At 65.5% G+C, this 56185-nt stretch carries 59 protein-coding genes and 1 tRNA gene (1 of these 60 only partly in view); 46 read left to right on the top strand and 14 right to left on the bottom strand.

Going from position 1 to position 56185, the window contains the following annotated elements:
• The first annotated feature begins 72 nt into the window (after positions 1-72).
• From nrdR to TMO_RS09135, 9 genes are all read left to right on the top strand, one after another.
• A complete protein-coding gene (nrdR, locus tag TMO_RS09175; RefSeq protein WP_014745341.1) occupies positions 73-549 on the top strand; it encodes a transcriptional regulator NrdR in 477 nt (158 codons plus the stop codon).
• Positions 542-1693, top strand: a complete 1152-nt coding sequence (gene ribD, locus TMO_RS09170; protein WP_041604890.1) for a bifunctional diaminohydroxyphosphoribosylaminopyrimidine deaminase/5-amino-6-(5-phosphoribosylamino)uracil reductase RibD — start codon at positions 542-544, stop codon at positions 1691-1693. Before nrdR ends, ribD begins: the two co-directional genes overlap by 8 nt.
• A gap of 78 nt (positions 1694-1771) precedes the next feature.
• The gene (locus tag TMO_RS09165; protein ID WP_014745339.1) at positions 1772-2404 is read left to right on the top strand and encodes a riboflavin synthase; all 633 of its coding nucleotides are present in this window, start codon (positions 1772-1774) and stop codon (positions 2402-2404) included.
• A gap of 49 nt (positions 2405-2453) precedes the next feature.
• A complete protein-coding gene (gene ribB, locus TMO_RS09160; protein ID WP_014745338.1) occupies positions 2454-3605 on the top strand; it encodes a 3,4-dihydroxy-2-butanone-4-phosphate synthase in 1152 nt (383 codons plus the stop codon).
• Positions 3606-3612: 7 nt separating this feature from the next.
• Entirely contained in the window at positions 3613-4062 is a 450-nt protein-coding gene (locus TMO_RS09155; protein WP_014745337.1) for a 6,7-dimethyl-8-ribityllumazine synthase, read from the top strand.
• A gap of 133 nt (positions 4063-4195) precedes the next feature.
• Complete coding sequence (gene nusB, locus TMO_RS09150; protein WP_051045491.1) at positions 4196-4672, top strand: transcription antitermination factor NusB; 477 nt, start codon at positions 4196-4198, stop codon at positions 4670-4672.
• Complete coding sequence (thiL, locus tag TMO_RS09145; protein WP_014745335.1) at positions 4669-5709, top strand: thiamine-phosphate kinase; 1041 nt, start codon at positions 4669-4671, stop codon at positions 5707-5709. Before nusB ends, thiL begins: the two co-directional genes overlap by 4 nt.
• 182 nt (positions 5710-5891) lie before the next feature.
• A complete protein-coding gene (locus tag TMO_RS09140) occupies positions 5892-6461 on the top strand; it encodes a DUF4865 family protein (protein ID WP_014745334.1) in 570 nt (189 codons plus the stop codon).
• A gap of 45 nt (positions 6462-6506) precedes the next feature.
• On the top strand, positions 6507-6965 hold the full coding sequence (locus TMO_RS09135; protein ID WP_014745333.1) for a hypothetical protein: 459 nt from the start codon (positions 6507-6509) through the stop codon (positions 6963-6965).
• Positions 6966-7053: 88 nt separating this feature from the next.
• On the opposite strand, the gene TMO_RS09130 is transcribed toward TMO_RS09135, so the two are convergent.
• Positions 7054-7578, bottom strand: a complete 525-nt coding sequence (locus TMO_RS09130; RefSeq protein ID WP_187297765.1) for an outer membrane protein assembly factor BamE — start codon at positions 7576-7578, stop codon at positions 7054-7056.
• Positions 7579-7836: 258 nt separating this feature from the next.
• Here TMO_RS09130 and TMO_RS09125 point away from each other — a divergent pair, with 258 nt between their 5' ends.
• The 12 genes from TMO_RS09125 to TMO_RS09070 all read left to right on the top strand — a co-directional run bounded on the left by TMO_RS09125 (position 7837) and on the right by TMO_RS09070 (position 17114).
• Positions 7837-8442, top strand: a complete 606-nt coding sequence (locus tag TMO_RS09125) for a ubiquinol-cytochrome C chaperone family protein (protein ID WP_014745331.1) — start codon at positions 7837-7839, stop codon at positions 8440-8442.
• Positions 8443-8561: 119 nt separating this feature from the next.
• Positions 8562-9179 (top strand): hypothetical protein, encoded by a 618-nt coding sequence (locus TMO_RS29295; RefSeq protein ID WP_014745330.1) that lies wholly within the window; start codon positions 8562-8564, stop codon positions 9177-9179.
• A gap of 113 nt (positions 9180-9292) precedes the next feature.
• Complete coding sequence (gene rpmF, locus TMO_RS09115) at positions 9293-9478, top strand: 50S ribosomal protein L32 (RefSeq protein ID WP_014745329.1); 186 nt, start codon at positions 9293-9295, stop codon at positions 9476-9478.
• 80 nt (positions 9479-9558) lie between these two features.
• The gene (gene plsX, locus TMO_RS09110) at positions 9559-10617 is read left to right on the top strand and encodes a phosphate acyltransferase PlsX (protein ID WP_051045346.1); all 1059 of its coding nucleotides are present in this window, start codon (positions 9559-9561) and stop codon (positions 10615-10617) included.
• Positions 10614-11591 (top strand): beta-ketoacyl-ACP synthase III, encoded by a 978-nt coding sequence (locus TMO_RS09105; RefSeq protein WP_014745327.1) that lies wholly within the window; start codon positions 10614-10616, stop codon positions 11589-11591. The genes plsX and TMO_RS09105 overlap by 4 nt, the downstream gene beginning before the upstream one ends.
• Before the next feature lie 160 nt (positions 11592-11751).
• A complete protein-coding gene (locus TMO_RS09100; protein ID WP_014745326.1) occupies positions 11752-12096 on the top strand; it encodes an integration host factor subunit alpha in 345 nt (114 codons plus the stop codon).
• A 121-nt stretch (positions 12097-12217) separates the two neighbouring features.
• Entirely contained in the window at positions 12218-13009 is a 792-nt protein-coding gene (locus tag TMO_RS32910) for a MerR family transcriptional regulator (RefSeq protein WP_416069002.1), read from the top strand.
• A 121-nt stretch (positions 13010-13130) separates the two neighbouring features.
• Positions 13131-13208: transfer RNA gene (locus tag TMO_RS09090), tRNA-Pro, on the top strand.
• Between the two features lie 307 nt (positions 13209-13515).
• A complete protein-coding gene (locus TMO_RS09085; protein ID WP_187297764.1) occupies positions 13516-13959 on the top strand; it encodes a response regulator in 444 nt (147 codons plus the stop codon).
• Positions 13956-14675 carry a divalent cation tolerance protein CutA gene (cutA, locus tag TMO_RS32815; protein ID WP_014745324.1) on the top strand — a complete coding sequence of 240 codons (720 nt, stop codon included), beginning with the start codon at positions 13956-13958 and terminating at the stop codon, positions 14673-14675. Before TMO_RS09085 ends, cutA begins: the two co-directional genes overlap by 4 nt.
• Positions 14676-14805: 130 nt before the next feature.
• A complete protein-coding gene (locus TMO_RS29285; protein WP_014745323.1) occupies positions 14806-16074 on the top strand; it encodes an HD domain-containing protein in 1269 nt (422 codons plus the stop codon).
• On the top strand, positions 16071-17114 hold the full coding sequence (locus tag TMO_RS09070) for a nucleotidyltransferase domain-containing protein (protein ID WP_014745322.1): 1044 nt from the start codon (positions 16071-16073) through the stop codon (positions 17112-17114). The genes TMO_RS29285 and TMO_RS09070 overlap by 4 nt, the downstream gene beginning before the upstream one ends.
• A gap of 7 nt (positions 17115-17121) precedes the next feature.
• On the opposite strand, the gene TMO_RS09065 is transcribed toward TMO_RS09070, so the two are convergent.
• The 6 genes from TMO_RS09065 to TMO_RS09040 form a co-directional block, all read right to left on the bottom strand.
• The gene (locus TMO_RS09065) at positions 17122-18429 is read right to left on the bottom strand and encodes a TRAP transporter large permease (protein ID WP_014745321.1); all 1308 of its coding nucleotides are present in this window, start codon (positions 18427-18429) and stop codon (positions 17122-17124) included.
• Positions 18426-18884, bottom strand: coding sequence for a TRAP transporter small permease (locus tag TMO_RS09060; protein ID WP_187297763.1), 459 nt, complete (start codon positions 18882-18884; stop codon positions 18426-18428). The genes TMO_RS09065 and TMO_RS09060 overlap by 4 nt, the downstream gene beginning before the upstream one ends.
• 24 nt (positions 18885-18908) lie before the next feature.
• Positions 18909-20015 (bottom strand): hypothetical protein, encoded by a 1107-nt coding sequence (locus TMO_RS09055; protein WP_014745319.1) that lies wholly within the window; start codon positions 20013-20015, stop codon positions 18909-18911.
• A 68-nt stretch (positions 20016-20083) separates the two neighbouring features.
• Positions 20084-21247 (bottom strand): dipeptidase, encoded by a 1164-nt coding sequence (locus tag TMO_RS09050; protein WP_014745318.1) that lies wholly within the window; start codon positions 21245-21247, stop codon positions 20084-20086.
• Between the two features lie 48 nt (positions 21248-21295).
• Positions 21296-22162, bottom strand: coding sequence for a VOC family protein (locus TMO_RS09045; protein ID WP_014745317.1), 867 nt, complete (start codon positions 22160-22162; stop codon positions 21296-21298).
• Between the two features lie 39 nt (positions 22163-22201).
• Entirely contained in the window at positions 22202-23524 is a 1323-nt protein-coding gene (locus tag TMO_RS09040) for an aspartate aminotransferase family protein (RefSeq protein ID WP_041604889.1), read from the bottom strand.
• Between the two features lie 114 nt (positions 23525-23638).
• Here TMO_RS09040 and TMO_RS09035 point away from each other — a divergent pair, with 114 nt between their 5' ends.
• Complete coding sequence (locus tag TMO_RS09035; RefSeq protein WP_014745315.1) at positions 23639-24490, top strand: LysR family transcriptional regulator; 852 nt, start codon at positions 23639-23641, stop codon at positions 24488-24490.
• Positions 24491-24515: 25 nt separating this feature from the next.
• On the opposite strand, the gene TMO_RS09030 is transcribed toward TMO_RS09035, so the two are convergent.
• Both TMO_RS09030 and TMO_RS09025 read right to left on the bottom strand, forming a co-directional pair.
• On the bottom strand, positions 24516-25082 hold the full coding sequence (locus tag TMO_RS09030; RefSeq protein ID WP_014745314.1) for a flavin reductase family protein: 567 nt from the start codon (positions 25080-25082) through the stop codon (positions 24516-24518).
• The gene (locus TMO_RS09025; RefSeq protein WP_014745313.1) at positions 25073-26032 is read right to left on the bottom strand and encodes a LysR substrate-binding domain-containing protein; all 960 of its coding nucleotides are present in this window, start codon (positions 26030-26032) and stop codon (positions 25073-25075) included. Before TMO_RS09025 ends, TMO_RS09030 begins: the two co-directional genes overlap by 10 nt.
• Before the next feature lie 134 nt (positions 26033-26166).
• Here TMO_RS09025 and TMO_RS09020 point away from each other — a divergent pair, with 134 nt between their 5' ends.
• Positions 26167-26796: an FMN-dependent NADH-azoreductase gene (locus tag TMO_RS09020; protein ID WP_014745312.1), complete on the top strand. Its 630-nt coding sequence runs from the start codon at positions 26167-26169 to the stop codon at positions 26794-26796.
• Between the two features lie 22 nt (positions 26797-26818).
• Here TMO_RS09020 and TMO_RS09015 read toward each other — a convergent pair whose 3' ends face one another.
• From TMO_RS09015 to TMO_RS09000, 4 genes are read right to left on the bottom strand one after another with little or no spacing between them, the layout of a single operon-like run.
• Positions 26819-27424, bottom strand: a complete 606-nt coding sequence (locus TMO_RS09015; protein ID WP_014745311.1) for a histidine phosphatase family protein — start codon at positions 27422-27424, stop codon at positions 26819-26821.
• 38 nt (positions 27425-27462) lie between these two features.
• Positions 27463-28779, bottom strand: a complete 1317-nt coding sequence (locus tag TMO_RS09010) for an O-acetylhomoserine aminocarboxypropyltransferase (RefSeq protein WP_014745310.1) — start codon at positions 28777-28779, stop codon at positions 27463-27465.
• A complete protein-coding gene (locus TMO_RS09005) occupies positions 28776-29279 on the bottom strand; it encodes a CoA-binding protein (RefSeq protein WP_014745309.1) in 504 nt (167 codons plus the stop codon). Before TMO_RS09005 ends, TMO_RS09010 begins: the two co-directional genes overlap by 4 nt.
• 4 nt (positions 29280-29283) lie before the next feature.
• Positions 29284-30093, bottom strand: a complete 810-nt coding sequence (locus TMO_RS09000; protein WP_014745308.1) for an enoyl-CoA hydratase — start codon at positions 30091-30093, stop codon at positions 29284-29286.
• Positions 30094-30397: 304 nt separating this feature from the next.
• Here TMO_RS09000 and rplM point away from each other — a divergent pair, with 304 nt between their 5' ends.
• The 23 genes from rplM (at position 30398) to lpxB (ending at position 55048) form a co-directional block, all read left to right on the top strand.
• On the top strand, positions 30398-30856 hold the full coding sequence (gene rplM / locus TMO_RS08995) for a 50S ribosomal protein L13 (protein ID WP_014745307.1): 459 nt from the start codon (positions 30398-30400) through the stop codon (positions 30854-30856).
• A gap of 55 nt (positions 30857-30911) precedes the next feature.
• Positions 30912-31358: a 30S ribosomal protein S9 gene (gene rpsI / locus TMO_RS08990; protein ID WP_145978220.1), complete on the top strand. Its 447-nt coding sequence runs from the start codon at positions 30912-30914 to the stop codon at positions 31356-31358.
• A 200-nt stretch (positions 31359-31558) separates the two neighbouring features.
• A complete protein-coding gene (locus TMO_RS08985; protein WP_041604887.1) occupies positions 31559-32494 on the top strand; it encodes a helix-turn-helix transcriptional regulator in 936 nt (311 codons plus the stop codon).
• Between the two features lie 78 nt (positions 32495-32572).
• Positions 32573-34000, top strand: a complete 1428-nt coding sequence (locus TMO_RS08980) for an amidase (RefSeq protein WP_014745304.1) — start codon at positions 32573-32575, stop codon at positions 33998-34000.
• 71 nt (positions 34001-34071) lie between these two features.
• The gene (locus TMO_RS08975) at positions 34072-34974 is read left to right on the top strand and encodes a LysR family transcriptional regulator (protein ID WP_014745303.1); all 903 of its coding nucleotides are present in this window, start codon (positions 34072-34074) and stop codon (positions 34972-34974) included.
• Positions 34975-35071: 97 nt separating this feature from the next.
• Positions 35072-35356 carry a YciI family protein gene (locus TMO_RS08970; protein ID WP_014745302.1) on the top strand — a complete coding sequence of 95 codons (285 nt, stop codon included), beginning with the start codon at positions 35072-35074 and terminating at the stop codon, positions 35354-35356.
• A gap of 219 nt (positions 35357-35575) precedes the next feature.
• The gene (locus TMO_RS29280) at positions 35576-36070 is read left to right on the top strand and encodes a hypothetical protein (RefSeq protein ID WP_014745301.1); all 495 of its coding nucleotides are present in this window, start codon (positions 35576-35578) and stop codon (positions 36068-36070) included.
• A gap of 96 nt (positions 36071-36166) precedes the next feature.
• The gene (dnaE, locus tag TMO_RS08960) at positions 36167-39667 is read left to right on the top strand and encodes a DNA polymerase III subunit alpha (protein WP_014745300.1); all 3501 of its coding nucleotides are present in this window, start codon (positions 36167-36169) and stop codon (positions 39665-39667) included.
• Positions 39668-39957: 290 nt separating this feature from the next.
• Positions 39958-40764 carry a 30S ribosomal protein S2 gene (rpsB, locus tag TMO_RS08955; protein ID WP_014745299.1) on the top strand — a complete coding sequence of 269 codons (807 nt, stop codon included), beginning with the start codon at positions 39958-39960 and terminating at the stop codon, positions 40762-40764.
• Between the two features lie 237 nt (positions 40765-41001).
• Positions 41002-41925 (top strand): translation elongation factor Ts, encoded by a 924-nt coding sequence (gene tsf, locus TMO_RS08950; protein ID WP_014745298.1) that lies wholly within the window; start codon positions 41002-41004, stop codon positions 41923-41925.
• A gap of 262 nt (positions 41926-42187) precedes the next feature.
• A complete protein-coding gene (pyrH, locus tag TMO_RS08945) occupies positions 42188-42916 on the top strand; it encodes a UMP kinase (RefSeq protein WP_014745297.1) in 729 nt (242 codons plus the stop codon).
• Positions 42917-42958: 42 nt separating this feature from the next.
• Positions 42959-43480, top strand: a complete 522-nt coding sequence (frr, locus tag TMO_RS08940) for a ribosome recycling factor (RefSeq protein ID WP_228382309.1) — start codon at positions 42959-42961, stop codon at positions 43478-43480.
• Between the two features lie 37 nt (positions 43481-43517).
• Complete coding sequence (locus TMO_RS08935; protein WP_014745295.1) at positions 43518-44231, top strand: isoprenyl transferase; 714 nt, start codon at positions 43518-43520, stop codon at positions 44229-44231.
• Positions 44232-44304: 73 nt separating this feature from the next.
• Entirely contained in the window at positions 44305-45099 is a 795-nt protein-coding gene (locus tag TMO_RS08930; protein WP_051045344.1) for a phosphatidate cytidylyltransferase, read from the top strand.
• Positions 45096-46307 (top strand): 1-deoxy-D-xylulose-5-phosphate reductoisomerase, encoded by a 1212-nt coding sequence (locus tag TMO_RS08925; protein WP_081598836.1) that lies wholly within the window; start codon positions 45096-45098, stop codon positions 46305-46307. Before TMO_RS08930 ends, TMO_RS08925 begins: the two co-directional genes overlap by 4 nt.
• Before the next feature lie 49 nt (positions 46308-46356).
• Entirely contained in the window at positions 46357-47514 is a 1158-nt protein-coding gene (gene rseP, locus TMO_RS08920; RefSeq protein WP_014745292.1) for an RIP metalloprotease RseP, read from the top strand.
• Positions 47515-47636: 122 nt separating this feature from the next.
• Positions 47637-49928 (top strand): outer membrane protein assembly factor BamA, encoded by a 2292-nt coding sequence (bamA, locus tag TMO_RS08915; protein ID WP_014745291.1) that lies wholly within the window; start codon positions 47637-47639, stop codon positions 49926-49928.
• Between the two features lie 4 nt (positions 49929-49932).
• Positions 49933-50520: an OmpH family outer membrane protein gene (locus TMO_RS08910; RefSeq protein WP_014745290.1), complete on the top strand. Its 588-nt coding sequence runs from the start codon at positions 49933-49935 to the stop codon at positions 50518-50520.
• A gap of 111 nt (positions 50521-50631) precedes the next feature.
• On the top strand, positions 50632-51663 hold the full coding sequence (lpxD, locus tag TMO_RS08905) for a UDP-3-O-(3-hydroxymyristoyl)glucosamine N-acyltransferase (protein ID WP_014745289.1): 1032 nt from the start codon (positions 50632-50634) through the stop codon (positions 51661-51663).
• A 64-nt stretch (positions 51664-51727) separates the two neighbouring features.
• A complete protein-coding gene (gene fabZ / locus TMO_RS08900) occupies positions 51728-52204 on the top strand; it encodes a 3-hydroxyacyl-ACP dehydratase FabZ (RefSeq protein WP_014745288.1) in 477 nt (158 codons plus the stop codon).
• Positions 52205-52215: 11 nt separating this feature from the next.
• Positions 52216-53040, top strand: a complete 825-nt coding sequence (gene lpxA, locus TMO_RS08895; protein WP_041604885.1) for an acyl-ACP--UDP-N-acetylglucosamine O-acyltransferase — start codon at positions 52216-52218, stop codon at positions 53038-53040.
• Positions 53037-53861 carry an LpxI family protein gene (locus tag TMO_RS08890; RefSeq protein WP_014745286.1) on the top strand — a complete coding sequence of 275 codons (825 nt, stop codon included), beginning with the start codon at positions 53037-53039 and terminating at the stop codon, positions 53859-53861. The genes lpxA and TMO_RS08890 overlap by 4 nt, the downstream gene beginning before the upstream one ends.
• Entirely contained in the window at positions 53858-55048 is a 1191-nt protein-coding gene (gene lpxB, locus TMO_RS08885; RefSeq protein WP_014745285.1) for a lipid-A-disaccharide synthase, read from the top strand. The genes TMO_RS08890 and lpxB overlap by 4 nt, the downstream gene beginning before the upstream one ends.
• Positions 55049-55087: 39 nt before the next feature.
• Here lpxB and TMO_RS31215 read toward each other — a convergent pair whose 3' ends face one another.
• A protein-coding gene (locus tag TMO_RS31215) for a hypothetical protein (RefSeq protein ID WP_014745284.1) crosses the window boundary here: on the bottom strand, positions 55088-56185 show its 3' portion. 291 nt of this gene lie beyond the right edge of the window; the window shows 1098 of its 1389 coding nt (coding positions 292-1389); the start codon falls outside the window, past its right edge; it ends in the stop codon at positions 55088-55090.

The following is a 56185-nucleotide window of genomic DNA, read 5'->3' as shown; positions in this document are numbered from 1 at the left end:
CCCGCCTCCCGCAACGAGGGGAGGCGGGCACGCGGCTCTCCCGGTTCATGACGCCCGGTTTGCGGAGGTGAGATGCGCTGCCCGTTCTGCGGCAACGAAGAGACCCAGGTGAAGGACAGTCGGCCGGCGGAGGAAGGTTTCGCCATCCGGCGGCGTCGGCATTGTGCCGCCTGTGGCGCCCGCTTCACCACCTTCGAGCGCGTTCAGCTCCGCGAACTGGTGGTGGTGAAAAAGGATGGTACCCGCGAGCCCTTCGACCGGGAGAAGTTGGCCCGGTCGATCCGCATCGCCGTCCGCAAGCGCCCGGTTGAGGCCGAGCAGGTGGAGCGGATAGTGAGCGCCATCCACCGCAGGCTGGAAGGGCTGGGTGAGACCGAGATCGAGACCGGCCGGATCGGCGAAGCGGTGATGGAGGCGCTGATGGGCGTCGACAAGATCGCCTATGTCCGCTTCGCCTCGGTCTACAAGGATTTCCGCGAGGTCGACGACTTCCAGGCACTGATCGGCAGCCTTGGCGGCGGCGATCAGGGGCAGGGCAACGATGGCTGAACCGATAATCTGGAGCGAGGCCGACCGTCGCCATATGGCCCACGCCCTGACCCTTGCGCAACGCGGCCTGGGACGGGTGTGGCCTAACCCGGCCGTCGGCTGTGTTCTGGTGTCGGCGGATGGTCGGATTGTCGGTCGTGGCTGGACCCAGCCCGGCGGCCGCCCCCATGGCGAGGCCATGGCCCTGGCCGAGGCGGGCGAGGCGGCGCGCGGCGCCACGGCCTATGTCAGCCTTGAACCCTGCGCCCATTGGGGCAAGACACCGCCCTGCGCCGATGCGCTGGTGGCGGCCGGTGTGACCCGGGCGGTGGTGGCCACAGGCGACCCCGACCCCCGGGTCAGTGGCCGTGGGCTCGATCGGATGACGGCCGCGGGTATGACGGTCGATCTGGGCCTGATGGCCGCCGAAGCGGGGGCGCTCAATGCCGGTTTCTTTTCTCGCATTCTGAAAGGTCGGCCGCTGGTCGCCTGGAAAGTTGCGACCACGCTTGATGGCCGGATCGCGACCGCAGCCGGTGAGAGCCAGTGGATCACCGGACCCGAGGCCCGTACCATGGGTCATATGCTGCGCGCGAGCCATGATGCGATCATGGTCGGTGTCGGCACTGCTCTTGCCGATAATCCGCGTCTGAATGTGCGTGTGTCGGGGCTTGAGGAACGTTCGCCGGTGAGGGTGGTGATCGACAGCCGCCTGCGCCTGCCGTTGACGCACACGCTGGTACGCGAGGCCTGCGAAGGCGGCCGCCCGCCCGTATGGATCATCACGCGGACCGACTGCGACCGTAGCCGTCATGATGCGCTGGCCGCCGCTGGCATCACCGTGATCGAGGTGCCCCACGGGGCCGACGGCCGCCCCGATCCGTTGCGGATGACCGAGGCGCTGGGCGATCGGGGCATCACCCGGGTGCTGGTCGAGGGCGGCGGAGAGCTGGCCGCTTCTCTGCTGCGCGACCGGCTGGTCGATCGCATCCACTGGTTCCGGGCGCCCGCCGTGATGGGGGGCGACGGTGTGCCTGCTGCGCGGTCTTATGGTGTGCAGGAGCTGGTGGACATGGCGGCCTTCGTCCGGCTCGATATCCGGCAGCTCGGCCCCGACCTTTACGAGGTTTATGCGGGCACCGCCGTGGTCACGCCCGGCGGCTGAGCCCTGCCTCTTTCGACGTTATCTTTCGACATCCCGCGCGTGTTCCGGCCGCGCTCCCCCGGCAGAAGGTCGTGTTCCATGTTCACCGGCATCATCACCGACATCGGCGAGATCGTCTCCGTCCAGGCGCCCGAAGCCGGGGCGGCGGAAGACCGCCGGCTGACGATCCGGACGTCCTATGACCCCGACGGCATCGATATCGGTGCCTCCATCGCCTGCTCCGGTTGCTGCCTGACGGTGATCGAGCGTGGCCGCGACGGAGCAGGGCAGGGCTGGTTCCTGGTCGAGGCGTCGGGTGAGACGCTGTCCAAGACCACGCTCGGCGGCTGGGGTGCCGGCCGGCGGATCAATCTGGAGCGGGCGGCGAAGGTCGGCGATGAGTTGGGCGGCCATGTCGTGCTGGGCCATGTCGACGGGCTGGGCCGTCTGGTCTCGATTGCGCCCGAAGGCGGTTCTCATCGACTGGTGTTCGAGGCACCGACGGAGCTTGCCGGCTTCATCGCGCCCAAGGGTTCGGTGACCATCGACGGCATTTCGCTGACGGTGAACGAAGTCGACGGCACCCGCTTCGGTGTGAACATCATTCCCCACACCTGGACCCACACCACACTGTGCGACCGCAAGCCCGGCGATGCGATTAACCTTGAGATCGACGTGCTTGCGCGCTATGTGGCGCGGTTGAACGAGTGGCAGGCGGGCATCCGCGGCTGATCAGCGGGAGGCCGCCCGGTCCGAAGGCGGCCCAGAGGAGAGGAAGACCATGACGGTGATCAAGGACGAGGGCGGCGCCGACGATGTCCGCGGCTATATCTCGAGCATCGAAGAGGTGATCGAGGACGCCCGCAACGGCCGCATGGTGGTGCTGGTCGATGACGAGGATCGCGAGAATGAGGGCGATCTGGTCATCCCGGCCGAGATGGTGACGCCCGAGGTGATCAACTTCATGGCCAAATACGGCCGCGGGCTGATCTGCCTGACCCTGACCGGTGAGCGGGTCGAGGAACTGAACCTGCCACTGATGACCCAGCGCAACGCCTCCCGGCACCACACCAATTTCACCCTGTCGATCGAGGCGCGCGACGGCGTCACCACCGGTATCTCGGCCGCCGACCGCGCCCATACCGTGCAGGTTGCGATCGATCCGGCCAAGGGCGCCCGCGACGTCGTCACCCCCGGCCACATCTTCCCCCTCCGCGCCCGCGATGGCGGCGTGCTTGTCCGGGCCGGGCATACCGAAGCCGCGGTCGATATCGCGCGGCTGGCCGGCATGAACCCCTCCGGCGTGATCTGCGAGATCATGAACGACGACGGCACCATGGCGCGGATGCCGGACCTGGTGCCCTTCGCCCAGTTGCACGGGCTCAAGATCGGCACGATCGCCGATCTGATCGCCTATCGCCGCCGCACCGAGAAGCTGGTCGAGCGCCTGACCGATGGCCTGTTCCGCAGCCATTTCGGTGGCGAGTGGCGAATGATCGTCTATGCCAGCAAGATCGACGGCTCGGAACACATGGCGCTGGTGAAGGGCGATCTGGCGGCTGCGGGCGATCAGTCGGTGCTGGTGCGTATGCATGTCGTGAACGCCTTCGACGATCTTCTGGGCGATCGCAGCAGCGGCCGTGCCGGTGCGGTGCGTGCTGCCATGGAGCAGATCGATCGTGCCGGCCGTGGCGTGCTGGTCCTGCTGCGCGAGCCGCGGCCGACGGGCCTGTCGGATCTGGCGCGCGCCCGGCTGGAAAGCCCGCAGGCGGCATCGACGCTGCGCGACTATGGCACCGGCGCCCAGATCCTGCTGGACCTGGGGGTGCGCAACATGATCCTGCTGAGCAATTCGCGGCAGACGGTGGTGGGGCTGGACGGCTACGGCCTCCACATCACCGGGCATGCCCCGCTGATCATCGAGAAGGTCTGAGACACCCATGGCCACCGTTACCACCTCCGATCTGCGCATCCTGATCGTCGAGGCGCGCTTCTACGAAGACATCGCCGATGCGCTGGTCGACGGCGCGATGGGCGTGCTTGAAGCCGCCGGGGCCCAGGTCGAGCGTCTGGCCGTGCCGGGCGCCTTCGAGATCCCGGCGGCGATCCGTTTCGCGCTCGACAGCGGACGCTATGACGGCTTCGTCGCGCTGGGCTGCGTCATCCGCGGCGACACCACCCATTATGATTACGTCTGCGGCGAAAGCGCCCGCGGGCTCAACCAGCTTGCGATCGATCGCAAGGCCTGCATCGGCTATGGCATCCTGACCGTCGAGAACCGCGAGCAGGCCTGGGCCCGCGCACGCGCCGACCGGGCCAACAAGGGCGCCGACGTGGCCAATGCCTGCCTGCGCATGATCGAAATCAAGCGCCAGTTCCAGCAGGGCTGAAGGACCAGGAATTGCCATGACCGACAAGCCGCGTGACGCCGCCCCGGCGAAACCGGGAGCCAAGACGGATGCGAAACCCGCTGCACGGGCGGGCAAGCGCAGCGGCGCCCCGCGCCCCGGCCGCGAGGCCGGCATGGCCCGCCGGACGGCGGCGCGCCTGGCCGCCGTTCAGGCGCTCTATCAGATCGATTTCAACGCGGCCCGGGCCGAGGCGGTCATCGCCGAATTCCTGAACCATCGTATCGGGAAGGTGATCGACGACGGGCTGGAGCTGGATGCCGATCGCGACCATTTCCGCGATATCGTGACCGGCGTCGCTGCGGCCCAGGCCGAGATCGACCCGATGCTCGAATCCTCGCTGGCCGAGGGCTGGCGGCTGGAGCGGGTTGAGCAGACGCTGCGCGCGATCCTGCGTGCCGGCGCCTACGAGCTGACGGCGCGCACCGATGTGCCGACGGCCGTGATCATCAACGAATACGTCAATGTGGCCCATGCCTTTTTCTCGGGCTCGGAACCGGGCTTCGTGAACGGGATTCTGGACCGGCTGGCGGGGCATCTGCGTGCCGACCACCGCGGTGGCAAGCCTGCCGGCGGGGCCCCCCGCAAGTGACAGGCAAGGCGCCGGACGAGACCGCCCCGGAGGCGCCGCTCGGCGAGTTCGGCGCCATTGAACGCTGGCTGCGGCCGCTTGCCCGGTCTTTGCCGGGCGCACTCGACCTGACCGATGATGCCGGCTGGCTCGCCCTGCCACCCGGGCGGATCCTGGTCGCCGCCAAGGATGCGATGGTCGAGGGGCGGCACTGGTTTCCGGGGGAGCCGCCGGAACTGGTGGCGCGCAAGCTGCTTCGGGTGAACCTGTCGGATCTGGCGGCGATGGGGGCAACGCCCGTCGCCTATCTGCTGGCCTTGGCGGTTCCGGGCCCCCATGCCGGAGACTGGATCCGGCGCTTCACAGAGGGGCTCGGTGCCGATCAGGGCCGCTATGGTGTGGCGGTACTGGGCGGTGACACGGTGGGGACCGACGGCCCGGCCATGGCCAGTCTTACGCTGCTTGGCCATGCCCCGGCGCCATCGGCCCTGCTCACCCGCGGCGGGGCCCGGCCGGGCGACGACGTCTGGGTCTCGGGCACGATCGGCGATGCAGCGCTGTCGGTCGAAGCGGGGTATGGCCGCTTCGACCCCGCCGCCCTCGGCCTCTCTGCCGAGGAAATCGCGGGGCTGGAGGCGCGGCGGCAGCTGCCGGAGCCGCGACTGGCGCTGGGGCGGATGCTGGTGGGGCTGGCCACGGCCTGCGCGGATGTCTCGGACGGCCTGCCGGCGGATCTGGGGCATATTGCCGAGACCTCGGGGGTCGATGCCGAGTTGCACATCGATCTCGTCCCCCGGTCGGCCGCAGCTGGCCGTGTGGTGGCTGCCCGTCCGGATCTCGGGTCGATCGTCTGGACGGGGGGTGACGATTATGAACTCGTCTTCACCGCGCCACCTGCCGCCGCCCACGCCATCACGGCGCTGTCCGCACGCGAAGGCATTCATGTCAGCCGCATCGGGCGCATCGTTCCCAGGGCAGGAGACAGAGGCCGGACCGTGCTGATCAACGCAGACGGGCGTATCATTGCGGCCGACAGGGCCGGACATGTGCATTTCTGACGCAGCTTGCATGGGCGTCATGCGTGAATGACCGTTCTCGCGACGGCAACGATGGCGTAACGTCCGCGGATACACCCTCGGGCCACGCAGGGCCGCGTGCCGCCGGGGATATCCGACCCGCCAGCTGCGTGCATCTGCGCCACGGTGGGGGCCCATCGATCGCGGGGGGACGAACGCAGACGATGCTGGCGCTGCAATACACAGTCCGTCTGAAGGCCGACGTGGACGCGGATATGATCCGCCGGCGCGTGGCCGAACGCGGATCGCTCTACGACAATCACCCGGGACTGGTGATGAAGTCCTTCCTCCTGAACGAGGAGGATCAGGTCTATGCACCGTTCTACATCTGGCGCTCGGAAGAGGACTGGAAGCAGTTCGTCTTCGGGGATCTGTTCGCCAATCTGGCTGCAGCTTTCGGACGGCCGCGCGTGCGAACCTGGTTCGTGCTCGGCTTCGGCCATGGCGCATGTACCGATCAGCCGCGCTTCGCCGTGCGTGAGGTCGATGTGATCGCACCCGAGACGTCGCTCGAGGCGGTGCGTGAGCGCGAGGCGGCGCTGCAGGCGCAGATGCTGACCAAGCCCGGCCTGTATGCTCATTCCATCGCGCTCGACGCCGACCGGTGGGAGCTGGTCCGCTACAGCCTGTGGTGTAACGAGGCTGCCTCGCGGGATGCGGCGGTGGGCGCGCAATCCGATTGCGTGAATACCTACGAAGTGCTGCACTTCTCAGAGCCGGGAGGTCGTGGCTGACCGGAAGCCCGGCGCCCTCGCGCCCCATCCTGACGGTCCGCCAGAATGAGAGTCCTGCTGATCTTCATCGTTTCCGTGCTGCTCGTGGTTGCGGGCGGTGGCGGATGGCTGATCTACCGGGATGACCCTTTCGGCGTCTTCGGGCACCATTTGCGCGCCCCCGCCGCCGTGCCTGCGCCGGAGTTCGTGGGGATGACCGGTGTGGGGGTGCCCATGATCCGACACGGTGTGGTTTATCGTTATCTCATGCTGGATCTGGTGCTCGAACTCGTCCCCGGAGCGGATGACGAGGAGGTATCGAACGGCATTGAGCGCCTGCGTCCGGTGCTGACCGGCGCTGCCCAGCATGTCTCGACCACCGCCGACCGCCTGGGGCGTGAGCCGACACTCGACGAGATCAAGGTCGGCCTTACCGATGCGGCCAATGACTGGTTCGGACGCGAGGTCGTGGCAGATGTCCTGATCCAGCGGACCAGCGACGTCGCGGCACAGAAGATCAATTGACGGCTTGCCGGAAAGGCCGGCCGGACATGAAGAAGGGGTCGACCGATCGACCCCTTCTTTCATCGTCTGCAGTATGGCATGCCGGCCGTCAGCGCGGTCGGCCCATGCCCGACGGGTTGCCCGGGTTGGTGGCCGAGGGGTCCGAATTGAACCGGCCGATATTGCCGACGAACTGCTCCAGCACGGTCAGCTCATTGCCCGAAGTCGGCGTGACCCGGTCGACATAGCTGACCTGGCGGGCATCATCCAGGCCGAAGCGAAGCACGTCGGCGAGCCGGCCATCTGCACCAAAGCGCAGGCCAAGGACATCCTGCTCCGTGACATCGGCCGAATAGAAGGCGATCGTACTGGTCCGTCGCTGGATATAATACCAGGTGTCGGTTTCGAAGGTGCCCGTCGTGGCCGGGGCGCCCAGGATGGCGCGGACATCCTCGCGCGTCTGGACGCCGGGCTGCAGCTGGGCGATCTCGTCCTTCGACGGCATGAAGCCGTGGGTGCGGATCACCGGCTGGCAGGCGCCGAGGGCGAGGCCGGCAAGAACCACCGCGACCATCGGCGTGGTGCGGGTGACGGACGGGAAAATGGGGCGGCGCCGGGGCGCTGACCGGATCATCTTGGCGATGTCACCGTTGACGCTGTGGGGCGTCGCCTCCATAACCACTTGCACGAACCGGCATCTGCACGGAACGACGCCGGCGAGCGGGCGTCAAAGAGAGCAGTGCTTCGGAAAGCCCAGAACGGCGGGGATGCGACGGCCCGTCTGCTGGCGGGCGGCCCAAGATTGCATTCCGCGATGCGGGGTGTCAATCGGACCGGCGGCCGTTCTGGTACAACCGGCTTGCAGATGGTCGAAAGAGGAGGTCCATGCCCGATGTTTCTCGACAGGCTGTTCGGTCGCACGGGGCCCCGTGCCGCCGCCGAAGCGCTCTATGATACGGCGGTCGCCCAGGCGCGGTCGGTGACCTTTTATCGTGACTTCGGCGTACCGGACACGGTGGACGGCCGCTTCGACATGTTGGTGCTCCACGTCTTCATGATTCTGCACCGCCTGAAGCGCGAGGGGGAGGCAGGACGTCGGACCGGACAGGCGCTGTTCGACCGCATGTTTGCCGACATGGACCGCTCGCTGCGGGAGATGGGCGTCGGCGATCTGAGTGTCGGTAAGCATGTCAAACGCATGGGCGAGGCCTTCTATGGCCGGGTCAAAAGCTATGATGCGGCCATTGAGGCGTCGGCAGCCGATGGCGGTGCAGAGCTTGGCGACGCCATCGCCCGCAACGTGTTCGGTGTGGAGGGCGAGGGGGCCGTACGACCCTCAGGCGTCGTGCTTGGGGCACTTGCATCCTATGTGCTCGCCAGCATCCGCGCGCTGGATGGGCAGCCGGCGGCAGACCTTCTGGACGGCCGGGCCGCCTATGCCGCACTGCCGGTGCCGTCGGCAGAGTGCGAGGATGCGTCCGACGCCGGTGGGGATTGATCCCTGCACATGACCCAACACATTGCCGGGGCTGGCGAAACCCGGGCTGATGGAGTAGGGTGCGCCGCCACGGGCCCGGCTGGGCCCGGCATTTCGCGTTCCAAGGACGACCGACGCCCATGACCGGCACCGATACCACCAGCGCTCAGACCCCCGAATTCTCGCGCGTCATCGAGATCGAGGCGATCGAGCCGGGGGAGCCGCGCACCTTCTCGTACACGGCCACGCCGGCCGAGTGTGCGGCGCTTGCCCGGCGTCTGGGGCAGGATCAGATCCTGTCACTGGAGGCCGAGGTTACCGTGACGCGCGTTCGGGGCGGTGCTCATCTGGTGTTCGAGCTCTCGGGCAGGTTGATTCAGACCTGTGTCGTGACCAATCTAAGGTTCGAGGCTTCGGTCTCCGAAACCGTCGAGGTGGATGCACTTGCCGAGCCGGAATACGGCCGGCGGCTGGCAGCCCTTGATGCGGCCGAGCCGGAAGACGACCAGGAACCGCCGGAGCAGCTGGTCGACGGCAGGGTTGATGCCGGCGAACTTGCGACCGAGTACTTTTCTCTCGCGATCGATCCCTATCCCCGGAGCCCTGAGGCCCCGGGGGAACCGGTCGAGCGTGAAGTCTTCACGCTCAGGGGTGGCAGCGCCCCTGAGGGAAAGGGCCGCGAACATCCCTTCGCGAAGCTTGCGGCCCTGAAGCAGCGCATGGATACGGACACGCCCGAAGGGGGTGACGCATCCTGACCGGCATGACACCGGATACGAGATCCGGGAGAAGCCTTGCCATCGAGCCGGTTTTTCGCTAACTAAGCGCGCTATTCGGCTCGTGACCGTTACCATCCCGAAAGGCGAAGACTATGGCCGTCCCCAAGAAAAAGGTCTCCAAGTCGCGGCGCGACATGCGTCGTGCCCACCACGCCCTGACCGCGACCAACGCGCAGGAGTGCCCGAACTGCGGTGAGCTGAAGCTCTCGCATCATGTCTGCGGCTCGTGCGGCTTCTATGACGGCCGTGACGTCGCGACCGAGGCGGCGGCCGGTTGATCCGGCCTGCCGGCTCCAGGTGATCGGAGGAAGACGTCGGGCCGGCCTGGCCCGACGAAGGGCGCGGAGGTGAGGTGGCCTTGTCCGGTGAAGTTACCATCGCACTCGATGCGATGGGCGGCGATCAGGCTCCCAAGATGGTGGTCAAGGGCGCTGCCATCGCACTCAAGCGACATCCGGGCCTCCGGTTCCTGATGGTCGGCGACGAGCCGCGGCTGCGCACGCTGATGAAGCGGCGCAAAAAGCTGCTCGCCGCGACCGACTTCCTGCACACCGACGAAGTGGTTCCGGGCACCATGCGCCCCTCGGTCGCGCTCAGGCAGGGGCGCAAGTCGAGCATGGGCCTGGCCCTTCGGGCGGTGCGGGAGAACCGTGCCAGTGCCGCCGTCTCGGCCGGGAATACCGGCGCGCTGATGGCGATGGCGCGGATGATGCTCGGCATGCTGCCGGGCATCGATCGCCCGGCGATCGCGGCAACCATGCCGACGCTGCGCGGTGAGAGTGTTGTGCTCGATCTGGGCGCCAATACCGAATGCGACGTCCGGAACCTCATCCAGTTCGCCGTGATGGGGGAACTGTTCGCACGCATCGTGCTCGGTTATCAGACCCCCTCGGTCGGCCTGCTGAATGTTGGCGAGGAAGAGGTCAAGGGGCTCGAAACGGTGCGGGAAGCGGCGGCGAGGCTGAAAGCCGCCGAGAGCATCCGCTTCCATGGCTTCGTGGAAGGTGACGATATCGCCAAGGGCACGGTCGACGTCGTCGTCACCGACGGATTTACCGGCAACATCGCGCTGAAGACGGCCGAGGGCACGGCGAAGCTCTACAGCCACTATCTCCGTTCTGCGTTCGGCCGCTCGCTGCTGGCCCGGATCGGGTATCTCTTTGCGCGGTCGAGCCTGAAGGCGATCCAGAAGCAGACGGATCCGCGTCACCACAACGGTGCCATGTTCCTTGGGCTCGGCGGCATTGCCGTCAAGAGCCATGGCGGTACCGATGCCCTTGGTTTTGCCAATGCCATCGGCGTTGCCTACGACCTGGTGGCGCACGGCTTCAACGAACGCATCATCGGCGAGTTCAAACGGATCGCGGCGGACCGGATCGACGGGACGTCCGACCAGCAGAAGGCGGCAACGGCATGACGGTATTGCGCGCGCGCGTGCTCGGCGTCGGCGGCTACCTGCCCGCCCGGGTGTTGACCAACGACGATCTGTCGAAAATGGTCGACACCTCCGACGAATGGATCCAGGAGCGGACGGGCATCCGCGAGCGTCGTATCGCGGCGCCCGAGGAGCTGACCTCGACCCTGGGCCTGCATGCGGCGCGCGCAGCACTCGCCAATGCCGGCATCGGCGCCGACGAGGTCGACCTGATCGTGGTCGCGACCTCGACGCCCGACGAGACCTTCCCGGCGACCGCGACCAAGATCCAGGCCGGGCTCGGCATAACCCGTGGCGCCGCCTTCGATGTCCAGGCCGTCTGCGCGGGGTTCATCTTCGCGCTGTCGACCGCCGACAATTTCCTGAAGGCCGGCCAGTTTCGCACCGCGCTGGTGATCGGTGCCGAGACCTTCTCGCGCATCCTGGACTGGAACGACCGCGGGACCTGCGTGCTGTTCGGTGACGGTGCAGGTGCAGTGGTGCTCAGGGCCGCGGAAGGCGAGGGCACGAGCGACGACCGCGGCGTGCTATCCACGCATCTCTTCTCCGACGGCCGGCATCACGACGCGCTCTATGTCGACGGCGGCGTGTCGTCGACGCAGAGTGCCGGTCATCTGCGGATGGAGGGCAAGGAAGTCTTCCGCCACGCCGTCGTCAAACTGGCCGACAGTGTCAACGAGGCGCTGGAGGCCAACGGCATGACGGCGGATGCGATCGACTGGCTGGTGCCCCATCAGGCGAACGCCCGGATCATCACCGGTACGGCCCGCAAGATGGGCCTGCCGATGGAGAAGGTGGTCATGACGGTGGACCGCCACGGCAACACCTCTGCCGCCTCCATCCCGCTGGCGCTGAGCGAGGCCGTGGCCGACGGCCGCATCCAGCCGGGGCAGGTGGTGCTCGTCGAAGCCATCGGTGGCGGCCTGGCCTGGGGTTCGGCGCTGATCCGCTGGTGACGCCCCCGGCCTTACCGTCGGTGGTGAGCCTTTCACGCTTTTTCCGAAACGACGCAACTGCGTGTCGCAAAGCCTTGAAGCGCATGGCGTTTGACATTCTTGTCTGCCATGGCGCATAAACAGGGTGAAGCTGCGCGCGCAAGTATTTGAGGACAAGACTATGGCACGCACCGTCACTCGCGCGGATCTGGCCGAGGCGGTCTATCAGGAAGTCGGTCTGTCGCGGCATGAATCGGCCCAGCTGGTGGAGGCGGTGCTGTCCGTCGTCTCCGACAGCCTGGTCGAAGGCGACACCGTCAAGATCTCGTCTTTCGGCACTTTTGCAGTGCGCCAGAAGGGCGAGCGCGTGGGCCGCAATCCGAAGACCGGCGAGGAGGTCCCGATCCTTCCGCGGAAGGTGCTGGTGTTCCGTGCCTCGAACGTGCTCAAGGACCGGATCGGCAAGAGCCTGGCGGATATCGCGGATCTGGACCTCGAGACAGAGGATGACGAGGCCGAAGCCTGAGCAAGGGCGATGCGGCCGGTGAGATGGAGGCGTTGACGAGATGACCGACACCACCGCCCATGATGGCGACCGGCGGCGCGGCGGCGGCAAGGCGCCTGGCGCGTACCGCACCATCAGCGAGGTGGCGGAAGACATCGACGTCCCCGCCCACGTCCTCCGTTTCTGGGAAGGCAAATTCCCGCAGGTGAAGCCGTTGAAGCGGGCGGGCGGGCGCCGGTACTACCGCCCCGACGACGTGGTCCTGCTTCGCCGGATCCGCGATCTGCTCTATGCAGAAGGCTACACCATCAAGGGTGTGCAGAAGCTGCTCCGCGAAGGCGGCGCCAAGGCCGTCGCCGAACGAGTGGAAGCCGGTGCGGCCGGCGCGGCGGCGCAGGATCCTGATCTGCTCGAGGCGTTGGCGCGTCAGAGCGAAGACGAGATCTTCGATGAAGATCAGGATGCCGATGATGCCGTCGTCGAGGATGACGAGACCGACAGCGACGGCTTCGATGAAGACGAACCGGCTGAAGAGATCGCCACCACTTCGATGACGGCCGAGGCTGTCGCAGCGGCGGAACGCGCGGAAAGCCGTGTCAGGGATCTTCTTGCCGCCGATGAACGGCGTCGTCTGGTCTTGTGTGAGGCGTTCGACCTGTTGAAGCAGGCGCGGGCAATCCTCGACGGGACCGATGAAGACGCAGGCGTGGACGCCACCGCCGGCGGTGGGGAGTTGACACCCGACGAGAGCTTCGCCCAGGACGTCTTCGTCGTCGAGCTTGCCGACGGCGAAACCGGTGCCGATCTGCCGGCGGCAGATGGGGATGCGACGGACGAGGTTGAGGCCGCAGGTGAAGAACGGGCCGAAACCGCTGGAACCGAGGAGATTTCCACCGAGGAGGTGGAGAAGGTGAGACAGCAGGGGCAGGGCTGACCAGCCCGGATACAAATCCTGCTTCAGAAGGGTTGCGCGGGCCGATCCGGTTGGCTATAGTCCGCGCACTTCGCAAGGGGGAGGATGGCGGAAACGGCATCGCGACCCCATGAAGAACGGTCGGAGCGTGGCGCAGCCTGGTTAGCGCACTAGTCTGGGGGACTAGGGGTCGGAGGTTCGAATCCTCTCGCTCCGACCAATTCTTCTCTTCACGGCATCATCCCCGGATGCCGTACCAGCAGCGAAGTCTGCAGCTTTCACGGCCGCACCATCCGACGGATGGCGCGGCCGTTCTCATTTTTGTACCATGCAAAGCTGCGTGCGCGGGTTTGAAGCCCGACCTGGCACTGTCCAGATCAGGTTGCCCACCTGGTGGGCATCGCTGGACAGGTTGAGATACCTGCCGTGCCCTCAGGAAGGACCGACGGGGTATGTCTCCGGTTCTCGGGATCTGTCTTCCAATGCGGGCGACCGGGCGACAATCGCCCGAAACGGTGGAGATGGGGATGGGTGAGCTTCGGCACGTGTTGCTCGTTGAAGATGAGCCCGACCTGCGCGAACTTGTTCGTCTGGCGCTGTCTGCCGTCGGGCGGATCGAGGTGACGGTTTGTGCCGACGGGCATGCGGCCCTTGAGGCCTTTGATGCCGCGCGGCACGATCTGGTGCTTCTGGATGTCATGATGCCGGGGATAGATGGGCCGGAAACCCTGAGGCGGCTCCGGTTGTTGCCGGGAGGAGCTTTGGTGCCGGCAGTATTTCTGACGGCCCGCACCCGCACCGATCTGGACGGGGTGGATGGGGTGGCAGCGGCGGCCGTCATTGCCAAGCCATTTGATCCGTTGACGCTGTCTGCCGAACTGCAGGCGATATATCGAGCCCTGCAATCCGGTGACCCGTCCGATAAGGGACTCTCTGAAAAGCACCCCCCCGAGCGGAGAAGCTGGTCGTGACTGACAGTCCCGAAACCGATGGGCCCGATGGTGGCAGGGCCGGCAGTGCTACCGACATCATCGCCACGCTGACGGAAGAGTTCCGCCAGGGCATGCCGGCACGGATCGCCCGCATCCGCGAAGGCATTGCCGCCTGGCGCGATCAGCATGAGGCTGCGGGGCTCGACGATGCGGAGAGGGCGGCGCATTCCCTTGCCGGCGCCGCAGGCAGCTTCGGTTTTCCGAAGGTCGGTGAAGCTGCACGACAGCTGGAGCGGCTTTTGGAAAGCGCACAGGCCGGCGAGCCGGCCGGGGGTAAAGACGTTGCACATGCCTTGTCGGCACTTGCCCTGGCGGTCGACGGCGTGGCACCGCTCGACGCCGCCGAGCGGTGCCTTGTCGAAGCGGCTGGTATGGTCGCGCGCGCCATGGTGGCCTATGTCACCTGCGGCAGCCGCGACGAAGCGCTGATGATCGGCCGCACGCTTGTCGAGGAACGCCTGGCCGCCTGCTGCAATCTGATCGGCGGCATGACGGCGATCTATCGCTGGGAAGACAAGGTGGAGACGGGCGAGGAAGTGGTGCTGATCGCCAAGACGACCGCCGATCGCCTCGAGCTTCTGACAGCGCGGGTGATCGCCCTGCACAGCTATGACCTGCCGGGCATATCTGCCTGGCCGATCGAGGGTGGATCTGCCGGTTTCCTGGCCTGGATCGCGCAGGAATGCCATAGTTGAGCAGGAATGCGGTGGCTGACCGGGAGGTCCGATGCAGGGCACTGGACCCGCTGGCGCTGCGGGTGCTAGATCAGGTGCCCGGCTGCGTGGGGCTTTCCGACCAGTGGCGCGGCATGCGAGCGGAGAAGGTATGACCGGACGGCAGATCACCATCTGGGACTTCGGAGTCGAGACGGCGGAGCCGCCCCATGCGCCCGCCATGGCCGAAGCTTTCGAGGATCTGGCCGACTGGGCACCGGTGTCGTGGCCTGAAGAGGCGAGGGCGGCGGGCGATCTGTTTCCCGAGGCGCCACGTTTCCGTTTCCGTCTGGACGACGGGGCCATCGCCCAGGCTTTTCCGCAAGCCCTGCATCGCGAGCTGATCGCCAGCCCCGGATTTCAGCGGCTGCGCGACATCTCGTTCCTGGGGGTCATCGACCGGCTGTTCCACCCGAACGGCAAGCCGTCTTTCGTCCGGCATAACCGCTATCATCATTCGCTGGGCGTGGCGCTGCTGGCCGTCAGCTACTGTCGGCTGGCGGGCGTTCAGCCGCGTGACCGCGATCTGCTGATTGCCGCCGCCCTGCTCCACGACGTGGGTCACGGGCCGCTGTCGCATACGCTGGAGCCGGTCTTCGCCGATCGGTTCGGTATCGATCATCATGCAGCGACTGCGGCGGTGATCCGGGGCGAGGTGCCGATCGGTCGCGATGTTCGCGCAGCGCTCGACCGGCATGGCGTCGACCCCGACGAGGTGGTGGCACTGATTGCCCGCCGGTCGAACCGCCCGCATGCGCATCTGTTCTCCGGCCCGATCAACATCGATACGATCGACGGCATCTGCCGTGCGAACACCTATCTCCACCGGGCGCCGGTCGATGCCCACCCGCTGATTTCGGTTCTGGCGCTGGCCCGGGTCGACCGCGCCGGGGTGCGCCGCCTGGATGGTTTCTGGCGGCTGAAGGAGCGGATCTACGACAGTTTCATTTATGGTGACGTCTGCCGCTCGGCCGATGCGCTGGTGCAGCGTCATGTCGATCAGACGATCGACCGGTATCGGGCCGAGGATTTCTTCCTGACCGAGCGCGCCCTGCTCGGTCGCGTGCGTGATCTTCAGGCGCTGATCGCCATCCTGGTGGGCCATATCCATGCCGATTTCAGGGCGGCCCGTGCTGCCGCTGCCGGCCGCAAGCGGGCAGCCGTCGAGGCGGCGGTGCCTGTCGAGATGGTCATGGGGCGGGAGCGCCGCTTCACCATCGAGCCCGACGTGGTGCTGGACTCTCCCGAAGCCTATGCCCGGCGCTACCGCGAGGTGAAGACCCGCCGCAAGCGGCCGCTTTACGGCCTGTCCGCGCTGGCGGCCATCGCGGCCGAGGGGGCAGGCGGGCGCCAGCCCGACCTGTTCGGCGTGGCGGCATGACCGCTGATCATGCCCCCGTCGGCGCGGGCTTCACGGCCCTCGAGGCCGACGCCCCGCATCTGGTGCAGTTGCGCCGACGTACGGAGGCGCAACTCGGACGGCTTTCCGATGCCCTGCCGATGGTGCCTGTGCTGGACGATGACGACCTCTTCCGGGGCGCTGAGCCTGCGGGTGTGATTGAACCCGGCCTGTCGGTGGTGGTCTGCGGATCCTATGGCCGCGGCGAGGCCGGTCCGCAGGCGGATCTGGACAGCTATGTGCTTTACGAGCCGGGGCGGGCCACGGAGGCCAGGGCCCGGGTGCTGGCCCGGCGGGTTCACGGGGCGGCGAAGGCGGCGGGTATCCGCCAGCCAGCGGATGGCGGCGCCTTCGAGAGTGCCCAGTCCACCGATGATCTGATCAACACCATTGGTGGCGTTGCGGATGTCAACCAGATCACCACCCGCCGCCTGCTGATGCTGCTGGAGGGGCGGGCACTTGCCGGCGAGGCCGTCTTCCGCCGGACCCTCGACGGGCTGATCGCCACCTATGTGCAGGATCATCATGGTCGCGACGATCCGGCGACCTTCCTGCTCAACGACGTGATCCGCTATTACCGCAGCATCTGCGTCGACTTCGAGATGAAGACCCGGGGGGCCGAGGCCAAGGGCTGGGGCCTGCGCAATGTGAAGCTGGTCTTCTCACGCAAGCTGCTCTACGTCTCGGGCGTGGTGGCTGCGGCCGAAACGGCGGGGCTCGCCGTGGAGGAGAAGCGCCGCCTGCTCGGGGGCCTTCTGGGCCGCCCGCCGATCGACCGTATGCTCGATGTCTGCGGCCCGGCGGCACTGGCGCCGGCGCTCAGCCATTACGACCGGTTCCTGGCTGCACTCGATGATCCGGCAAACCGCATGGCACTCGATGTACCGCCCGCCGAAGCGAGGGCAGTGCCGCTCTATCGCGACCTCAAGGACGAGGCTGCCGGCTTCAGCCGCGCACTCATGGCCTTAATTGAGACCCGCTATCCGGCAGACCATCCACTCCGGCTGCGTCTGGTGCTTTGATGCCCGCCTAGCGACTGGTCATGAGATCGGGCAGCCAGAGCACCAGTTCCGGAGACGTAAGCAGGATTACAAGGATCACCATCTCGACCACCAGGAACCAGGATACCCCGCGGAAGATCACCGTCAGACTGATGGAAGGTGGGGCGATCGATTTTGCGGCAAAAACGTTCATGCCGACCGGTGGCGTGATGACGCCGATTTCAATGTACTTCACGATTACGATTCCCATCCAGATCAGATTGAAGCCGGCCTGCTCCAGGGTCGGCAGCAGGACGGCGACGGCGAGCATCATGATCCCGAACGGATCAAGGATCATGCCGAGCAGCAGAAAGAGAAGCGACAGGGCTGCCAGCAGCAGGGCCGGTGAAAGACCCGCATCTGCTACGAAAGATGCCAATGCGGCCGGCAGACCGGTCAGAGCCATCGTTCTGGTCAGCATCATGGCGCCGGCGGCGACAAAAAGAATTGACGCGGTCTGCCGGGCAGTATCGGCGAATGCCTCGCGAAGACGCGGCCATGTCACGCCCGGCTGAAGGGCTGAGAGCGCGATCACTGCCAGGGTGCCGACCGCCCCGGCCTGACCGGGAGAGAACCAGCCGCCATAGATGCCTCCCAGCACCAGTATGGCAATCATCGGCAGGGCCAGGATCGACCATGAGATCGGGAGGTCCTCATCCGTGTCCCGGGCTGGTGGCGGGGCGAGTTCGGGATGTCTGACGGAGCGGATCCAGATCATCACCCCGTAACCGAGGGCTGTGAGCAGGCCGGGCAGGATGCCGGCGAAGAACAGCCTGACCACCGATTGCTCGGCCAGGATTCCGTAGACGATCAGTGGTATTGACGGGGGAATCAGAGCGGCCATGGTGCCGGAGCAGGCCGTGACGGCTGTGGCGAGCCCCGGATCGTAGCCGGCACGCAGCATCCTTGGCGTTGCCAGTCGCCCGAGGGCGATGGTTGTGGCGAGACTCGACCCTGAGGCGGCACCGAAGGCGGCGCCTGCGAAATTGGTAGCAATCGCGAGGCCACCAGGAATGCGGGCGAAGGCGCGGCTGGCCAGAATAAAAAGCGAATCCGACAAACCGGTCCGGACGATCAGAGCCCCCATGGCGAGGAAGAGGGGGACGGCCGAGTATTCCCAGCTGGCGGCGAATTCATGGGGGGTGCGGGTCATGATGCTGACCGCAGCGGGCAGAGGCAGGAGGGCGACGGCCCCGGCGAATGCCGAGAGACCCAGGGCGATTGCGACGGGAAGACGCAGCAAGATCAGCAGTACCGCACCTGCCAGGACCAATACGCTGATATCAATCGGGGTCATGATCGCCGCATCCTGTCGATCGATGCCAGGGCAAGCATGGCAAAAGCTGCCGGAATCGCTGCCTTGCCGGGCCAGGTGATGATGCGCATGGTGCCGATGACCAGATGCTCCCCCTGCTTCAGGGCATCCAGCGCCTGAAGGCTGGTCTGCCAGGCCAATGCGCCTGCTGCCAGTGCGACGATCAGCTGAGTCAGTTTTTCGAGACCGCGGCGGAGGGGCTGCGACAGAATTCCGTCGATGATGTCGACCCGTATCTCGTCTCCGGCGTACTGAACCGCGGCGAGCCCCCCGAAGACGACAAAGGGCATGTAGAGTTCCGAGACGATTTCAGCGGTTCCCCGCAATGGAGTGCCCGACAGGGCGAGAGCAGCCACGTCGAGCCCGATATGCAGGGTCATGAGGCCGATGACGGTGGCCGCCGCGAGTTCTCCGATGCGGCAGGCGCGATCGGGCAACGAGCGCTGCATGAGCGTTCTCCCTCAGGGGTGGACAGCGTCGTAGACACGAGCCTTCAGCAGTGCGGTGAACGTGTCCGGATCATCGGTGAAACGCGGCAGGAGATCTTCATGCCATATCCGGAAGGTCTCTACGGCCATGGCGACGAAACCTTCCGGATTCTCGAGTCCATGAGCGCGCGCGGCCTCGATCAGGGCAGTCGGCTCCGCCTTCTGAAAAGATGCCCAGGCCGCGGCCAGGGTGGGGCCGCCATCGGAGACGTGCAGCCGCTCTGCCATTTCGCCGCGGACCGCATCATCGGGCCCGACATAGGCAGACGTCACATAGTCGTGGATGATGCCTGGCATGGCGGCGATCATTTTTTGCCGGGTCGTTTGGGGAAGTGTTGACCAGGTATCGGCGTTGATCGCCAATGGAACTGCGCCGGTAATGATCCCCTGCGGCCGGTCGATCACGCTGCGGATCGTATCCTGCAACCCATAGCTCCGGATCCAGGACAGAGGGAGCAATCCACAATCTGCCTGCCCCAGTTGAAGGGCACTCAGGATATCAGAGACCGACGATCGTACCGGTATCGCGCCCAGCGCCTCAATCCAGCGCATTTCTGGCTGCCCGATCACTGCCACTCTCAGGCCAGCCAGATCCGGAGCATCCGATACCTGACCCGTGCACTGCAGAACCAGCGGCGTGGCTGACTGGATCATCATTGGCACCACATTCTGTCTGGCCATGTCAGCCATGCAGGCGGGGCAACGCGTGAAGAAGATCTCGTTCAGGGCGCCGATCGTCGCCAGGGGCGATGTGCCAAGCCCGGTCAGCTCCGCCATGAATGATGCGGCAGGCATATCGGCCGGATGGAATTGCGTGAGAAAGAAACCTGCATCGACCACATGGTCGCGGATGGCGGGGAGTCCCCCCGGGATTGAGACCAGTTGCCCCCCCAGTATGGGCGTGAAGCGAATCTCACCGTCGCTCACCTGTGTCAGCCGATCGAGCATCGGAAGGACACCGAGACGGTTGGCTGCAGCGCGTTCGGGAACTCCTGAGCCATAAGTCAGCGTTTTCGCGACGACGGACTGTCCCATAAGTGCCAGGGCGGTACAAACTGCGGCAAAGATCGTCACCCTCATCTTTATGTTCCCTTTGTGTTTGTTATTTGTTCTTATTTTGGTGCATGCGGGGGCGGTCAGGGGCCTGTTCAGGCAATCCTGGAGGCAGCTTCGACCCGTCGGGTGAATGCCAGCCAGTTCCCACCGATCATCTGGCGGACATCGTCAGCAGGATAGCCGGCGGCGAGCAGGCTGGCGGTCAGATGCGGCCACTGCTCCCAGGCCGTGAACTCGGGGAGGCCGACACCGAATTGTGGCGAGGTATCCGCCTTGAAACCCAGCCTGCGGAAGTTTTCCGTTGCGGCATCGATCAGTTCGGGGGGCAGATCGGGTGTCCAGCCACCCCAGTCGGTCGCGATGCCGACCTTGTCGGTACCAAGGATGCTCACGGCGTGGTCTATGTGGCGGAGCATGACACCGAGATCGGCCTGACCTTCAGGACTGAGGAATTTGGGAACCGTCACGATACCGAAGAAGCCTCCGGTGTCACGTAGCGCCCGCAGGACATCATCGGTTTTGGCCCGAGGGTGGGCGGCAACGGTATGGCAGCAGGCATGGGTCACGGCGACCGGAGCCCGGGACATGGAAATGGCATCCATGGTCGTGGCAGGCCCGCAATGCGATACGTCGACCACTATGCCCAGTGCGTTCATTCGGTGTACCGCGACGAGGCCGAACCGGCTCAATCCCGCAGGTGCACGCTCCTCACAGCCGTCGCCGATCGCGTTGCGGGTATTGTAGGTGAGCTGCGCGACACGCAGTCCCATGCGATAGAGCAGGTCGAGGCGGTCGAGATCGGTGCCGATGACACCGGAATCCTGCAGGCCAAAAACCAGACCGATCCGCCCGGCTGCCCGGGCCTGGACGAGGTCGTCCGCCGAGGTACAGACGGCCATGTCGCCGCCGGCGCGTGCCCGGTGCAGCCAATGGCCAACATCCTCGATGCATGCGTCCCAGAGCTGCGGAGCCAGTGCCCGGCCTCCCAGCGTGAGCTGAACTGCATCGACACCGCTCTGATCCCAGCAGGCCCGGATGCGGGCGCGCAGTTCCGTGGAGGTGGCGATCTCGTCCAGCCGGTCGCGGGTCATGGTTGCAAGGATGCGGCCGATCGGAAGTTTATGCTCCAGGCCGGCCATCATCTGTGCCCGGTGGCGCGGGGTCATTATGATCGGCTCCCCACAAGGGGCGTAGTCGAAGACGAAGGTCTCGGTCTGCAAGGCGCGGGCCTGATCGAGCCAGGGAGCGATGTCCATGAGGATCTTCCTCTTCCGTGTGCCGGCCCTTCCAAGCCGACGTCGTCATCAGATGAATTCGATCACCATGCCCGCAGCATGCTCCGGTCCCACGACCAGGGCATGTTCGCAGGCGGTGGCCGGGATACCGTTCCGGGCCAGCAAAGCGGCAAGGGCGTCCGGATCCGAGACCTCGATCGTCAGGCCGGCGAGGCGTGGCAATCCGAGCTGCATGTGTCCTGCAAGGCCGAAGCGGGAAGCGAAGCCGTCCTCGCTCATCAGTACCAGGTCGACGTCTCCCGGCCGGATTGCGAATGCGTCGTCGCCAAGTGTCGAGGCCTGACAGCCGTAGAGTTTTTCGTGCTGCGCCACGACCTCCGGCAGCTTGGCTGCCGGACAGGTGGCATAGACGCGACGGATATGGCGTGCGCCATTTTCATGAGTCTGGTATCGGGCCTGGCTATATTGCGCGATGGAGTCGGGGCGATAGGCATTCATGAAGAACGGCAGATGACCGCGTGCGGGAATCAGGACGGTGAAGCGCACATGCTCCCGTTCGCCATCCTCCCGGACCCAGTCACGCCCGACCGTCCAACTGTCGCCGATCGGGCTTCCGGCTTTGGCAAAGGTTGCCGCAGCCTGTTCTATGTCATCGGAAAGGTGCACGATCATCTTCAGCCCGTCAGGGCCCGACAGAATGTCCCGCATCAGCGGCGGTACGCGCAAATGGTCGTTGACGGTCATCAGTTCGAAGAAATTCGCTGCACCGGCCGGCCGGATCGGTTTCATCTGGACGAGGCGATTGGACATGCCGCCGATGGTGCTTTCCGGTGTGAAGCTGAAACCCAGCCGGCTCAGATCTGCCACAGTCGCATTGATATCCGAGACGCCGCACATAATGTGGTCGATGTCGACCAGGCCGGTTCGGGTCTGCATGGCGGACGATCTCCGTATGATCTGCGGGTTTGTTGGATGTCAGCCGGTCGCGGCCTCGATCGACGAGGCGATGATGCTGAGCCCCTCCTCAATCTCTGCGTCGGATATCGTCAGAGGTGGGGCGATGCGGAACACGGCGCCCATGGCGGGCAGCTTCACGATGTTCATACTGAGGCCACGTGCTGCTGCCGCTTCGGCAATCAGCGTACTGATGGCATGATCAGGCGTCTTGCTTTGCCGGTCGGTGACGATCTCCAGCCCGACCATCATCCCGCGGCCGCGTACGTCCCCGATGCAGTCGAAACGCTGCTGCAGTGCCAGCAGACCCTGTTTGAGCTTTGCGCCCGCGATGCGCGCCCGATCCACCAGCCCATCTTCCTCCACCACGTCGAGGACACTCAGTCCCACTGCGGCGGGCAGCGGATCGGAGACGTGCGTGGTGTAGAAGACGAAGCCCCGGTCATGTGCCTTTGCCTCAAGTTCGGCGCTGGTGATCATCGCGGCGAGCGGCAGCCCAGCACCCAGTGTCTTGGACAGGGTGAGGATGTCCGGTGTCACACCGTCGCGCTGGAAGGCGAACATGGTACCGGTTCGTCCGATCCCGGTCTGGGCTTCATCCAGGATCAGCAGCATTCCGCGTTCACGGCACTTCCGCTGCAGGGCAGCCAGATAACCTTCCGGCAGATCAATGATGCCGCCGGCGGAGAGAATCGGTTCGGCAATGAAGGCTGCGAGGCTTCCCGATGACTGGGCGTCGACCAGGGTAAAGGCGTCATCGAGTTCGGTTTGCCAGTCCAGGCTTCCATCCGGCAGGAAGAAGCGTGGTCTGTAGGGATTGGGGGCCGGGATGGCGAAGGAGCCGACGGTTGCGGGGCCGTAGCCGTGCCGATTGGTGCTGTATGTGGCGGAGACCGCAGCGCCGGTCATGCCATGCCAGCTTTTGGAGAAGGCGACGACCTCGTGTCGTCCCGTCACCAGTTTTGCGAGGCGAATGGCTGCCTCGTTCGACTCGGCTCCGGTCGAAAGCAGCATGACTTTTTCAAGGCCAGGAGCGAGGGATCCCAGGCGACGAGCGAGTTCGACCACCGGCCGGGATAGCATGCCGCTGAAGAGATGATCCAGCTCACCGATCTGACGACGCACGGTCTCCACAATACGCGGGTGAGAATGCCCCAGAAGCGCACTCATCTGCCCGGAGGTGAAGTCCAGGATCGGCTTGCCATCGGCATCATAGACGTAGCTGCCCTTTGCACGTTCGATGATTGCATGCTCGAAACTGCCGCCATAGCGCAGGACGTGGCTGTCTACGGCTGCCCAGAAAGACGGATCGTGGTTGGCCGACACATGTGTCCCGACGGACATAGATATTCTCCCTTGGATCTACCCACGTATGCCGTGGCTGAAGAGAGGGTAGTCAGGGCTTTGATTTCATTCAAATTCATAGTATGAAAATCAAAAATCAGGAAAATTGATATCATGCTGTCTCTCGACATCCAGCTGCTGCGCAGCTTCGTGGCCGTTTCGCGGAGCGGATCCATCAGCACGGCCGCACTTCAGGTCGGCCGTACCCAATCAGCGTTGAGCATGCAGATGCAGCGGCTGGAAGCCGTTATCGGCCAGCCGATCCTGCATCGCACCGGCAACGGTATGCGCCTGACGACGACGGGAGAGCGTCTGCTGGTCTATGCCGACCGCATACTTGGTGTGCATGACGAGGCCATCTCGGATCTGTCGGGGAGTGGCTTGCAGGGCTTGGTCCGATTCGGCTGTCCGGAGGATTATCTGACAGCCTTCTTTCCCGAAATTCTGAGGGGGTTCAATGCGCGACATCCGTCGGTGGAAATCGAAGTGGTCTGCGCGCCGACGGTGGAGTTACGCCCCATGCTGCATCGCCGGCAGATAGAGTTGGCGGTGATCTCCCTGCCTGATGACGCAAGCGGCGGGTCGATCATCCGGCCGGAATCTTTCGTTTGGGTGGCGAACAGCCCTCAACCCGAGGTCATGGGGCAGAAGATCGTTCCGCTTGCATTGTCGGCACCCGACACGCTCGATCACCGCGCTGCCTGCAATGCGATGGATAAGGCCGGCCGGCCCTACCGGATTTCCTTTGCCAGCAACAGCCTGGCCGGCCTGCTTGCTGTGGCGCGTTCCGGACAGGCGATCAGCGTGATTACCGGCTCGGCCGTGCCGCAGGACCTTTTCACCCTGGACGATCTGATGCCGGCTCTGCCCGGAATCGGAATCGCAGTCGTCTATGCCGGCGAGCAACCATCCATGGCGGTCAAGGCCTTTGGAGCCTTCATACAGGCACATCTTGCCGCGGCGTGAGATCTCCGCTTGGTTCAGGGGGTGTTCAGAGCATATGAGGGTTGAAGAGGGCCGACTTGTCGATCCGCCGTCCTGAGATCATGAAGACACCGTCACCGGTATAGTGCAGGGTCCGCGGCATGCGGGCCAGACGGGCGACCGTGGCATGAACGATCTCGAAGACGAAGAAGTTGTGGCTCTCCACCAGTCGGTCGTCCGAGAGCCGGCATTCGAAGCTTGCGAAGCACTCGGCGATGGACGGGGCCGGCACCTTGACGCCTGGCTCCGTCGTCAGACTGTAGGTCTCGAATTTGTCGATATCCGCGCCGCTGGTGTTGCCGATACCGACCACTGTATCGATCAGGTTGGCCGGCGGGACGTTGATCACGCAGCTGCCGCTCTGCCGGATCAGCTCGAAGCTGTGATTGCCGGCCGAAATCATGCAGCCGACCAGCGATGGCGAGAACTCCATCACCGTCTGCCAACCCAGTGTCATCACATTGCGGCTGGTGCCTTGGGCGGAGGTCAACAGGACCACCGGACCCGGCTCCAGATGGCGCCGCACCAGATGGAGCGGCAGTTCCTGCTTGATGAAGCGGCGGGCTACGGACATCTGCGGTCTCCTCGTGAATAGCCGGCCTCGCCATCGAACTCGTCCGCCAGCCGGTCGATCAGGCGGCGCACGGCCGGAACCAGACCGCGGCGGGATGGGAAGGCGGCATGCACTGCGCCCGATGGCGGGTGCCAGTCGGGCAACAGGGCAACCAGCCGTCCGGCCTCCAGATGCGGGGCTACCAGATAATCCGGCAGGATCGTTGCGCCGATGCCGGCCAGGGCCATGTGATGCAGGGTGGGCAGATCATCGACGGCGAGCCGCGGATGATGGGCCACCCGCACGATCTCGCCGCCCGGCCCGGTAAGCACCCAATGATGGGGCGGGTTGGTGTCATTGCCCGCATGGCTGCGCGTCCCCGGAAGGGTCTGGGCGATGGTCGGCAGTGTCGCGATCTCTTCAGGCCGCGTGACGGGCGGGCGGCCATGCAGCAGCTGCGGTGACGCCACGACCACGCTCGCGCTCTGTCCCAGGATCCGCACCACCAGATCGGTGTCCTCAAGCGGCAGAGGCCGGACCCTCAGCGCCAGATCGAAGCCTTCCTCGATCACATCCACCCGCCGCTGGGTCGCCTCTACCTCCACCCGGACTTCAGGATAATCGGCCATGAAGCGGGAGAGGATGGGCGCGATCGCCGTGAACAGCAGCGGCAGGGGGCAGCTCATCCGGATCAGGCCGCGCGGCTCTGCCCGGCTGTGATCGATCACCTCCTGTGCGGCCTCTGCGGCGGCGATCACGGCCTGGCAATGGCGGTGATAGGCACGGCCGACCTCGGTCACCGTCCAGGCGCGGGTATTGCGCTGGATCAGCCGCACGCCGAGACGGTCTTCGAGTGCGGCCAGCCGTCGGCTGACCGTGGATTTGGGCAGGCTCAAAGCGCGGGCGGCGGCGGCGACACCGCCATGCTCGACGATGCGGGCAAAGATCATCAGATCGTTCAGGTCCTGCATCGGCCACCTCGCCCTGGCGTTCCACCAATGGAACGTATTATCCAGAATTTGCCATCTGGTGTCAGGCCCGTTCCGTCGGCAGGTATAGGGAGAAGGTTTTCTACCATCTCAACTATCACTCAGGGATATGCTCCATGAAGCTGCTCCAGATCCAGTCCAGCGCCACGGAAGGCGCGTCGGTCAGCCGCCAGCTGGTCGAGACCATCACCACGGCCATCGCCGAGGCCATGCCGGGCCTCGAAGTCGTGACCCGCGATCTGGCGGCCCACGAGCTGCCGCATCTGTCGGCGGAGCGCATGCCGGTGGTCCGTGCCGGCAAGACCGAGGATCTGACGCCGGTCCAGCAGGATGAGCTGGCGCTGGCCGAGGCGGTGCTCGACGAGTTCCTGTCGGCGGACGTCGTGGTGGTCGGCGCGCCGATGTACAATTTCTCGGTGCCGAGCCAGCTCAAGGCCTGGATCGATCGTCTGGCCCGCGCCGGCCGCACCTTCCGATACGGCCCGAATGGTGCCGAAGGCTTGGCCGGTGGTCGCAAGGTGATCGTGGTGTCGAGCCGTGGCGGCGTCTATTCCTCGAACCCGGCGATGGCAGCCTTCGAGCATCAGGAGAGCTGGCTGAAGGCGGTCTTCAGCTTCATCGGCATCACCGATGTCGAGATCGTTCGTGCCGAGGGCATCGGCATGGGCCCCGAGGCACGCGCCAAGGCGATCGCGGCGGCCGAGGCCGAGATCGCCCGTCTGGTGCCGCAGGCGGTTGCCGCCTGACGGCTGCTGCGCACCCGCGCCGTCAGCTCCCCGGGATCCAGCAGCGCCACGACCCGTCGCGGGCGCGCTGGAACACCAGCGGCACGGCGTTCTGCGCCTTCTCGACCGGCATCGGTGCGCCGAGCAGCTTCGAGAGGGCGAGCGACGTGCCCGAGTGAGCGACGATCAGCGGGCGGCGCGGGCTGCCCATCATGCGTAATGCCCCTGCAAGGGCATGCGCCGTTCTATCCAGGAACGCTGCCCAGGGTTCGCCCCCGGGCGGCGTTTCTTCGTAGGGGGGCCGGTCGCCGAGTGGCGCACCTTCATACATGCCCCAGTTCCGTTCGCGCAGGCCCGGGACCAGCTGCACCACATCGGTCATGCCCAACCCTTCGGCGATGATCGCCGCGGTGCTCCGTGCCCGCTGCATCGGGCTTGCGGCGATGGCATCGGGGCCGAGGGCGCGGACCGGTTCGATGGCCGCCCAGGCCTCCGCGCGGCCGGTTTCGTCGAGCGGGATGTCGCTCTGGCCGGCGACGCGGCCCTCGGCATTGAAGGCCGTGCGGCCATGGCGCAGAAAGATCAGCCGGTCGACGGATGCAAGGGCGGGCAGGGCAGGACCTGCCCCGGGGAAATGCGACGGAGCCATGAACGGAATGGAAGCCTCGGGTCGGGGGACTTGTGTGGTCAGATCTGCGCGAAAGCCTGGTCGAGATCTGCGATCAGGTCGTCGACCGTCTCGATGCCGATCGAAATCCGGATGACATCGTCACCGGCGCCGCTCTTCGTCCGGTCTTCGGGTGACAGCTGGCGATGGGTGGTCGAGGCCGGGTGCAGGATCAGGGACCGGGTGTCGCCGACATTGGCGAGATGGCTGAACAGTTCCACGCTTTCCACCAGCCGGATACCGGCTTCATAGCCGCCCTTCAGACCGAAGGTGAAGACCGGGGCGACGCCGCGGGGCATCTGCCGGCACCCCAGATCGTATTGCGGGCTGGATGGCAGACCGGCATACGAGACCCAGGCGACCTTGGGATGGGCTTCCAGCCACGCCGCGACCGTCTTGGCATTCGCGACATGGCGGTCCATGCGCAGCGGCAGGGTCTCGATTCCGGTCATGATCATGAAGGCGTTGAAGGGCGAGAGCGTCGGGCCGAAATCCCGCAGCGCCACGGCATGGGCATGGACGGTAAAGGCAAAGTCGCCGAAGGTCTCTTCAAACCGCAGGCCGTGATAGCCGGGATTGGGCTCGGACAGCGACGGGAACTTGCCGGACGCCTTCCAGCCGAAACGGCCGCTTTCCACGATCGCCCCGCCCAGCGAATTGCCGTGGCCGCCCAGAAACTTGGTCAGCGAATGGGTGACGAGATCGGCGCCCAGATCGAAGGGCCGGCAGAGATAGGGGCTGGGAATGGTGTTGTCGACGATCAGCGGCAGGCCGTGGGCATGGGCGACATCGGCGAGGGCGGCGATGTCGGTGAGCACGCCCGAAGGGTTGGACTGGCTTTCGACGAACACTGCCTTGGTGCGCGGCCCGATCGCCCTGGCGACTTCGTCGGGGTCGCGGGCGTCGACGAAGCTGCAACCCCAGCCGAAGCGCTTGAAGCTCTGGCTGAACTGCGTGTACGAGCCGCCATAGAGGAAGCGCGAGGCGACCAGATCGTCGCCTGCCTCCATCAGGCTGGCCAGTGCCAGGAACTGTGCGGCATGGCCGCTGGCGCAGGCGGTGGCGCCGCGGCCGCCTTCGAGTGCCGCCACCCGTTCCTCCAGCGCCGAAACGCTGGGATTGCCCAGGCGCGAATAAATGTTGCCGAAGGTCTGCAGGTTGAACAAAGACGCGGCGTGGTCGACGCTGTCGAACACGAAGGACGAGGTCTGATAGATCGGCGTCACCCGCGCGCCGGTATGGGGCTCCGGCCGGTTGCCGGCATGGACGGCGAGGGTTGAAAAGCCGAAGCCGCCGGCGCCGCTGGCGGCATCCGGCTTCGTCGTCTGATCGGTCATCGGGGCGGCCCCATGCGCTTGGCGCTGATCACGCCGGTGTTCACGCCGCTCCAGCCCAGCTCTCCGGACAAGCGGCCGTATTCGATCTTCGGGCAGCGGTTCATCACCACGTTCAGCCCGGCCGCTTCGGCGCGGGCGGCTGCCGCGTCGTTGCGCACGCCCAGCTGCATCCACACCGTCTTCGCGCCCATGCGGATGGCATCGTCGGTGATCGGCCCTGCGGCTTCGGAATTGCGGAAGATGTCCACCATATCGGGGACCACCGGCAGCTCGTCCAGCGTCGCGTAGACGGGTTCACCCAGAATGGTCTGGCCGGCGGCGACGGGGTTGACCGGGATCACCCGATAGCCCTTTTCCTGCAGATACTTCATGGCGAAATAGCTTGGCCGGTTCCAGTTCGGGCTGGCGCCGACCATGGCGATGACGCGGGTGTTGCGCAGGATGTCGCGGATATAGGCATCCGGATAGCGGTCATGGACGACCGCACGGGTCCCGGTCATCGGATCAGCACCCCTGCCAGACGGGCTGGCGCTTGTTGATGAAGGCGTCGATGCCCTCTTCGGCATCGCGGGCCATCATGTTTTCGGTCATCACCCGGGAGGCATAGGCATAGGCGTCGTCGAGCGGCATCTCGACCTGCGCGTAGAAGGCCTCCTTGCCGATCTTAAGCGTCAGCGGCGACTTGGACGCGATGATCCGCGCCATGCCCATCACGGTGTCCGACAGCTCTTCGGGGGCGACCACGCGGTTGACCAGGCCGAAGCGGTACGCCGTCTCGGCATCGGCCATCTGGCCCAGCAGCAGCATCTCCATCGCGTGCTTGCGGCCGACCGCGCGTGAGAGCGCCACCATCGGCGTCGAGCAAAACAGGCCGAGATTGACCCCGGGGGTCGCGAAGCGGGCGGTGGTGGCGGCAACCGCCAGGTCGCAGCTCGCCACCAGCTGGCAGCCTGCCGCCGTGGCGATGCCCGAGACTTCGGCGATCACCGGCTTGGGCAGGCGCACGATCCGGGTCATCATCCGGCTGCACTGGGCGAAGAGCGCTTCGTATGAGGCGCGATCCGGTGACGCCCGCATTTCTTTCAGATCGTGGCCGGCGCAGAAGGCCGGGCCTTCCGCGCGCAGCACCACCACCCGGGCGGCGGCATCGGCGGCGATCTGTTCCAGCGCGGCTTCGATCGCGGTCATCATGCCGAGCGAGAGTGCATTGCGCTGAGCGGAACGGGTGAGAGTGAGCACGGCGACGCCATCGGCCTCCACCTCAAGCCGGATAGGGGCAGCCTCGGCGGTCCTCGTCGGCGACTGATCAGTCATGGCGCGGTGTCCCTCCCTTACTCAATCTGTATTCGCGGGCGTCATGCTGCGCGCGCTTTCGGGGGATGCTGTATGCTTTCGTGCGCATCATAACGCCGGCCGGCGCGACCGTCCAAGCCCTGCCGGACCTTCTGGCGTACAACAAACGGCCGGGAAGCCCCGGTTCTCCTGGCTCAGCGTTTGTGGTATTATGATACCGATTTTATAAGCTATTGATATAAGGCGCTTCTTCGCCATTGACGGCCGCGGGTTCCGTGGCATACTCCGCCTCCAGTTTCAAGAACCCATCTCGGTGCCAAGGCTCATGAAGACCTATACCGCCAAGCTGGCAGACCTTGAGCACAAGTGGACGGTGATCGACGCTGACGGGCTCGTGCTCGGCCGTCTTGCCGCCCTTGTTGCCAACCGTCTGCGCGGCAAGCACAAGCCGATGTTCACCCCCCATATGGATTGCGGCGATCACATCGTGATCGTCAATGCCGAAAAGGTGGTGCTCACCGGCCGCAAGCGCGTCCAGAAGACCTACTACTGGCACACCGGCCATCCGGGCGGCATCAAGGAGCGGACCGCGGACAAGATCCTCGACGGCCGCTACCCTGAGCGCGTGATCGAGGCCGCCGTGCGCCGCATGGTCCCCCGTGGCCCCCTCGGCCGCGATGTGATGCGCAAGCTGCACGTCTATGCCGGCCCCGAGCATCCGCATGCGGCCCAGACCCCGGAGCCGCTGGACGTCGCCGCCCTGAACCGCAAGAACGTGGGGTAATCGAGCTATGACCGAAACCAACGTTCAGGCCCAGGGCCTCGGCGCGCTGAAGGACATGGCCCAGGCCGCCGGTCTGATCGCAGACGAGCAGCTCCCCGAGCCGGTCCGCGATGCGCAGGGCCGCTCCTACGCCACCGGCAAGCGCAAGAACGCGATCGCTCGCGTCTGGGTGAAGCCGGGTTCGGGCAAGATTACCGTCAACGGCCAGGACGCCGACGCCTATTTCAAGCGTCCGGTTCTGATGATGGTCATCCGTCAGCCCTTCACCGTGGCCAATGTCGTCGACAATTTCGACATCGTTGCGACCGTGGTCGGCGGCGGCCTGTCGGGTCAGGCGGGTGCCGTGCGTCACGGCATCAGCAAGGCGCTCACCCTCTACGAGCCGACCCTGCGCAAGCCGCTGAAGAAGGAAGGCTTCCTGACCCGCGACAGCCGCGTCGTCGAGCGTAAGAAGTACGGTAAGGCCAAGGCCCGCCGCAGCTTCCAGTTCTCGAAGCGCTGATCCGCGCCGGGGCTGCGATCCTTCCGGGATCTGCGGCCCCGTGCATCGGGTATGCCTTTGCGAAAAGCCGGCAGTCCCCTCGGGGGCTGCCGGCTTTCCGTTGTGGGGCAGTGGGATGGCGTCGTTGCCGGATGCCTCGGGCCGTGTCAACATCGGCGGACGGTCTGCATGTCGTCTCGCTTCAAGGGGACGCTTCCCCCATGACCATGGGCATCCGCAGCTTCTCGGCTTGGCTCGAAGACGTCGACGGCTTCCTCGCTGAAGCCTCGCCGGCGGATGCGCTCGATCTGGCGATCGGACGGCTGGCGGGCGTGCTGGGTTTCGATTCCGCCTGGTACGGCTTTTCCGCGTGGGATGGCGGGCGGGTGGAGATCGCGGCCTCGCGCACCTTCAACATCACCGGTCCATTCTTCGACGACTGGCGGGCGATGCGTCATGACGATCTGATGCTGGGCCAGATCCGCCGTGCGCCCGACCGGGTTGCCACCTATCGCAGGCGGCAGCTCGAACAGACGCCCGGGCTGATACGGATGTCGGGGCGCTACGACCTCGATGCCGCGGCGGGTGCGATGTCGTTCCGGCCGGGACAGCCCGCCTCGCTCTTCCTCGCCTGTTATCGCGGTGGTGGGGACGGGAGATCCTGGCATGAGGACGAGCAGGATTTCCTCTACGGTGCGGTTACAACCCTCGACCGCATGGTTCGTGGCCGTGCAGAAGCGCCGAACGATGCCGATAGCGTGCACCTGCATGTCACCCCGGCGGGGCTGTGCATTTTCGGCTGGCGACATCTGGCACGGCTGGGTCTCGCAGCCGTGCCGTGGCTGCCGACACCGCTCCGCGAGATCCTCGGACACCCGGGGCGACAGGAGGTTCCGGCACTCGGACTGATGGCCGAGGTCGATGGGGCAGGGGCCGGACTGGTGCGGCTGGTGCTGCGCCGGGTGGCGCCTGTGGACCGGCTCTCCCCCCGCGAGGCTGAGATTGCCGCCCTGCTGGCCCGCGGCCAGGGCCACAAGGAAGTTGCCCGGCAACTCGGGCTGTCACCCGTCACCATCCGCAATCAGACCCGCCGGATCTACGACAAGCTGGGGATCAATTCCCGTGCCGCTCTGGTGACGGTGCTCGGGTCGATGTGATCCATCTGCATCCTGGAGGCCGGCCACGGATGGGCCGAAAATCCTCGGGTCCCGCCATACAAAACAGGGAGACGAGGGATGGATCTGAAGGATTACGTTGCCGAGGATGCGACCGGCCTTGCCGGTCTGGTCGCGGCAGGCGAAGTGAGCGCCGCCGAGCTGACCGAATGCGCCAATCAGGCGATCGAGGCAGTGAACGGCCGGATCAATGCGGTGGTTCGCCGTTTCGACGCGCCGGTCTCGGGTGACCCGTCCGGTCCTTTTGCCGGTGTGCCCTTCCTGGTGAAGGATCTGGTCCTGGCGGTCGGCGGCCATCCGGAAATGATGGGTTCGCGGATGCTGGGCCAGGGGCAGTTCGTGCCTCCGGTCGATTCGGAACTCTTTGCCCGTTTCAGGCGGGCGGGGTTGAACACGCTGGGGATCACCGCAACGCCCGAATTCGGCTTCAACGCCACGACGGAGGCCATACTCTACGGACCGACCCGCAATCCGTGGAATCTGGAGCGCTCCCCCGGCGGGTCGTCTGGTGGCTCGGCTGCTGCGGTTGCGGCGGGCGTCGTGCCGCTCGCCCATGCCAATGACGGCGGCGGCTCGATTCGGATTCCGGCTGCGGCCTGCGGGCTGGTGGGTCTCAAGCCCTCGCGCGGGCGCATACCGTTCGGGCCCTATTACGGTCTGCCGCTGCTGGGCATGGCCAACGAGTTTGCGGTGACGCGAAGCATGCGCGACGCCGCCACCCTGCTCGATGCGGTCGCAGGGGCCGATCCCGGGGCAATGACCGATATCCCGCCGCCAGCCGTGCCCTATGCCGAGGCCATCCGCAAACCGACGCCAAAGCTGCGCATCGCCCTGGCACGGCGGTGGCCGGGGTCGCCGGCAGCGGCGCCTCATATCGATGCGGCGCTGGTCCGGACTGCGAAACTGCTGGAAGCGGAAGGGCATGTCGTCGAAGAGGCGGCGCCGGATTACGATGTGGCCGCCTTCCACCGGGCGAATTTTACCGCCTGGATGTCGTTCCTCGCCGCGGGGGTTTACGGTATGGCCGAGATGCTGAACCTGCAGCCCGGGCCGGACACCGTTGAAGCGGTGACCATGGCCTGTGCGCAGGCAGGGGCGAAGCTCACGGCACTGGATGTCGAGCAGGCCTTTATGGTCATGAACACGGTGTCGCGGAGTTTCGGCGCCTTCTTCGGCACTTATGATGCCATTCTGATGCCGGTTCTGAAGGATATCCCGGTTCCGCTTGGCTATCTTGATCAGAATGATCCCGATCTCGATGCGCGGGGCTGGTATGACCGGTTGTTCGACACCGTCCCCTTCACCGCGCCGTTCAACATGACCGGGCTGCCGGCGATGGCACTTCCTGCGGGTATGCATGACGGCATGCCGTTGCCGATCCAGCTCGCAGCCGGCATGGGTCGCGAGGACATCCTGCTGCAGCTGGGGCGGGATCTGGAAGGGCTCCAGCCCTGGCGTCAGGACCGGCCGGGGGTGTTTGCCGTCTGATCTGCGCCGGGCTATAGCTGGAGGGCGGTCCCGGCACCGCTCTCCGGCAGCTCCAGGCACGGGTTCAGATTATGTCGCAAGTCTCTGGCCTCAATTGGGATGATCTGCGCCTGGTACTGGTCGTCGCCGAGCAGGGCACCGTGACCGCGGCGGCGGTAACCCTCAGGATCAGTCATCCGACCCTCTCCCGGCGCCTGCGGCAGATCGAAGCCGGATTGGGCGTGCGACTGTTTGACCGCACGTCGCCCCGTTGGCGACTGACCGCGGCCGGGGAGGAGATGCGCGATCTGGCCATCCGTCTGCGGGATGATATCCAGGGTCTGGAGAGCCGCATCCGCGGCAGGGATGATGCCCCTGGTGGCGTCGTCCGGCTGACGGCTCCGGATGCCGTGGCCGAGTACCTGCTGCCGGGCGTGCTGGCCAGCCTCTGCCGGGAACTGCCGGACGTCACCGTGGAACTGGTGGTGTCGAACGAGGTCGTTTCTCTGGCAGGACGTGCCGCCGATATCGCACTGCGCGTCACCGAAGCCCCGGATCCGGTGCTCAAGGGGCGGCGGGTGGGCACGGTGGCGATGGCGGTCCACGCCGATGCCGAACTGGCACGGAAGTGGATGGACGGCAACCCTGCCGACCGGCCCTGGATCGGCTATGACGCGGGGCTTGCCTGCACCGGCCCTGGCCGCTGGGTCGCGGCGCGTATCCCCGAATCCCGGATCCGCTTTCGCGCCAATACCCTGCCGGGCGCGGCACAGGCGGTCCGATCGGGTATCGGATTCGGAGTGCTGCCCTGCTTTATCGGCGCAGCCATCCCGGGGCTGGTCAGGGTATCGGAGCCTCTGACGGGGCTCTCGCTCGGTCTCTGGCTTCTGGTTCATCCCGAGATGGCCCGGGTGCCACGCATCCGCAGCGCGGCCGATGCGCTGGCGCGCGCCCTTCGGACCCTCGCCCCCGTACTCGATGGCAGGTCTGCCTGAAAGCTTCTTTCGTCGGGGTGTTCAGTATCTTCCATAGGTTTGCCGATGGTGTGTCCGCACACTGACCGGGCACGGCAATCCAGGGAGATGACTGACTATGTTCGTAGTGCTGCTGAAGTTCATCGATCGTGGAAAGGCCGCCGGGGTTTTGGCCGGCCACAAGGCCTGGCTTGATGAGGGCTTCGCCGAGGGGCGGTTTCTGCTCGCCGGCAGCCTTGCTGCCGGACAGGGCGGCACAGTGTTTATCCATGGCCTCTCCGAGGAGGACGTCGAAAGGCGGGTGACCGCTGATCCATTCGTGGCACAGGGCGTGGTCACAGCCGAGATCGTGAAGATCACGCCAAACCGAGCCGATGCGCGGCTCGATTTTCTGACCAAATGAACTCAAACTGAATCAAATGCGAGGTTTATTGCCTGGAATATGAACTCAGGATAGAATTTTTTGAGCTGCAGCGAGATGCGGATCATACGGGCTCGGATCGCGCTGCAGGCTTTCTATGAGACGTTCCGACACCGCCTTCTTCCTTTCCGGATGGCTCTGCCGCGCGGCCGGCCATAAGGTCCGCGGCCGGGCCTGCGACGTTTTCGCAGGAGACTTCCGATGACCCTTCCTTTGAATCTGCATCGTGATCCCTTGAATGATCGGCTGATTGCCGTTCTGGACCGGCTCGAGGCTTACGACTTCTCGCGCGTCAACGACATGTGCGCGGCGAAGTTCGGCTGGTCGGCCGAGAAGTGCCGCTGGGCCGAGATGAAGCTCAAGCAGTTCCTTGCGCTCATGTTCCTTGACCCCGACAGCTATCACGCACCGGGGGTGGAGGCAGATGAGTACTGGCACCGTGCTATTCTCGATACCCGCTGGTATATCGGGATGTGCGAGGACCTGTTTGGTACCTACATCCATCACGCCCCGCTCGCCACCCTGGGCGCCGAGCAGGAGGACTACCGTGCGCGCACGTTGCGGGCACTGACCCACTGGTTCGCCGACGATGACTATCGCGCTGACTACCGTCTGATCGAGACCTGCCAGCAGTGCAAGGGGCCGACGCCTGCGACCGATGGCATCGTGGCGCATCTCTCGACCCGACTGAACTGACCGTCGGCGAGGGGTGTGCCCAAGGTTGCTCCGGGCGGGGATTTGGTCCAGATTTCCGGGATCGTCCCCGCCCCGAGCGATGGAGCGCCCAGACCTGTGTCGCACGCCGATTTCGTCCATCTTCGCGTCCATACCGCCTATTCGCTGTCCGAGGGGGCGGTGAAGACCAAGGATCTGGTCAAGCTGGTCAAAGCGCAGAAGATGCCGGCGGTGGCGGTGACCGACACCGGCAATCTGTTCGGCGCGATGGAGATTTCCTCCACCCTGCCCAAGGAAGGCATCCAGCCGATCCTGGGCATGATCATCCGGCTGACCCGTGCTGCCGGCGAGGACCGCTTCGGCCGCCGGCCGGAACCCGAGCCGCTGGTGCTGCTGGCCCAGACCGGGGCCGGCTACGACAATCTCGGCCGGATCGTCAGCCGGGCGTTCATGGAGACGCCGACCGGCGAAACTCCCCAGGTTTCCGAACAGGTTCTGGCAGAGTTTTCGTCCGACATCATCTGTCTGTCGGGCGGCCCCAATGGCCCGGTGGGCGCCCGCATCCTGGAGGGGCGGGACGACGAGGCGCGGGCGCAGGCCGAGCGTCTGGCAGCGATCTTTCCCGGCCGGTTCTATATTGAGCTGATGCGCCATTGCGCCCCGGGGGAGACGCCGCCCGACGCCGAGGCGGACAGCGAGCCGGGGCTGGTCGAGATCGCCTATGATCTCGATCTGCCGCTGGTGGCGACGAATGACGTCTTCTTTACCACCGAGGCGATGTACGAGGCCCATGATGCGCTGCTGTGCATCGCGGAAGGTCGGCATATCGAGGATACCAACCGCCGCCGCCTGACGCCCCATCACTATTTCAAATCGGCGGCCGAGATGCGGGCGCTGTTCGCGGATCTGCCTGAAGCGGTCGACAACACGCTGGTGATCGCGCAGCGCTGCGCGGCCAAGGCGCCCTTCCGCAAGCCGATCCTGCCCAAATCCACCCGCGATCCGAATGCGCGGGAGGAGGACGAACTCCGCCGCCTTTCGAAAGAAGGGCTGGAGCGCCGCCTTGAGACGGCGGTTTACACGCCCGCCATGGACGAGGCGGCGCGCGAGGCCGTTGCGATACCCTATCGGGAGCGGCTGGACTACGAACTCGACGTGATCGTGAAGATGGGTTTTCCCGGCTACTTCCTGATCGTGGCCGAGTTCATCCAGTGGGCGAAGGCTCACGGCATTCCGGTCGGGCCCGGCCGCGGTTCCGGCGCGGGCTCGGTGGTGGCCTGGTCGCTGACCATCACCGATCTCGACCCGTTGCGGTTTGGCCTGCTGTTCGAGCGCTTCCTGAACCCGGAACGCGTGTCGATGCCGGATTTCGACGTCGACTTCTGTCAGGACCGCCGCGACGAGGTGATCCAGCACGTCCGCGAACTCTATGGCTTCGACCGCGTCGCCCAGATCATCACCTTCGGTAAGCTCCAGGCCCGCGCGGTGCTGCGCGATGTGGGCCGCGTGCTGGGCATGCCCTTCGGTCAGACCGACAAGATCTGCAAGCTGGTCCCGAACAACCCGGCCAACCCGGTCACCCTGCAGGAGGCGATCGACGGCGAACCGGCGCTGCAGCGGGCGCGGGACGAGGATGAACAGGTCGCGCGGCTGATCAGCATCGCGCTCAAGCTCGAAGGCCTTTATCGACACGCCTCGACCCATGCGGCCGGCGTGGTGATCGGCGACAGGCCGCTCGACGAGCTGGTGCCGCTCTATCGCGATCCGCGCTCCGACATGCCGGTCACCCAGTTTTCGATGAAGTATGTCGAGCAGACCGGGCTGATCAAGTTCGACTTCCTGGGACTGAAGACCCTCACCGTGATCACCACCGCCGAGCGGCTGATCCGGCAGGTCGAGCCCGATTTCGACATCAACCGCGTGCCGCTGGACGACCGGAAGAGCTTCGAGATGTTGGCCCGCGGCGAAGGCGTCGGCGTGTTCCAGCTGGAAAGCTCGGGCATGCGTGACGTGCTGCGCAAGATGCGCCCCGATAAGTTCGAAGACATCATCGCGGTGGTGGCGCTCTACCGCCCGGGCCCCATGGATAACATTCCGCGCTACATTGCGGTCAAGCACGGCTCGGAAGAGGCCGAATACCTCCATCCCATGCTCAAGCCGATCCTGGAGGAAACCTACGGGATCATGATCTATCAGGAGCAGGTGATGCAGGCGGCCCAGGTGCTGGCGGGCTACAGCCTGGGCCAGGCCGATCTGTTGCGCCGGGCGATGGGCAAGAAGATCAAGGAGGAGATGGACGCCCAGCGTGAGAGCTTCACCAAGGGTGCCGTCGCCAACGGGGTCGACAAGGAGACCGCCGGCCTGATCTTTGACCAGATCGCCAAGTTTGCAGGTTATGGCTTCAACAAGTCGCATGCCGCGGCCTACGCGCTGGTCGCCTATCAGACCGCCTACCTCAAGGCCAACTGGCCGGTCGAGTTCATGGCCGCCTCCATGACGCTCGATATGCACAACACCGACAAGCTGGCCGGTTTTCGCCAGGAGCTGAACCGGCTCAAAATCGGCGTGGTGCCGCCGGACGTGAACCAGTCGGACGCGGTGTTCTCGGTGCGCCGGACGAAGAGCGCACCCAAGGGCGAGATCCTCTATGCGCTGGGCGCCCTGAAACAGGTCGGCCCGCAGGCCATGGAGGAACTCGTGGCCGAGCGTCGTAAGGGCGGGCCTTATGCCGATCTCTTCGACCTCTCGGCCCGGCTCGGCACCAAGGTCATCAACAAGCGCATGATGGAAAGCCTGACCAAGGCCGGTGCTTTCGATCGTCTGAACGCCAATCGGGCGCAGGTGATGAACGCCATCGACATGGTGCTGCGCTACGGCCAGGCCGCCCAGGAGGAACGGGAGAGCAACCAGGTCAGCCTGTTCGGCGGGCCGGGCGGCGAGGCCGTGCCCAAGCCGCCCATGCCCTCGGTCGACCCGTGGATGCCGATGGAGCAGCTGAAGCGGGAGCTGGAGGCGGTGGGCTTCTATCTCTCGGCCCATCCGCTCGACGCCTATGACAAGGTCATGGACCGGCTGGGGGTGGTCAGGGCCGGCGATCTGGCGGCCAAGCTGGAGCGGGAAGGGGCAGCCGGCCTCAAGCTCGCGGGCACGCTGATCGCCAAGCAGGAACGCCGGTCGGCCAAGGGCAGCCGGTTCGCCTTCGCGCAGCTCTCGGATCCGACCGGGGTGTTCGAGGTGACCCTGTTCTCGGAAACCCTGTCCCAGGCCCGCGATCTGCTGGAGCCCGGTGTGCCGCTGCTGATCGAGGCGAGCGGCGAATGGCGTGAGGACACCGTCCGGCTGACGGCTCAGAACGTTCGCTCGCTCGACGATGTCGCAGCCTCGTCCTCCGCCCGTCTGACCATTCAGGTGGCGGAGGAGCGGGCGCTGGCGCTGATCCGCCGGCTGATCGAACGGGAACCCGAGGGCCGCGGCCGCATTACCCTGGAGCTGGATATCGACCTCGAGGGGGAGCGCCAGGTCGTGCGCCTGGATCTGCCCAAGCCGGTCTCGATCACGCCGGCGCTCAAGGCCGCGCTCAAGATCACGCCGGGGGTGATCGACGCGATCGAGGCCTGACGCGTCGCAAAAACGGCGGAAAGCGGCGGCGATCACCTGCTAAACCCTTGCCAAACCCCGCCGCCCGGGCTATAGAGCGGCCGTTCCGACGAGGGTTCGTCGGGGCGTTCACACGCACGCGAGGTCCGCGGCCAACCGCCAGCATGCCCCTTGAAAACATGGGGAAGGGCGGTCGGCGTCGCTCCGGTGTCGGTACCGGTGGCCGTCGCATCCCGGGGGAAAGCCCCAGGATACGATGCCGGTGCCGATCTCAACCTCGCGGAGGCCGAACCGGAAAAGGACGATTTTCCATGGCGCTTCCCACCTTCACCATGCGTCAGCTTCTCGAAGCCGGCGTTCACTTCGGGCATCAGTCCCGCCGCTGGAACCCGCGCATGGCGCCGTATCTCTACGGCACCCGCAACGGCATCCACATCATCGACCTGCGCGAGACCCAGCCGCAGCTCTATCGTGCGATGGAAGCGGTGCGCGACATCGTCGCCAACCGTGGCCGCGTGCTGTTCGTCGGCACCAAGCGCCAGGCGCAGGAGCTGGTCGCCGAGGGCGCGAAGCGTTGCGGTCAGTACTACGTCAACCGTCGTTGGCTCGGCGGCATGCTGACCAACTGGCAGACCATCTCCAACTCGATCCGCCGTCTGCGTGAGATCGAGCAGCTCCTCGATCAGCAGGCCGATCTGGGCCTGACCAAGAAGGAGCTGCTGAAGCTGACCCGTCAGCGCGACAACCTTGAGGCGTCGCTGGGCGGCATCAAGGACATGGGCGGCCTGCCGGACGCGCTGTTCGTGATCGACACCAACAAGGAAGAGCTGGCGGTCCGCGAGGCGGCGAAGCTGGGCATTCCGGTGATCGCGATCCTGGATAGCAACTCGAACCCCGACGGCGTGACCTTCCCGGTTGCCGGCAATGACGACTCGACCAAGGCGATCCAGCTTTATCTGGAGCTCGTCTCGGGCGCGGTCCTCGACGGCATCCAGCAGGAGATGATCCGTTCGGGCGCCGATCTCGGCGCGCTGGCCGATCCGGTCTCGGTCGATCTCGACGACGAAGCCGTCGAGGAAGAGGCGACCGAAGAGACTGCGGGCGAGGCCCAGGCCTGACGTATCCGGACCACGGACGAACGGCCGCCCTCACCCCGGGGGCGGCTGGCGATGCGGCGGCGCCCCGGGGTGCCGCCGTTCGCGTTTCCGGGCCGGATCGACGACAGAACTCAAGACGGGCAGGGCGCATGCGGCCCCTTAGCCGCAGGATATGCGAACCCGGACCCGCAGGATTTCCGTGACGCGATGCGCCGTCAGGCGACTGCGTTCGCAACAGAACTCACACGAGGTGGAATCATGGCTCAGATCACTGCTGCCCTGGTCAAGGAGCTCCGCGAGAAGACCGGCGCGGGCATGATGGACTGCAAGAAGGCGCTGACCGAGAACGACGGCGACCTGGATGCGGCCATCGACTGGCTGCGCACCAAGGGCCTGTCGCAGGCGGCCAAGAAGGCGAGCCGTGTGGCTTCCGAGGGCCTGGTCGGCGTGAAGGTCGACGGTCTGCGCGCCGCGGTGGTCGAGGTGAACTCCGAGACCGACTTCGTGGCCCGCAACGAGAAGTTCCAGGACTATGTCGCCAAGGTCGCGGGCGTCACTCTCGAGGCCGGCGCCGACATTGAGGCGCTGAAGGCGGCGGCCTATCCCGATGGCGGCACCGTCGAGGCGAAGCTGACCGATCTGATCGCCACCATCGGCGAGAACATGGCCCTGCGTCGTGCGGCCGTGCTCGAGGTCACCGATGGCGTGATCGCCGCCTATGTTCACAACCAGGTCGCCGAAGGCCTTGGCAAGATCGGCGTGCTGGTTGCGCTCGAGTCGACCGGTGACAAGGCGAAGCTGGCCGAACTCGGCCGTCAGATCGCCATGCATGCCGCGGCGGCCCGTCCCGAGGCGCTCGACGTCGCCGACGTGTCGGCCGAGTCGCTCGACCGCGAGCGCGCGGTGCTCATCGAGCAGGCTCGCGAGAGCGGCAAGCCCGAGAGCATCATCGAGAAGATGGTCGAAGGCCGGATCCGCAAGTACTACGAGCAGGTCTGCCTGCTTGAACAGATCTTCGTGATCGACGGCGAGACCAAGATCCGCAAGGTCGTGGAGAATGCCAAGGGGACGGTCGGTGCGCCGGTGACCCTGAAGGCCTTTGCCCGCTTCGAACTCGGCGAGGGCGTCGAGAAGAAGCAGGAAGACTTCGCGGCCGAGGTGGAGAAGGCGCTGGGCGCCTGATCCTCTGCCGATCCGCAGATGCGAAAGAGGGGCGCCTCGAACGGGGCGCCCCTTTTTTGTTCCCGCCGGCAGTGCCGCACGCCCTTTTGCGGCGGTTGCCTTGGCCCGCGCGCACGGCTATACGTTACACGGCCCGTGCCCGGCGTCGCTGCCGCGGCTGTCACACCGTGTCCGCATCCGTCCGGCCAATGCCGGCGTAGCCATTCCGGACCCGGTCGCATCCCTTCCGGGCCGAACAGCGTCGTCGAACAGGAGACAATCCATGTCGTTCTCCACCCCGCGGTTCCGCCGGGTCCTGCTGAAGGTCTCGGGCGAAGCGTTGATGGGCAATCGCCAGTACGGTCTGGACGTCGATATGGTGGAGCGCGTCGCCGGCGAGATCCGGTCCGTGCAGTCCATGGGCGTGCAGGTCTGCCTGGTGATCGGCGGCGGCAACATCTTCCGCGGCATTTCCGGTGCCGCGACCGGCATGGAGCGGGCGACGGCAGATTACATGGGCATGCTGGCGACGGTGATGAACGCGCTGGCGATGCAGAGTGCACTGGAGCGGATCGGCGTTGCGACCCGGGTGCAGTCGGCCATCCCGATGTCGAGCATCTGCGAGCCCTATATCCGGCGCCGTGCCGTGCGGCACATGGAGAAGGGCCGGGTGGTGATCTTCGCTGCCGGTACCGGTAACCCCTTCTTCACCACCGACACCGCAGCTGCCCTGCGTGCCGTGGAGATGGGTTGCGATGCGCTGCTGAAGGGAACCCAGGTCGACGGTGTCTATACTGCCGACCCCAAGAAGGACCCGCGCGCCGAACGCTATGACAGCCTCGGCTATCTGGAGGTTCTTTCGCGTGACCTGAAGGTGATGGACGCTTCCGCCATCACGCTGGCCCGCGACAACAACATCCCGATCGTGGTTTTCAACCTGCATCATGCCGGCGGCTTTGCCGAGGTGATGCTCGGTCGGGGACTTTTCACCATCATTACCAACGAGGCCTGAACCGTGTCCAAGGATGACATCATCAAGGACGTCCGCCGCCGCATGGACGGCGCGGTCGACGCCCTGAAGCATGAGCTGGCGGGTCTGCGTACCGGCCGCGCCTCGGCCAATCTGCTCGAGCCGGTGCGTGTCGACGCCTATGGCTCGGAGATGACGGTCTCCCAGGTCGCGACCATCAGCGTTCCCGAGCCGCGCATGCTGTCGGTCCAGGTCTGGGATCAGAGCCTTGCCAAGGCGGTTGAGCGGGCGATTCGTGACAGCGGCCTGGGTCTCAACCCGATCGGTGAGGGTGCCGTGATCCGGGTGCCGATTCCGGAGCTGACCGAAGAGCGCCGCCGCGAGATGGGCAAGGTGGCCTCGCGTTACGGCGAGCAGGCCCGCATTTCGGTTCGCAATGTTCGCCGTGACGGCCTCGATAAGCTCAAGAAGCTCGAGAAAGACAGCGAGATCAGCCAGGACGAACTGCGTGGTGCTTCTGATCGCGTTCAGACCGTGACGGATGAACGCATCAAGCAGATCGACGATCTGGTGGCGGCGAAGGAAAAGGAGATCATGCAGGTCTGAGTCCGGAGCGCGTCCCCTCAGGATGGAGCCGAGCCCCATGGCGCTGGTCTCAGATCCCCCCTTGCGCCACGTCGCGATCATCATGGACGGCAATGGCCGCTGGGCGAAAGCCCGCGGCCTGCCGCGCACCGTCGGTCACTATCGCGGGGCCGAATCGGTCCGCAAGGTGATCGATCGCGCCGTGGAGCACGGGATCGGTTATCTCACCCTGTTCGCCTTCTCGTCCGAAAACTGGAAGCGCCCGCTCGACGAGGTTCGTGACCTCATGGGGTTGCTTCGGTTCTATCTGGACCGGGAAGTCAAACTGCTGATCGATCGGAATGTCCGCCTCAACTTCATTGGCGACCGTTCGCGACTGTCTTCGGACATGCGCGATCTTCTCGATCGGTCTGTGGAACGGACCCGGCATTGTACCGGAATGGTCCTGACCATCGCGATCAGCTATGGCGGGCGGGCCGAGATCCTGGCGGCGGCGCGGGAGCTTGCGGCCGATGCTCTTGCAGGCCGGGTGGATCTGGACGGGCTGGACGAAGAGTCTTTCGGCGCCCGTCTTCAGACCCACGACCTGCCGGACCCGGATCTGATCATCCGGACCAGCGGCGAGCAGAGGATCAGCAATTTTCTGCTCTGGCAGCTGGCCTATGCGGAGATGATCTTCGTTCCGACATTGTGGCCGGATTTTGATGAGGCGGCGCTCGATGCGGCGCTTGCCGAATACAAACGCCGCGAACGTCGCTATGGCGCCGTCTAGCGGACCCCGACCCTCGGCAGGAGGTGAGGAGGCGGCCGCAGATGCCCGGGCGGAGCGGCGGCGGACGCTGGAATTGCGTCTGCTGACGACGTTGGTGCTTGGCCCGCCGGTGCTGGCCCTGATCTATCTGGGCGGCGATGTGTTTCATCTCTTTGCCGGCCTTCTGTCGGTGCTTCTGCTGAATGAGTGGCGCCGGCTGGTCGATCTGACCGGCATCACCTGGATGGCGGTCGGGCTGGCCCTCGGCGCCATCCTCGGTGGCGCTGCCTGGATCGCCGGGACCGGGCGCTACGAGGCCGCCCTGCTGATGGTTGCGGTTGCGGCGCTCGCCGCAGCCTTCCTGAAGATCGAAGGTGCGCGGCGGCGCTGGCTGGCGGCGGGTGTGGTCTATGTCGGCCTGCCGGTTCTGGCGCTGATCTGGCTGAGATCGCAGCCGCTCGGGCTGGAATGGACCTTCTGGCTGATGCTCGTGGTCTGGGCCACGGATATCGGCGCGTTCGTTTTCGGCAGGGCCATCGGCGGGTTCAGGCTCGCCCCGCGCATCAGCCCGAACAAGACTTGGGCCGGTCTGTTCGGCGGCATGTTTTCCGCGTTTGTCATTTCCGTGCTGGTTGCCGTCATCGCCGGTGTGCGCCTGCCCCAGGACCTCGTGGCCATTGGTGCTGCCGGGGCGGCGCTTGCGGTCGTCGAGCAGATCGGCGACCTTGTCGAAAGCGGCGTGAAGCGCCATTTCGGCGTGAAGGACAGCGGCCGGCTGCTGCCGGGCCATGGTGGCCTGCTCGACCGGCTCGACGGCCTGTTGTTCGCTGCCCCGGCGCTGGCACTCATGCTGATGGTGACCGGCGGCCTGTTTGCCGAGGGACTATGACCCAACCCTTACAGTCACCTGCGCAGCCTTCTTCCTCATATGCAGCGTCCGGAGCCCCGCGACGGATCTCCATCCTCGGGGCCACCGGATCCGTCGGTCGCCAGACCATCGATCTGATAGCCCGTGATCCCGAGCGCTATCCGGTTGAGGCGTTGACCGCCAACGGCAATGTAGAGCAGCTGGCGCGCGATGCCGTTCAGCTGAAGGCGCGGTTGGCGGTGACCGCCGATCCTGCACGCTATGCCGATCTGAAGGCATGCCTTTCCGGCAGCGGTATCGACGTGGCGGCCGGACCAGAGGCCTTGATCGAGGCGGCACAACGCCCGGCGGACTGGGTGATGGCGGCAATCGTGGGCTCGGCCGGTCTGGCGCCGACGCTGGCGGCCGTGCGTCGTGGCGCGCTCGTGGCGCTCGCCAACAAGGAATGCCTCGTCTGTGCCGGCGATCTGTTCACGGCCGAAGTGGAACGTCATGGCGCCCGGCTGCTGCCGGCCGACAGCGAGCACAACGCCATCGCCCAGATCCTGGAACCTGAGCGCCTGCATGTGGTCGAGAAGGTCATTCTGACCGCCTCGGGTGGCCCGTTCCGGAGCTTGACCCTCGATCAGATGCGCCAGGTGACGCCGGAGCAGGCGGTTGCCCATCCCAACTGGTCGATGGGGGCGAAGATCTCGGTCGACAGCGCGTCGATGATGAACAAGGGGCTGGAACTGATCGAGGCACATCATCTGTTTCCGGTGGGTCTCGACCGCCTCGACGTGCTGGTCCATCCGCAGTCGATCATTCATGGATTGGTCCAGTATGCCGATGGATCGGTGCTGGCTCATCTGGGCGCGCCGGACATGCGCACCCCGATCGCCTGGACGCTGGCCTGGCCCGACCGGCGGCCGGCGCCGAGCGACAGGCTGGATCTGGCGAGGATCGCAACGCTGTCGTTTGAAGCGCCGGATGTGACGCGGTTCCCCTGTCTGGCCCTCGCCCGCGACGCCTTGAAATGCGGGGACGGCGCCGCCACAATCCTGAATGCCGCGAACGAGGTGGCTGTGGCGGCCTTCCTTGCCCGCCGGATCGGCTTCCTCGACATTGCCGGTGTCGTGGCCGATACGCTGGAAGCAGAGCCTCGCCGGGCCCCCGGGTCGATCGACGAGGTGATCGCACTCGACGCAGCGGCCCGTCGCCGGGCTGTGGCCCTGGTGGACGCCCGTTGAACGGCCACGACCACCCTTCGGACGACCTTTTGCGCCGGCGGATGCGCCGATGCACTTCAAGCGGGATCTGACGCTGCAGATGGACCAGCTTATCCAATCGCTGAGCTACCCGATCGGCTTCGCCGTCGTGCTCGGAATCGTCGTCTTCGTGCACGAATTCGGCCACTATTGGGTGGCGCGGCGCTGCGGTGTGACCGTCGAGACCTTCTCGATCGGCTTCGGCCCCGAGATCTTCGGCTGGACGGCGAAATCCGGGACCCGCTGGAAGGTTTCGCTTCTGCCGCTCGGCGGTTATGTGAAGATGTATGGCGATGCCGACGCGACCAGCGCGGGCGGCATTGCCGCAGATGATCCTGCGACCGGCAAGGTGTCCTTCCACGGGCGCCCGGTGAAGGCGCGGGCCGCCATCGTCGCGGCGGGCCCCGTGTTCAACTTCATTTATGCGATCGTGGCACTGGCTGCGCTCTACATGATCTGGGGGCAGCAGACCACACCGGCGGTGATCGGGACTGTTCTCGAGGACAGTCCGGCGGCCGCTGCCGGGCTGGAGCCGGGCGACAGGGTCACCGGCGTCGACGGCCGCGCCGTCACCCGGTTCGAGGATCTGCAGACCGCGGTGGTTGCCGGCAATGGTCAGCCGGTGACGCTGGAAGTCGATCGCGACGGCCGTGTCATTTCCATGTCACTGACGCCTGAGATGGTGTCGGTCGATGACCGCTTCGGCAACACGCACCAGATGCCGCGGATCGGCATTTCGGCATCGGGCACAGAATGGGTCCGGCAGGGCCCGGTGGAGGCAGTCACCGGTGCGGTGCGCGAAACGGTGTCGATCGTCGCCATGACCTTTGGCGCCGTCGGGGAAATGATCGCCGGGACGAGGGGCACCGAAGAACTGGCGGGCGTGATCGGCATTGCTCAGATGTCCGGTGAGGTTGTGCGCATGAGTGTGGCGACCGTCATCTGGTTTACGGCGATGCTGTCGATCAATCTCGGCCTGATCAATCTTTTGCCGGTCCCCTTGCTCGATGGCGGACATCTGGCATTCTATGCAGCCGAGGCGGCGCGAGGTCGTCCGCTGAGCCAGCGGGCGCAAGAATATGGTTTCCGCTTCGGGCTGGTCTTGGTATTGACGTTGATGATCGTAGCGACCTGGAATGATCTCGTCAGGCTCCGGGTTGTCGACTATCTTGCAGGCCTCTTCACCTGACGCATTGTGATGCGGCAGGAGAGGGGGGCCCGGTGGGAGAGGTCCGGCGGGTCGCATGAATTTTTGAGGTCGGCCGGGCGTGATCGCCCGGCCGACATCTGGCTTGAGGTGGGAGGCCCCGCGTGCCGCGTTCTTGGCTGGCCATGACCATGACGGCGACGATGCTCGCCAGCACGGCAATCGCGCATGCTCAGGCGCCCGTGGCGCCACCGGCCGCCCAGGCGGTCCGGATCGACCGTATCCAGGTGAACGGCAATCAGCGCATCGAGGCGGAGACCATCCGGTCCTACCTGTCCTTGCGCCAGGGGGATCCTGCCGATCCATCCCTGATTGACGAGAGCCTCAAGACCCTCTACGGCACAGGTCTGTTTGCCGACGTCGCCCTGCGTGTCGAAGGCAATACGCTGGTGGTGGACGTGGTCGAGAACCCGGTCATCAACCGGATCGACTTTGAGGGCAATCGGCGCCTGGAAGACAGCGACCTCGAGAAGGAGGTGCTGCTGCGTCCGCGTACGGTCTACACCCGCACCCGGGTCGCCCAGGATGTGGAGCGTCTGCAGGAGGTCTATCGGCGCAACGGCCGCTATGCCGCCCGGATTGACCCCAAGATCATTCAGCTCGATCAGAACCGTGTCGACCTGATCTTCGAGATCGAGGAAGGTCCGCGGACCGAGGTGCGCAAGATCAGCTTCACCGGCAATGACCGGTTCAGCGACAGTGCGCTTCGCGATGTCGTCCTGACCACCGAGGCGCGCTGGTATAATTTCTTCACCTCGAATGACACCTACGACCCGGACCGTCTGAATTACGATCGCGAACTGCTGCGCCGGTTCTATCTGAAGAACGGTTATGCCGATTTCTCTGTGCAGTCGGCCGTGGCGGAACTGGCGCCTGAGGGCGAAGAGTTCTACGTCACTTTCGTGGTGGAAGAGGGCGAGCGTTACAAGCTGGGCAAGGTGGATGTGCAGAGCACCCTGCCGGGGCTCGACACCGCCACGCTCAGCGATGTGGTGGAAACCGAAAGCGACGACTGGTACGACGCGACGAAGGTCGATCGCACCGTCGAGGCCCTTACGACTGAAGTCACCAATCGCGGCTACCCCTTCGTGCGGGTTCAGCCCTCGGTGAGCAAGGATCGTGAGACCCACGTCATCAACATCACCTACAATATCGATGAAGGACCACGGAACTTCATCGAACGTATCGAGGTGAACGGCAACGCCCGGACGCTGGACGAAGTCATTCGCCGCGAATTTCGTGTGGCGGAAGGTGATCCGTTCAACGCCGAGCGCATCCGCACCTCGCGGGATCGCGTCCGCAATCTGGACTATTTCGACAAGGTCGAGGTGACCACAGAGCCCGGCAGCGACCCTGACAAGACGGTGGTCAAGGTCGATGTGGAGGAGAAGTCGACCGGTGAAATCTCGTTCGGCGTGGGCTACTCGACGGGCTCCGGTCCGCTGGGTGACGTGGGTATCCGTGAACGCAACCTGCTGGGCCGGGGCCAGGATCTGCGGCTGGGCTTCACGATTTCGGGCGATGAGCAGCTGATCGATCTCAGCTTCACTGAACCCTATTTTCTGAATCGCGACGTTGCCGCCGGCTTCGACGTCTTCCGCCGCGAGATCGACCGTGAAGACGAGTCCGGTTATGTGCAGAAGACGACCGGTGGTGCACTGCGTGCTGATTACTGGCTGACACCGAGCCTGCGGCATGGTCTCAAATATACCTTGCGTAATGATGAAGTAACGGACGTCGACGATGACGCCTCGCGCTATATTCGGGAGCAGGAGGGCGATCGTCTCAGTTCGATTGTCAGCCAGACCTTCACTTACGACAAGCGGGACAGCAAAGTCGATCCACGGGACGGCTATCTGTTGCGCTTGACTCAGGATCTGGCCGGCCTTGGCGGCGATGCCAAGTACGCGCGTCACCGAGTGGATGCCGCATGGTACTATCCGATTACTGACGACGTGGTCGGTCTGGTCAGTGGTCAGGTAGGCTATATCGTGGGCCTGGGTGAAGACGTGCCGATCAATGATCGCTTCTTCCTTGGCGGGGACAGCCTGCGTGGCTTCGCGACCGCCGGTGTCGGCCCGCGCGACGTAGAGGCCGGTGATGCCCTCGGCGGCAACTTCCTCTATTCGGGCACGGTCGAAGTCGGCTTCCCTCTGGGGCTGCCGGATGACTACGACGTGCGTGGCCGCGTGTTCAGCGATTTCGGCAGTGTCACCGAACTCGACGACAGCGGTCCCGAAATCCGGGATGTTAACTCGATCCGCGCCTCGATTGGCGTGGGCCTGACCTGGATTTCGCCTTTCGGTCCCATCCGCCTGGACGCTGCCCAGGCGGTTCTCAAGGAGGATTTCGATGATACAGAAGTCTTCCGTTTCAGCTTCGGAACGAGGTTCTGAACCCATGACTTCCAAGATCGGCCAGCGCCTGCGTGGTGTCGCGCTTGCCGCCGGGCTCGCCCTCACCTCCGCCTCTCTTGTGGCTGCCGGCCCGGCCGCCGCTCAGCAGAAGCCGTTGAGCGTTGCCGTCGTCGATGTGCAGAAGGTGATGGAGGAGACCAGCGCCGCCAAGAGCCTGCAGGAGCAGCTCGGCAAGGTGCGCGCCGGCTTCCGCGACGGCATCGCCAAAGACGAGGAGGCCCTGCGCAAGGAGCAGGAGGACCTCCAGAAGCAGCGCAGCCTGCTGTCTCCCGAGGCCTTCCAGAAGCGCCGCGAGGAGTTCGAGCGCAAATACGGTGAGATGCAGAAGGCGGTTGCCGAACGTCGTCGGTCTTTCGACGAGACCAGCGCGCGTGCGCAGATGGCCATCGACCAGGCCTTCCTGCAGGTGCTTGCCAATCTGGCCGAGGAGCGGGGCTACACCCTGGTCCTGCCGCGCCAGACCACCATTCTGGTGGACAACGGCCTGGATGTGACCGACGAGATCATCCAGCGCATGAACAAGAGCGTGCCGAAACTGGATCTGCCCAAGGCCCAGGCACCTAAGAAGTGATCGGTCTCTGCGGGCTCCGTTCGGGACCTGCGGACATGATCAGACGATCGGAAGCGGCACCGTGGCGGGAGCGTCACGGTGCCGTCTCCAACAGGAGGGATGGGAAAAGCCATGGCTGATCCACGGTTCTTCGATGTTGCCGGGCCGTTTACGGCGCAGGAACTGGCAGAGGCGGCGAACGCAGTTCTGGCCGGTCCGGCGCCTGCGGGCATGCTCAGCGCCGTCGCCCCGATCGATGCTGCCGGTCCGGCCGACGTCACCTTCCTGAACAACCGGTCCTATCTGCCCAGGCTGGCCGAGTGTCGGGCGGGGCTGTGCATCCTGTCGCCGGCCGATGCCGAGCGTGCGCCTGCCCATCTGCCCCTGCTGGTGTCGCCGGCACCTTACATGGCCTTTGCACGGATTTCCCGGCGGTTTCATCCACCACGGCCCACCAGCCCGGGAGTTCATCCTCGCGCGGTGGTTGAGGATGGCGTAGAACTGGGAAGCGATGTCGAGATCGGCCCGGGTGCGGTGGTGATGGCTGGTGCCCGAATCGGCGACGGCAGCATTATCCAGGCCAATGCCGTCATCGACCGGAACACGGTGATCGGTCGGAATTGCGTGATCGGCGCCGGCGCCTATGTCGGCTTCGCCATCCTCGGTGACCGGGTCTATGTCTATACCGGTGTGCGGATCGGCCAGGATGGTTTCGGCTTTGCCAGCGATCCGGCCGTCGGTCATGTCCGTATTCCTCAGGTCGGCCGGGTGGTGATCGGCAACGACGTGGAGATCGGCGCGAATTCGACCATCGATCGCGGCGCCGGACCTGACACGATCATCGGCGATGGTTGCATGATCGACAATCTGGTGACGCTGGGTCACAACGTCCGCCTTGGTCGCGGTTGCGTGATCGTGGCGCAGGTTGGCATTTCCGGGTCCACCGTGCTGGGCGATTTCGTGGTGGCCGGCGGCCAGGTCGGCATTGCCGGTCATCTCAACATCGGTGCCGGCGCCCAACTGGCGGCTAAGTCGGGGGTCATCACCGACGTACCGGCCAGGGCGGTGTGGGGCGGCTATCCGGCGGTTCCGGTGCGCGACTGGCATCGTCAGAGTGTGACACTGGCGAAGCTGATCCGGCGGCGCGACCGGGAGCCGAAATGACATCGGGCAGCCCGACAGCGGGAAACAATCCGCGAGGGCGACTTTTCAGGGGATATCCATCGAGATGAGCGAAACCACCGTGCCTTCTGCAGAACAGTCCGAGGTGATCGAGATCGAGCGGGTCATGGAGATGATTCCGCACCGCTATCCGTTCCTGCTGATCGACAAGGTGGTCGACGTAAAGCCGAACGTGGGCGCAGTCGGCATCAAATGTGTCTCGATGAACGAATATCAGTTCCAGGGCCACTTCCCCGGCGCGCCGATCATGCCGGGCGTGATGATCATCGAAAGCATGGCGCAGACGGCGGCCGTGCTCGTGGTCCGTACCCTCGGCCCCGACAGCGAAGGCAAGTTGGTCTACTTCATGTCGATCGATGAAGCGCGGTTCCGCCGGCCTGTGAAGCCGGGCGATGTCATGCGTGTGAATGTCGAGAAGAAGCAGAGCCGCGGTGCGGTGTGGAAGTTTGAGTCGAAGGTGACCGTCGACGACAAGGTGGTGGCACAGGCCACCTTCGCCGCCATGATCGTCGACCGCGCGTGACGGATGAAACCATGACCGAGGCCATCCAGATCCATCCGAGTGCGGTTGTCGAGGAGGGTGCCCGTATCGGCGCCGGCAGTCGCATCGGCCCGTTCTGCGTCGTCGGCCCGCGGGTGGAGATCGGCCCCCACTCCGTGCTCCACAGCCATGTCGTCGTCACGGGCAACACACGCATCGGGGCCCGCTTTCAGGCCTTTCCTTTCGCGGTCATCGGCCACCAGCCCCAGGACCTGAAATATCGGGGGGAAGACAGCCGGATCGAAATCGGGGACGACGTCGTCGCCCGCGAGCATGTGACCGTCAATCCCGGTACCGAGGGCGGCGGCATGCTGACCTCCATCGGCAACAACGTGCTGCTGATGGTGGGGGCCCATGTCGCCCATGATTGCCATGTCGGCAATCACTGCCTGCTGGTCAACAATGCGACGCTCGGCGGTCATGTCCGGGTCGAAGATCATGCGATCATCGGCGGTCTGTCGGCGGTGCATCAGTGGGTGCGGATCGGCGCCCATGCGATGATCGGCGGCATGTCGGGCGTGGAAGCCGACGTCATCCCCTATGGGACGGTGACCGGTGAGCGTGCCCATCTGGCCGGCCTCAACATCGTCGGCATGAAGCGGCGCGGCTTCAGCCGCGAGGACATGCATGCGGTGCGGGCGGCCTATCGCCGGTTGTTCCTGGCCGATGGCGGCACTCAGGCCGAACGCCTGGCTGCCGTCGAGGCGGAGTTCGGTGAGGTGGAGGCCGTGCGCCCGCTGATCGACTTCGTGAAGGCGGAGGCCGACCGGGCCCTGACCCGCCCGCGGGTGAAGGGCGGAGCGGGCGACGCATCGTGACCAGCGAGGCCACGCTCGGTGTCATCGCCGGCGCCGGGCGCCTGCCCGAACTGGTGGTGCAGGCCGCCCGCGATGCCGGCCGCGACGTCTTTGTGGTCGTGCTGGACGGCGCCGGAGATCCGGCACGCTTTGCAGACGTGCCGCATGCCCGGATCCGTATCGGTGCCGCCGGACGGATCATCGCGGCGCTCAAGGCCGCGGGCGTGCGCGACCTCGTGATGGCCGGCGGCGTGAAGCGGCCATCTTTCGCGACCGTCATGCCCGATGCCAGAGGTGCCAGGCTGCTGGCACGGGTGGCGACGCGGATCGGGCAGGGGGATGACGCCCTGCTGAAGGCTGTGGTGGCCGACCTGGAATCCGAAGGCTTTCGGGTGGTCGGGGCCGACCAGATTGCGGGCGGCCTTGATGCACCGCCCGGCGTCTGGGGGCGGCATGCGCCGGACGATCAGGCGCGGCTGGACATCCGCCGGGGCCTTGAGGTGGTACAGGCACTTGGCCGTCTCGACATCGGTCAGGCGGTCGTGGTTCAGCAGGGGATCGTGCTGGGCGTCGAAGCCATCGAGGGAACAGAGGCCCTCATCGCCCGATGTGGTGCACTGGCGCGGCCGGGGTCGCGACCGGTTCTGGTGAAGACGGCCAAGCCCGGGCAGGAACGCCGGGTCGACTGGCCGACCATCGGAACCGACACCATCGATCAGCTCCGGACGGCCGGTTTTGCCGGTCTGGCGCTTGGGGCGGGGCGGGTTCTGGTGCTCGACCGTCCGGCGATCATTGCAGCTGCGGATGGCGCGGGGCTGTTCGTCACGGGGGAAATGTCGTGACTGCGACCGAAGGGCCGCTCATCGCTCTTGTTGCCGGCGAAGCCTCGGGCGATCTGATCGGCGCCCGGCTGATCCGGGCGCTGCGCGAGATGACCGGTGGCCGGGTCCGGCTGATGGGTGTCGGCGGCGAAGCCATGGCGGCGGAAGGTTTTCAGAGCCTCTTCCCGATGGAAGAACTCAGCCTGTTCGGCCTGCTGGAGGTTCTGCCACATGTCCGATCGTTGCGGCGGCGTCTGAACCAGACGGCAGAAGCCATTGCAACAGCACGCCCCGATGTTGTGGTGACCATCGACAGCCCCGGTTTCAACCGCCGGCTGGCGACGCGTCTGAAGCCACTGGGGCTGAGGCTGGTCCATTATGTGGCGCCCACCGTCTGGGCCTGGCGGCCGAAGCGGGCGGAAAAGTTTGCGGCCATCTTCGATCACCTGCTGGCCCTGCTGCCTTTCGAGCCGCCCTGGTTCACCCGGGTCGGTCTGCCCTGCACCTTCGTCGGCCATCCTGCGGTCGAGGATGCCGTCGATGTCGGCGACGGAGCCGGGTTCCGGGCCGCACACGGCATGACGCCCGACGATCTGGTGGTGCTGGCACTCCCAGGCAGCCGCAAGGGCGAAATCGCCCGGCTGGCGCCGCCGATGGGGGAAGCTCTGGCCAGGCTGGCGCAGCGGCATCCGAAGCTGCGTGTGGTGGTGCCGGCAATCCGGGCGGAGGCGGACCGGGTTCGCGCCATTGTTGCGGGCTGGGCCTTGCCGCAGCCGGCCGTGGTGGTGGCGACGGCGGCCGAGCGCCGCGACGCCTTTGCAGCCGGTGATCTGGCCCTTGCCGCATCGGGCACGGTGACCCTGGAGCTGGCGCGACAGTCGGTGCCCATGGTGGTGGTCTACCGGATCAACCCGCTGACCTACAGCATTGCCCGGCGGCTGGTGACGGTACGCCATGTCAGCCTGGTCAATCTGGTCATGGATCGCGAGATCGTCCCCGAACTCATCCAGGACAAGGCGACACCCGACGACATGGTCCGGACCCTGACCCCGCTGATAGAGCGTGCAGACCTGCGCGATGCCCAGCGTGCGGATCTTGCGGAAGCGCTCAGCCGGTTGCGGGGACCCGCCGACGATCCGGCGCGGCCCAGCGCTCGGGCAGCGCGGGTCGTTCTCGACCTCGCTGCGCGGCGCATTGGACACGCCTGAAAATATTGGCCGGACTGTTTGATTTAAAAAGAGAGCCGGTTAGAATCCCCAGGACTGGCGCTGAACCGGGCCCGGGTCGTCAAGCTGATCGAGGCGATCAAGAACTTCCCGGAAGGTGCTGAGCTGCTCAAGCATCAGTTCTGGATCGAGTTGTGGAAGAACATCGCCGTTACGACAGAGATAGTCGGGGGCAGGGATCAGGGCGACTGCGGGAATACCAGCCTGAAACAAAGGTTGCCCCTCACCGAAGTGCAATCGGTTGTGAGGGCGCAGGATGATGGATCGGGTCCGGCTGCGATCGGCAAGACATTCGTGGTAGAGCCGGGCGAGACGGTCATTGCCGGCATAGACCAGCTCAGCCTCGATCTCCCCGGTGGGGCCGAAACCATCGGCCGTATCCCTCCACTCCATGCAGCCGAGATGCTCCAGCGTCATACCGGCGATGGCCCGACGGTGACCGGCCGCACCGTCCCACCAGTCACGATGATCTTCCAGCCAGCGGGAGGTCGCCTGTCTGTGATCAATGCCGAATTGCGGGATCTGGAAATGGCCGGTGGTGAAGACGAAAACCATCGTCCGTCGCGGTGCGATCGGCCGGCTGTGGAAATAGCGGGCGAGAGCAATCAAGCCGAGCGGCCCGTTTTCTTCACAGGCATTGGGGCCATCAGTATGCGTGTTGATAACGATGGTGCTTTCAGCATCCCGGCCCGGCAGAACTGCCCAGAGGGTGCGTGAGGTAGCGGGTCGCCTCTCTGCGGCCAGCGTCAGTGTCACGAGGCCGCCCTCGCCGGCATGTGCAATCAGACGATCGCGCGTCTCCACGTCGGCCCAGATCGCCGGACACCCCTGATAGGGCGTGGTGAAGGGGAGATGTTGGGCACGGGCATTCTCTGCTGACATGCCCTTCCAGAGACAAACGACCCCGAGGACACCCAGGGATGCGGCTTTGCGAAGATCCGGTGCCCGCAGAACCGAGGCAATCACTGCATTTCTGATGAGGCCGGGCAGGCGGAGATCGGCTGGTTTTGAACCTCGTCTGCGAAACAGCAGCCGAGCCGGTACGGCCGGCATGTCGACCTCCAGCAGCGCAATAGCCCCGCTCGCCCTGGCAAGATCCCGTCGGTTGCGACATCGGAT

The sequence above is a fragment of the Tistrella mobilis KA081020-065 genome, assembly GCF_000264455.2.
Classification (GTDB): domain Bacteria; phylum Pseudomonadota; class Alphaproteobacteria; order Tistrellales; family Tistrellaceae; genus Tistrella; species Tistrella mobilis.
Note: the sequence above shows the minus strand (reverse complement) of the source record. Positions and strands in the feature narration are given on the sequence as shown.

Coding starts and splice junctions, on each gene's coding strand:
- lpxD (WP_014745289.1), top strand. CDS start 50,632: ATGGCTGATCCACGGTTCTTCGATGTTGCCGGGCCGTTTACGGCGCAG.
- TMO_RS08925 (WP_081598836.1), top strand. CDS start 45,096: ATGACCCAACCCTTACAGTCACCTGCGCAGCCTTCTTCCTCATATGCA.
- TMO_RS08910 (WP_014745290.1), top strand. CDS start 49,933: ATGACTTCCAAGATCGGCCAGCGCCTGCGTGGTGTCGCGCTTGCCGCC.
- TMO_RS09030 (WP_014745314.1), bottom strand. CDS start 25,082: ATGTCCGTAGCCCGCCGCTTCATCAAGCAGGAACTGCCGCTCCATCTG.
- rpmF (WP_014745329.1), top strand. CDS start 9,293: ATGGCCGTCCCCAAGAAAAAGGTCTCCAAGTCGCGGCGCGACATGCGT.
- TMO_RS08985 (WP_041604887.1), top strand. CDS start 31,559: ATGACCATGGGCATCCGCAGCTTCTCGGCTTGGCTCGAAGACGTCGAC.
- TMO_RS09050 (WP_014745318.1), bottom strand. CDS start 21,247: ATGGACATCGCTCCCTGGCTCGATCAGGCCCGCGCCTTGCAGACCGAG.
- ribD (WP_041604890.1), top strand. CDS start 542: ATGGCTGAACCGATAATCTGGAGCGAGGCCGACCGTCGCCATATGGCC.
- TMO_RS09155 (WP_014745337.1), top strand. CDS start 3,613: ATGGCCACCGTTACCACCTCCGATCTGCGCATCCTGATCGTCGAGGCG.
- rpsB (WP_014745299.1), top strand. CDS start 39,958: ATGGCGCTTCCCACCTTCACCATGCGTCAGCTTCTCGAAGCCGGCGTT.
- frr (WP_228382309.1), top strand. CDS start 42,959: ATGGACGGCGCGGTCGACGCCCTGAAGCATGAGCTGGCGGGTCTGCGT.
- TMO_RS09105 (WP_014745327.1), top strand. CDS start 10,614: ATGACGGTATTGCGCGCGCGCGTGCTCGGCGTCGGCGGCTACCTGCCC.
- TMO_RS29280 (WP_014745301.1), top strand. CDS start 35,576: ATGACCCTTCCTTTGAATCTGCATCGTGATCCCTTGAATGATCGGCTG.
- TMO_RS09135 (WP_014745333.1), top strand. CDS start 6,507: ATGAGAGTCCTGCTGATCTTCATCGTTTCCGTGCTGCTCGTGGTTGCG.
- TMO_RS29295 (WP_014745330.1), top strand. CDS start 8,562: ATGACCGGCACCGATACCACCAGCGCTCAGACCCCCGAATTCTCGCGC.
- TMO_RS09045 (WP_014745317.1), bottom strand. CDS start 22,162: ATGCAGACCCGAACCGGCCTGGTCGACATCGACCACATTATGTGCGGC.
- TMO_RS09040 (WP_041604889.1), bottom strand. CDS start 23,524: ATGTCCGTCGGGACACATGTGTCGGCCAACCACGATCCGTCTTTCTGG.
- ribB (WP_014745338.1), top strand. CDS start 2,454: ATGACGGTGATCAAGGACGAGGGCGGCGCCGACGATGTCCGCGGCTAT.
- TMO_RS09130 (WP_187297765.1), bottom strand. CDS start 7,578: ATGATCCGGTCAGCGCCCCGGCGCCGCCCCATTTTCCCGTCCGTCACC.
- TMO_RS09010 (WP_014745310.1), bottom strand. CDS start 28,779: ATGACCGATCAGACGACGAAGCCGGATGCCGCCAGCGGCGCCGGCGGC.
- lpxA (WP_041604885.1), top strand. CDS start 52,216: ATGACCGAGGCCATCCAGATCCATCCGAGTGCGGTTGTCGAGGAGGGT.
- TMO_RS09125 (WP_014745331.1), top strand. CDS start 7,837: ATGTTTCTCGACAGGCTGTTCGGTCGCACGGGGCCCCGTGCCGCCGCC.
- TMO_RS09165 (WP_014745339.1), top strand. CDS start 1,772: ATGTTCACCGGCATCATCACCGACATCGGCGAGATCGTCTCCGTCCAG.
- TMO_RS09020 (WP_014745312.1), top strand. CDS start 26,167: ATGAAGCTGCTCCAGATCCAGTCCAGCGCCACGGAAGGCGCGTCGGTC.
- TMO_RS09070 (WP_014745322.1), top strand. CDS start 16,071: ATGACCGCTGATCATGCCCCCGTCGGCGCGGGCTTCACGGCCCTCGAG.
- TMO_RS09085 (WP_187297764.1), top strand. CDS start 13,516: ATGGGTGAGCTTCGGCACGTGTTGCTCGTTGAAGATGAGCCCGACCTG.
- TMO_RS09065 (WP_014745321.1), bottom strand. CDS start 18,429: ATGACCCCGATTGATATCAGCGTATTGGTCCTGGCAGGTGCGGTACTG.
- TMO_RS09005 (WP_014745309.1), bottom strand. CDS start 29,279: ATGACCGGGACCCGTGCGGTCGTCCATGACCGCTATCCGGATGCCTAT.
- TMO_RS08975 (WP_014745303.1), top strand. CDS start 34,072: ATGTCGCAAGTCTCTGGCCTCAATTGGGATGATCTGCGCCTGGTACTG.
- TMO_RS09015 (WP_014745311.1), bottom strand. CDS start 27,424: ATGGCTCCGTCGCATTTCCCCGGGGCAGGTCCTGCCCTGCCCGCCCTT.
- TMO_RS08980 (WP_014745304.1), top strand. CDS start 32,573: ATGGATCTGAAGGATTACGTTGCCGAGGATGCGACCGGCCTTGCCGGT.
- nusB (WP_051045491.1), top strand. CDS start 4,196: ATGGCCCGCCGGACGGCGGCGCGCCTGGCCGCCGTTCAGGCGCTCTAT.
- rplM (WP_014745307.1), top strand. CDS start 30,398: ATGAAGACCTATACCGCCAAGCTGGCAGACCTTGAGCACAAGTGGACG.
- TMO_RS09055 (WP_014745319.1), bottom strand. CDS start 20,015: ATGAGGGTGACGATCTTTGCCGCAGTTTGTACCGCCCTGGCACTTATG.
- TMO_RS09025 (WP_014745313.1), bottom strand. CDS start 26,032: ATGCAGGACCTGAACGATCTGATGATCTTTGCCCGCATCGTCGAGCAT.
- nrdR (WP_014745341.1), top strand. CDS start 73: ATGCGCTGCCCGTTCTGCGGCAACGAAGAGACCCAGGTGAAGGACAGT.
- pyrH (WP_014745297.1), top strand. CDS start 42,188: ATGTCGTTCTCCACCCCGCGGTTCCGCCGGGTCCTGCTGAAGGTCTCG.
- TMO_RS09140 (WP_014745334.1), top strand. CDS start 5,892: ATGCTGGCGCTGCAATACACAGTCCGTCTGAAGGCCGACGTGGACGCG.
- rpsI (WP_145978220.1), top strand. CDS start 30,912: ATGGCCCAGGCCGCCGGTCTGATCGCAGACGAGCAGCTCCCCGAGCCG.
- TMO_RS09100 (WP_014745326.1), top strand. CDS start 11,752: ATGGCACGCACCGTCACTCGCGCGGATCTGGCCGAGGCGGTCTATCAG.
- TMO_RS08935 (WP_014745295.1), top strand. CDS start 43,518: ATGGCGCTGGTCTCAGATCCCCCCTTGCGCCACGTCGCGATCATCATG.
- TMO_RS09035 (WP_014745315.1), top strand. CDS start 23,639: ATGCTGTCTCTCGACATCCAGCTGCTGCGCAGCTTCGTGGCCGTTTCG.
- TMO_RS09000 (WP_014745308.1), bottom strand. CDS start 30,093: ATGACTGATCAGTCGCCGACGAGGACCGCCGAGGCTGCCCCTATCCGG.
- TMO_RS29285 (WP_014745323.1), top strand. CDS start 14,806: ATGACCGGACGGCAGATCACCATCTGGGACTTCGGAGTCGAGACGGCG.
- rseP (WP_014745292.1), top strand. CDS start 46,357: ATGCACTTCAAGCGGGATCTGACGCTGCAGATGGACCAGCTTATCCAA.
- fabZ (WP_014745288.1), top strand. CDS start 51,728: ATGAGCGAAACCACCGTGCCTTCTGCAGAACAGTCCGAGGTGATCGAG.
- TMO_RS08970 (WP_014745302.1), top strand. CDS start 35,072: ATGTTCGTAGTGCTGCTGAAGTTCATCGATCGTGGAAAGGCCGCCGGG.
- tsf (WP_014745298.1), top strand. CDS start 41,002: ATGGCTCAGATCACTGCTGCCCTGGTCAAGGAGCTCCGCGAGAAGACC.